The organism is Palaeococcus ferrophilus DSM 13482, assembly GCF_000966265.1.
Classification (GTDB): domain Archaea; phylum Methanobacteriota_B; class Thermococci; order Thermococcales; family Thermococcaceae; genus Palaeococcus; species Palaeococcus ferrophilus.
Genome location: NZ_LANF01000012.1, coordinates 1 through 57671, shown reverse-complemented (window position 1 = coordinate 57671; position 57671 = coordinate 1). Strand labels below are relative to the sequence as shown.

Genomic DNA, 57671 nt, shown 5'->3' with positions numbered 1-57671 from the left:
AAGAACGTCCTCGATTTAAGTTCCTTCAGCGGGATAGTGAGCTTCGAGCTGGAAAAAGGGGTAGAAGGGAGGGTAAGGATAGAGCTCCACTGAGTTTTCTTTTTTACAGTTTGAACCTACTGATAATACCCCTTAACTTCCCAACGATGTTTTTGAGTTCTTCGGCTGCTCTCTTCAGCTCCTCGATAGCTGCCGTCTGCTCCTCAACTGCCGAACTAACCTCCTCGGCCGAAGCAGTAGTTTCTTCAGCAGAGGCGGCAAGATTCTCAAGTGCTTTGAGAGCCTTATCAACCTCCTCCTGAGTCCTAATAATCTGCTCCTTCACGTGACCCAATCTGGAACCAGTCTCACTGATCAGCTCGGCAATGTTGGTAAGGTACTCCGTGGTTTCCCTGAGAGTCTCTGAGGACTCCCCAACAACACTCACCCCCCTCTGCGTGGCGCTAACAGCACCCCTAATCTCATCAGTCATCTTCCCGATGATGTCCTTAATGTTGTCCGCGGCCTTCTTACTCTCCTCAGCCAGATTCCTGATCTCCTGGGCAACGACGGCAAAACCCCTACCAGCCTCACCCGCTCTAGCAGCCTCAATAGCCGCGTTGAGAGCAAGCAGGTTCGTCTGCTCGGCAATTCCTGTAATAACGTTCGTAATCTCCTCAATACTCCTACTCATCTCATTAACCCTGCTGACGGCATGCTCAATCTCACCCATCATCTCCTGAATACTCTGAATCTGCTGTGCCGAAACCTCACCCTTCTCCCTGCCCTCTTCCGCAATGTGAACAACCTCGTTAACAGCCCCCTCAAACTCCTCCATCGCCCTAACGCTCTCCTCACTCACGTCAGCCACTAACCTAACACCCTCTGTAATCTCATTAATATTCTCCTGCTGCCTCTGAGCCTCAATACTCACCTGCTGCACAGCCTCATTCACCTGGTTGATAGCCTCAGTAACATCACTTGCAATCTGAGCAAGCACGTTTGTTCTCTTGTCCAGCTCGTTGGTTATATCCACGATCTCACCGATAATCCCCTTGAGTCTGTGGCTCGTGTCTCTCAGATCCTCCAGAACGTCCTTGAGTTCACCCTTTGCCTCGACGCTTAGACCGTTGCTCAGGTCGCCCTCAGCCAAGCGCTCAAGTTTGGTCGCTATGGTATCCAATGTCCCAACGAGATCCTTTCCTACCGCTTCGAAGGCCTTTATGAGCGCCCCAATCTCGTCCTCCTCTAGGTAATGTATCCTCTTAAGCCGTTCTCTAACCTCGCTCAACTTTCCATCTGCCAAGGCCTGCGCCACGTCGCGGAGATGTTCAAGGGGCTTTAGTGTGCTGTTCACGCTCCTGTAGGCGATCCCCATGACGACCAGGCCGAAGAGCGCGGCGAGAATCGAGCCAAGGAAAGACGTTTTTATGCCTGAATTAACTTCCGAGGTTATCTCATTGGCCACTTTTTCAGTGTTTTCTTTTAGGGATGCCTCTATAGCTTTCATCATTGGGTCAGTGAGCTCGTTTATGGGGACTGTTGCCAGAACTATCCACCCGGTAGTTTTCATCCTCTTGTAGCCCGCTATCTTGTCAATACCTTTGAAAGTGTACCTGACCCAGCCGGTATCTTTGTTCTTATCGAGCTCTCCTGCAAGGTCTGCCAGATTTGGATCGTCGTGAATGTTGAGTTTCTGGACGAGGCTCTCATCCGGATGGACGATTATCGTCCCGTCCTTGTTGGAAATCGCTATGTATCCGCTCTGGCCTATCTTTATCTGTTTGGCCTGATCTATCAGAGTGGAGACGAAAACGTCAACGCCGATGACACCAACAAACTTGCCGTTAATGTAAACAGGTTCCGAGAAAGTAACTATCCATTTACCTGTTGACGCATCCTTATAAGGCTCCGTCCACACCGGGCCGTTCTTCGAAACCGCTTCCTTGTACCAGGGCCTCACGCGCGGATCATAGCCCTCAGGAAGGGGCTCGTCTGGCCACATATACATCCCGCCGGTGGTGCTTCCGAAGTAAACATAAGCCACATTTGGGTCAAGATTCCTTACCATCTCGAAGCGCTTGAGCAGAAACGCCTTGAACTGAGGGTCGCTTTCATCGTGCCTTGAGTATACCTCCTGGACGTCCTGAACGGCCACATCCCCCATCATGCGCATTTTGTCAAAGTAGTCGTCGAAGAGCTTGGCCCCCAACTCGGCCGCACTTATGGCTATCGTCCCTGCCTCTTCAGTAACCGGCTTCTGGACGCTTTTCTCCATTTCCTTGGGCAGAACCTCTTGGAGCTGAACCTGAAGGGTTTTGTGAATGCTGTCCCTCATTCTGAGCGTTGAGTACCCAACAGTGGCGGTGCCAATGAGAAGTGTTACAATAACTGCGACTATTAGGGTAAGGATTATCTTCTTCCGAAACTGCAACGGAGTCACCTCCACTTACGGAAACTCTAAAAGTAGTTCAGGAATTCAATTGTTAAATTCTTTTTGTGTAGGAGCTTATGTATGTAATTACAATGCAAAAGAGAACGGCATATGACTAAAATAAAAGTAGAAGTAGTTAATGGTTAACGAGTACATTGTTCGAGCCCATACTTCCCACGATCAACTCCTGAACCATCAGGCTCTCTTCTGTCACTATCTCCGGCTTGAGGTCTTCAAGCCTCTTCAGGAGCTCCTCCCTGGGGAGGACTTCCTCGTCAAAGACCACGACGCCCCTCTTTGAGTAGCCGTTGAGGAATACCCTCCACACCCCTATCTCCTTCGCAATCTCGTACTGCTTTGCGCTCGTATTCTCCCAGTCAGCGCTGGTGAGTTTGAGCACGAGCTTCGTGAGCCTCTTGTCGGGCTTTACCATCCCCACCACCTCACTCAAAGTAGTTCTTTATGTCAATGTACGTCTTCTGGTATAGCTCGCTGTTCTTCATTTTCTCCACGAACTCCTTGGTTCTGATGTACTTGTCCTTCCTGTAGTCCCAGTCGGGGTGAAGGGCCTTCCACTCCTCCCAGCTGTAACTGAACTGGGCCTGCACCTTGTCCCTGTAGAGCTCGGGGATGACGTTGAAGGAGCAGAAGGGCACTATCCTTCCATCGGGCATCGCGTAGTGGATGACGCAGCGCTCCACCCTCTGGACGTCGTAGTTGTACTCGTCCTGGAAGTGCATCATACCAAGGAAGAGCGTCTTGGTGTGGAACTGGCCGAGGGCCTCGTAGTTGCCGTGCATGAAGGCGTTCTTTATGAGGTCGAGCACGTCGAAGTTCTCGGGGGCGTACTCCTCGTCGTAGAAGCTCCTGAACTTCACAAAGATTTCAGCGCCGAGTTTGAGCTTCCGAAGCTTACCGAGGCTCTTCCACTTCTCTATCTCCTCCGCCTTCTCCTCGAGGTACTCCACGAATCCCTCAACGTCGAGGAACCTTGAGATGGGTATCACCCTGTTCCCATCGAGGAAGACGTAGGTTGCCGCCCCACAGCCGAAGTGGCTCGTCATGTAGTACCTCCTTCCTGTGAAGGCCTCAAAGAAGCGCGCTATGTGGCCCGCTATGGGTATCGGATACCAGTCGTCCCTGGCAATGGCTCCGTTGGTCTGCTCCTCGATCTTCTTTATCGCCCCGGGGATGGTTATCCTGAAGCGCTGGCGCTCCTTCGTGGGAACCCTGCCCACCATCGAGAGGGGCTGGAAGTTCACTCCCCTTATGATGTCGAGGTGGTTTAGTCCAAAGTTGATTATCGCGCCAAGCTCGTGGTCGTTGACGTTCCTTATGGTGGTCGGGACGAGGACTATTCCCGGGCCGCCTGCCTTCCTCACGTTCTCAAGGATTAGCGGGACTTCCCAGTGGTTCTTCCAGTTGGTCTGGGGGGTCATTCCGTCGTAGCTCATGTAGAGGGTGTTGACTCCGGCCTCGCGGATTTTCTTCACGAGCTCGGGCTCAAAGGCAAGCTTTATTCCGTCGGTGTTGAGCTGGACGTGGTCGTATCCCTCTTCCTTCGCTATCTTGATTATCTCGATGAGGTCATCCCTGAGCGTTGGTTCCCCTCCGGTTAGCTGGACGGCGTTTGCTCCAACCGGCTGCTCCTTTTTGGCGTTGCGGAGCATCATGCGTATCTGCTCGAGGGTCGGCTCGTAAATCGGCTGGCCCTCCTTGGCATAGAAGAAGCAATACCAGCAGCTCAGGTTACACCTGTTGGTCAGAACGATGTTGAGGAGACTCGTGTGTGAGTAGTGCCTTGAACAGAGGCCACAATCCAGGGGACAGTTAACCCCGCTGTTCTCAACGTTGAAGGAGGCGAGCTTGAAGTCGTAGCTCCATTTCATGAAGCGTTTGAACATTTCAACGTCCTCGTAATACACATCGGTTATCATGCCCTCGGGGCACTTCTTGGTTATCCACACACTACCGTCCTTCTCCCACACGAGGGCTCTCACAATTCTCCTCGTCTCAGGACAGATGGAGTACGTCTTGTAGGGGAGCACCCCCTTTTGGAAGCCAAAAGGAGCAGTCTCAATGAGCTTTCTAAATTCCTCCTCATCAATCTCTGGGTGTTCAACGATTTCACGGATTTTCTTGCTCGATTCAGCGAATTCCCGTTCGCCGCTTGGAGTCTCGCCGACGATCTCGGCCATACCTCCCACCTCCATGTGAAGACTTACAAGTTCGGGTATAAAAACTTTTGCGTAAATATGCAGATTTAACTGCATAGGTATGCCCGCCATGGGCCAACTGAGTACACTCAAAAAGTGTTAAAAACACGGGGGTATCAGATGGAGTGGTGGTAGAATGCCGGCTAGAGAGATGAGGATAGAAATGTTCGTGCGCTCCCTTCTCAGGAGGGACTTCAGCAAGGCCAAGGCCCACCTCGACAAGCTGGAGAAGATGGTCGGGGAAGACGAGTGGGGAAAAGGTTACGACAGGGCCATCGAGGGGTTTCTGAGCGCCCTGAAGGACAACGAGGGGGATTCCCTGATATTCAAGCTCATAAACGAGTTCGAGAGGGAGAAGGCTTCCGAGCTAAAGGAGCACTTCGAGAGGCTGGCCTCCCAGGAGTTCAGGGACGAGTACGAGAAGGGGTACTTCACGGCGTGGGCGGAACTGCTGAAGGCCTACCTCTCCCAGCAAACCCTCCTTTCCATGAAAAAGAAATCTAGGAGCTGAGAACGTGGGAAAAGAGGAACTGATGAAGAAGCTCGAGGAAAAGGTAAGGGACTGCAGAAAGTGCCCCCTCGGCGAGCTGAGGACGAACGCCGTTCCCGGGGCGGGAAGCTACGACGCCAAAGTAATGTTCGTTGGGGAAGCACCGGGCTACTGGGAGGACCAGAAGGGACTTCCCTTCGTCGGAAGGGCCGGGAGGATTCTCGACGAGCTTTTGGAGGGCATCGATCTCAGCAGAGAGGAGGTCTACATCACCAACATCGTCAAGTGCAGGCCCCCCAACAACCGGGACCCCACGGAGGAGGAGATTAAGGTCTGCTCCCCCTACCTCGACAGGCAGATAGACATAATCAGGCCGAAGGTCATAGTGCCCCTGGGGAGGCACTCCATGGCCTACATCCTCAAGAAGTTCGGCTTTGAGGTCGAGCCCATAAGCAAGAGCCACGGGAAAACCTTCGAGGCATACACCCTCTTCGGAAAGGTCGTCATAATGCCAAGCTACCATCCCGCGGTTGCGCTCTATAGACCGGTCATGAAGGAGGAACTGAGAAAGGATTTCCAGAAGCTCAGGGGGCTCCTGTAGTTTGGATGAATCTCTTTCCATCTCTCCGAATACTTCTCGCCGTTGTATGCCCTTCATTTGGTTTTACTTCGATGTAAACTCCGTTCCGCCGGCCCTTTTATGGGAAAGGTTTTTATCGTAGTAGTGCACATTAATGAACTTGAAAGTGCCGCAAATACCATAAACGTCTACGACACGCCATTATGCCCCAGAAACACCTTCGATATGTATGGCAATCTGTCGCAATATCCTCAATAAGACCAACAAATGACAGAAATTCTCACGAAAAAGTTATAAAATCCCCTAAATAGTTGCGGCTGCGGAAATGAATGTGTACGTTAAAAACGGGGGTGGATATATGTCTGACTTTGGTGTGTTGTCCCTGTTGCCGCCGCTGGTGGCCATTATACTGGCTATCTGGACTAAGAGGGTTATACTGGCGCTGTTCGCAGGTGTCTGGATTGGTGGCGTAATGGCAGCGGGCTGGAACCCGATTTCGGGAACAACCCAGAGCCTCGAGTGGATAGTTGGCAACGCCACCGACGACTGGAACGCGAGGATACTGCTCTTCGACTTCCTCATCGGCGCTGGCGTTGGCTTAATCTACAAGTCCGGCGGAGCCATGGCCATAGGCCGGGCCCTCACAAAGCGCGTCAGGACGAGCAGGGCGGCCTCGCTAATGGGCTGGCTCCTCGGAGTTCTGGTGTTCTTCGACGACTACACCAACACCATCATCGTCGGTAACACCATGAGGCCCATAACCGACAGGACTCGCGTTTCGAGGGAGATGCTGGCTTATATAGACGACTCAACGGCAGCTCCAGTTGCGGGTCTTGCCCTCGTCTCAACCTGGATAGGTTACGAGATAGGCCTCATCGGTGACGCGTTCAAGGGTCTGAACGTTGACTACGGTGCTTACACCGCCTGGCTCTCAAGCGTCCCCTACAGGTTCTACTCGATATTCGCCATCATCCTCGTCTTCATCGTGGCCTACACCCACAGGCACTACGGCCCGATGCTCCACGCCGAGTACCGCGCAAGGACCGAAGGTAAAGTTCTCCGCGACGGTGCCAAGCCCATGATGACCACCGAGATAGACCTCGGAATGCCCAAAGAGGGCGGCAACGTTCACTTCTTCATATGGCCAATACTGGCGCTCGTCTTCGTGACCCTCTACGGGATGTGGTACACGGGAGGCGGCGGTGAGACCTACGCGACGGACGGAATCATGGGAGTTCTCTCCAACTCAGACCCGGCGACGGCCCTTCTCTGGGGTTCATTCACGATGGTTGTCCTGGCGTTTGCCCTCGTCGTTGGAACAAGGCACATGACGGTTGAGGAAGCGGAAAACGCCATCGTCCAGGGAATGAAGCAGATGATCATAGCAAACACCATCCTCGTCCTCGCGTGGAGCATCAAGAGCGCCGCCGATGCCGTCGGAACAGCACCATACGTCGTTGACCTCGCCAAGAGCGCGGGAATAACCGGTGGAATGGTGCCCCTCATAGTGTTCCTCGTCGCGATGTTCATCTCCTTCACAACGGGAACCAGCTGGGGAACCTTCTCCATCATGATGCCGATAGCCATACCCCTCGCCTACGGTGTCACCGGCAACGTTGGGCCCGAGGTCTTCGCGAGCATCGGTGCGGTCTTCGCCGGCGGTATATTCGGCGACCACTGCTCCCCGATCAGCGATACAACAATTATGAGCTCGATGTTCAGTGGTTCAGACCACATTGACCACGTCAGCACCCAGGTGCCCTACGCGTTCACCGCCTCGGCCGCGGGACTGGTGCTGTACCTCCTCTTCGCGGCAGGAATCCACAGCTGGGTGATACTCCTCCCGATAGGCCTTGTCCTCCTCGTGGGCGAGTGGTACTTCCTCAGCGAGTGGTACGGCAAGAAGTACGGCATACCGCACGGAAAGGTGCCCATCTACGTGGTTGAGGAGTGAACCTCCCCCCAATTTTTTATCTTCTTCGTTTTGAGCCTCTCTTCTGGTTCCCAAACCCTTAAAAAATTCGGGTGGTAGCACCTTCCATGCCCAGGCACTTCAAGCGTGGAGTGAAAAGGGAGCACCATTTCCTGAAGGGGCTCGAGAAGCCGCTGGAAAAGATAGCGGAAATTCCAGGCGTTAAGAAGGTTATCCCCGGGAGAATTTACGCGAGCGACTCCCGGGGCTTCGAGATAAAGGTGACGAGGGAAACGCAAACTGGACTAAAGCTGGTGGCAAAAAGCGGGGGCTCAGTTCAGGAGGTTTTTCTCGTGGTTGATAAAGATGAGAGGGAGAGGGTGCGGAGGACGATACCCCTCCTCATGGAGGAATGGAGGAAGGGTTAAATCTCCTCGATATTGGGGATCACCTCGTCGGGGGTCCCTTCCAGCACCACTCTCCCTGCAGCAATGACAACCACCCTGTCCGCGAATTCAACTAGGGGGCGCCATATGTGGGAGATTACCACCATATTGGTGCCCTTCTCCGCTAGTTCCTTCAGAATTCCGGCCACCTCCTTAATCCCCTTGAGATCGAGGTTTGCAAGGGGCTCATCGAGAAGGACGAGTTCGGGACTGCCTAGAAACGCCTGGGCCAGGCTGATCCTTTTCAGCATTCCTGCGGAGTACTCGCCTATCTTTCTATCCAGATAGCCGTTAGTGGAGAAGAGTTTTGCGGCCTCAGTAACTTCACTCTCGTCCAGTCCCTTGAATTCTGCCAGGTATTTAAGCCATTCCTCTCCGCTCCTGTGTCGGGGAAGCGCGGGAGGGTCAAAGGACACACCTATTTTCTTTCTCAGACGGGCATTGCTCCATGGGTTCTCACCCAGAACTTTGATCTCTCCCCCACTTGGCCGGTATAATCCGGCGCAGAGGTTCAGGAAGGTGCTCTTGCCGCCGCCGTTGGGGCCGAGTATCAGCGTTACCCCCTTATCGATCTCCAGGTTCACCGAGTCCAGGGCCACGAGCTTTCCGAACCGCTTTGTGAGGTTCTTCGCAGTTATCATCTTCTCCTCCCCTCCAGCAGCAGGATAACCGACAGAAGGAGGGCGCTTATCCCACCTATACCGTACCTAATGTTGAGTGTGGTCACTGAGGGGTACCTGTTGATAACCCTCACCGCCATCGTTACTGGGGTCATTGTCTGGACCGAGAAGTAGTACGGCCCTGAGTGGGCCAGCTTAACCCTGTCCCTGAAACTTCCGGTCACGTTTCTTTCAAGGATTGCCCTTCTATCCTCCGGATCGAAGACCCTGACGGTGTATTGGGTCCCCTCATCGGCGTTGGAACTTAACATGGCGATTCCGGACGATGGCACCATGATGCCCTGTCCCACAAGCACAACCTCGGAAATCGGCTGACTCAGTGCGTTCTTCTCTACGGGGAACACAAGGAGCGTCAAAATGACCATCGACAGCAGCACCGCCTTTAGAAGCCTCATGAGACATCCCTCCATTCGCTCAGTATAAGGGCCGCCCCCAGCATCACCGCTGGAAGGAGGATCCCCATATAGAAGGAGCCGTCAATGAACGCCGCTACCCTATCCGCGGGGTAAAACTGGGTTGTGTAGGCCTTGAAGAACGCGTCGTCGATCACCGCCGGTGGGAGGCTCCTCAGTTTGAGCACGAGGGGGGCGTAGAGGATGGTGATGCTTCCCAGGAGGGAGGCGAACGTATTGGGGGAGAGCATTGCCACAAGGGCCGACACCGAGACCACGTAGAGCACCATCATCGCCCAGTAGATTAGGTAACCCGCCAGGAAGCCCTCGTCGAAGAGTGTCTTCCCGATTAGGCTTGAAACGTCCCCGTGAATGTAGATGAACGCCAGGAACGCGGGAAGGAGAGAGGCGAGGAAGAGCAGCACCATGGCAGATAATGCCTTTGAGAGCACCACGGAATAGTTCCTGACCGGCAGGCTATAGACGCTTTTGGCGACTCTCGTGTCCCTGTCGTATCTCATCATCAAAGAAACCAGCAGGGCCCCGGTAAGGGCGAATATTGTGTACTCTTCGGTTCCAAGCCTCGGAAGCGTGAGGCCCAGGGTCTTGGCCGCCTCTGAAACTATAATCTCATCCGGCCCGCTTACCATGAATGTAACGTCGTTGCTGGTCAGGCCGGAAAAGAAAGTGATGCCCAGCATAACGAAACCAAACATGAAGACTATGAGGTTGTAGGGGTCCTCAAGCTCCCATTTCATCTGAGTTTTCATGGTTCTCACCCCTTTGGGCATCTTGAGCTCGACTCTTTACATCTTTTTGAGTATGAGGTAAACCACTACAATGACTGCCATTAGGGCACTTAATTTGACCCATAAGGAGCTGTTATCCTTCCTTGGCGGATGGGGGGCACTGCTGTCTGGGAGCGTTGGAAAAATCTGAGTGTTCCCGGGAACATTGTTTTGTTTGTCCTGTGTGTTCTCCTCCTGTGTGATGTCGTTCTCTCCGCTTGATGGTGGCGAGATAATGATTTCCGAATTCTCCACAGCTGGCTTTCTCTCCATGCTCACTTCGACCCTCTTGGATTCATTTGGGGCCAGGATTATATCCAGGCTCTTTGTGATGTAGCCGGCTGCCCTCACCGTGAGATTGTAGCGCCCAGGACTTATGGTGAGAGTTCCAATCTTAACTTCCTCCCCGTTCAGTAGTACTGTCGCGTTCTCCGGATGCACTGAGAGGCTGAGAGTCGCGTTGGCGGGGATGAGTTTCAGGAGGACACTGGAACCCTCCCTCAGAACTATGGACTCCCTGGCGGAGAGATTGCCCCTGGAGGCTATGACGGTGTAGTTCCCAGGCGGGAGGAAGAGGGTAGCCGGAGTGGTGGTAAAGACCCTCAGAACACCGTCCGTGACTATAACCGATGCGTTTGAGGGCTCCGACTCAATTTCAAGCGGGACAGTTTTCACTATCTTCCTCTCCACCATTAGTCCGGACTTGACCTTCTCCATGTTCACGTGGATGTGATACGTCTCGTTGGGGACAACCTTCACGACGCTCTCAACGAGATGGTGGTAGTCGGCTATCCCCACGGTGTGGGTGTCGAGCTTATGGATGACCGGAATCCGTATCGTTCCGTAGAAACCAACGGCGGTTGCGTTGTAGACGTCGTGGGGAATCGCGGGGACGTAAAAGCCCATGGGGGTGTAGAAGATGTAGCGGTTGTGGCCCCCGTTGAGGTACATCGTCAGGTTTTCCGGGGTTGAGTCTATCTCCAGCCGCGCCAACGGGACGACGTAGGTGACGTTCCTGATGCTCTCCATTCTACTGTCCCCACCGGGAAATACCTCCACGTAAAACATACAGGGGTTTCCATCGCCATCGTCTCCCATGTGCATGAAAGTTCCATTGAGGGTTATGTACACCTCTCCTTTTCCCCTTACAATGAGTCCCATGGGGTAGGGTTTTGAGATGTTGATATACCCAGAGTTGCCCCCACATTCACCGGGAAATGCGAAGGGGTCAAAGGGAGGATGCAGCTTTTCCTGGCTGTAGTTGGCGCTCTCGTTGAAGGTGGCCCTTATGGAGACTATCCCCTCGCCCGAGACGGCGTCTCCGATCGTGTCGGGATCTACGCGAACGATTGTAGAAGTTCCGGCCACCACGGAAACCTGAGCAACCACCGTGACGTTTCCGGTTATCCTGACGGTGTAGTTCCCGGGGGGAAGCGCCAGGCCCACCGGGGTGGGGTAGAAACCCATCCCCGGTATCTCAGCTATCAGTCCATCCGGCGCCTCAACGAAGAGGTAGCCCATCTCACCGTTTTCCCCGGTAGAGTAAACGGGAGGGATTAGCAGACCCGCTACCAAAACCGCCAGTAAGAGCGCGTTCCATCTCACCGCCTCCACCTCCTTTCATTCCAGACAAAGGCTATAATGAGGATGAGCAGTGCCAGGGCAAAGAAGTACTTCAGGGGAGTTGAGGGGGAGTGTTTGGTTCCGTAATCCGGGAACTTAACGTTAGTATCATAGAGGTTGAACCCCTGTCCGTACCACTCCTTGTCGTCCTTACCTTTATCAATAAGCTCGTACAGTTTCCGTGAGTTAGCTCTATCAAGGGCAATCGCTCCTATAACCCCCAAACTTGTCAGTTCTGACGTCATATCCGCAAAAATTGTTGTTATTAGAACACCAGTATCCGGTTCGTAAACCAGCTCTGTTATTATAGTATGACCCCCACCTCTCGTTAGATCGTCAATAACATACGCACCCTTGCTCTCGACAAACAAATAGGGGGGGATAAAATCCCCGTAGTGCGCGTGGAGGATTTTGCCCTCCATCCACGTGAAGGAGGCGTTCGTTATAACAATATCGTCCCCTTTGAGGTCGTATTTCTTCAGAAAAGTTGGTGTGAGAAGATAATCCCCTTTTTTCGGCGGGTCGGCGGGGTTTATGAAGAAAGTTGGGGGCCCGATTGGTGTGCCATCCTCCTCGTAATATATCATGTCGGTCAGATTTAAGCGGAGAACCTTCGAAAGAACCAGGCAGGGGAGTGTTGCCCCCGGTCTCACACTCACGTTGTTCAACTCCAGAGTAACCCTCACAAGAGCACTCTTGTTGGTAACGTTGAAAACCTCAAAACTCAAATACGAATCTCCCGTAACGAAGAGCGATATCATGCTGCGGTTGTCAATTTTGAAGAGGCTCCCATTTCCCTCATAAACATCTTTAATCTGCTCGTAAGCGCCCTTTGGAAGGAGTCTTGGCCAGATCATGAAGATGTTTACCTCGTTTTTCTCAGGATTGTCGGGCATTTTCATTGCGTATTTGATGTAGGCTCCTTCTTTGAACCAGTATGGGTGGGAGTAGGCGGGAGGTATTATTATTGGGAGCGTTATTACCGCGAGGACTATGATGGCGGTTTTTCTCATCCTCTTCTCCACCTCCAGGTGAGAATGATGGTGAGGAGCAAGCAGACGAGGGAAACCGCGAAGAAGTACTTCATTCCCGTGTTTGGAGTTGCTGTTGACGAAGTCTCCGGGAACTTAATGTTTGTGTCGTAGAGATTAAATCCCGGTTGCCACCATTCCCTGTCGGTTTTCTCCTCATCAATAAGTTTTGATAGTTTTTCGCCTGCCCGGTAATCATAGTCGCTCCCAAGCACAATACCCAATGAGAGGAGTTCAGGGGAGGCTTTGGTAAACACAGAGGTTAGCATTATCCCGGTATCAAAGTCGTAAACAGCACCAATATGGAGGCTTCCAGAGATGTATCCGTCGGGAAGTTTCCAGAAAAAGGGTGCTCTGTTGCTCTCAATATAAATGTACGGCGAAACAAAATCGCGGTAGTACGTGTGAAGCGTTTTATCCACCATCCAGGAATAAGATACGTTTTTTACCACAAGGTTTTTTGTGGATATCCCAAACTTAACCAGCGGCGAGACGTTCATCCAAAGTTCATCCCGATGGGGCGGACTTAAAGGATTCATAAAGAAGATGGGTCTTCCAAGTGCGGCTCCGTTTTCACCATAATACATCATGTCGCTCCGGTTAAGCAACAGAACCCTACTGAGCTTTAGCACGCCTATTCTGTGTCTGTTATACGCCCATGCATCGTTAAGCTCCAGCGTGATGTTAATTTTGGCAGAGTCATTCTTTATGGACACGACCCTAAACGTCAGGAACACGTGCCCTCTAACAAAAATAGACACCGGTTCATCTTCGCTGACTTCTTCAATTGCCAACACCTTCTCCCTAGCATCTGGGGGCATCAAAGGCGGATAAACCTCAAAAATATTGGTCTTCTCGTTATCCTCTCCCTGCGGTGAGAGAAGGGCATATTTAACATAAGCTCCCTCATGAAACCAATACGGGAAGGAGTTTACTAAGGGGAGGTGCCACAATGACAACAAGACTATAAAAATTAAAGCGAAGAGTTTTCGCATGGATTCCCCCCCGAATCATCTGAAATAATTTGGAATATCCGCGAGTGCAGTTCCAGTTTCTCCATTGTATCGAGTGTAGCCCACTCTGGCGTATGCGATTTTTGAAGTTATCCTAATTTGTCCGTACCAGTCCTTCATTCCCTTCGCTGTGGTTGTTCCATAAACCGTGTCGGTGAGGATTCTCTGGAATTTTCCGTCGCATACGAGCACTTGTCCGTGGATTCCGGCCCACACCCACTCGTCCTGACTCCACTCCCTTACGTCGCTGTTGTGGTCCCACGTGGTAACACAGCTTTGGGCCGAAACACTGCTTGCGGCGTTTACGAGGCCTACAAGAAGGCTTCCAACCAGGAGTACTCCGAGCATCACCCCGCGCTTCATAGTAACACCTCCGAATTTGCATTAGTAATGACGACCGAATCCTTAAAAGTTTTACTGTACGAGGAAGTTCTAATTACAGCTAATGAGTATAAACTTGTTAGTTCACAGTTACATAGTAATACAAGTTCAAGACCATATAAGAACACGGTGAGAAACAGGAAGGGGGATAGCATGATCTTTTTAGTGAACCCATTGAATTTGAGGACCGGACCTAAAGCCCTCTCTTCCAGAGCCACTCGCTTATATCCATAAGGTGCTCGATTGCCCGGTACGGCATGCTCTCGCCATGGAACGTTGGGTAAGGCTTTTAAAATCCTGTAACCACCAGACTACATGTCCTTCAGGGAGAAGTACGCGAAGCTCGCCAGATACTACGACCTCCTGGAGAGGCCGCTCGACAGGTTCTTCTGTCCGCTGAGGGAGAGGGCCATTTCCTTCGTTGAGGGGCCGAGGGTTCTTGAGGTAGGCGTTGGAGTAGGCAAGACCCTCAAATACTACCCAAGGGGCGTAGAGCTCCACGCAGTTGATGCCGTCCCTGAGGCCCTGAAGATAGCGGAGGGGAAGGCGAAGAAGCTCGGTCTAAAGGCCCACTTTCAAGTCATGGAGGCCGAGGGACTGGAGTTCCCGGATGGTTACTTCGACACCGTCGTTTCATCATTCGTCTTCTGCACCGTGCCCGAGCCGAGGAAGGCGATGGAGGAGATTAGGAGGGTTCTTAAACAGGGGGGCAGGGCGGTCTTCCTCGAGCACACGAGGAGCGATTCGAGTCTTGTGGACTGGCTCTTTCTCCGGCCCATGAAGCTCATTCTAAAGCCCCTCCTCGACGACGACCCCCTCAGGGAGACCCACAGACTGGTGAGGGAGTACTTCAATGTTGAGCACGAGGAGAGCTACTACCGCGGTGTGGTGCGGCTCATCGTGGCGCGGAAGGTCTAAGCACCCCTGCCGAGGAGGATTCCCCCCACAATCATCGTCAGCCCCAGAACGGTCGCCGGCGCTATCCTCTCGCCCACAAGCAGGGAGATAAAGAGGAGGCTCATGAAGGGCACGAGGTAAGCTATGCCCGAGGCGAAGGTCATATCGCTTTCAACTGCTTTATACCAGAGGATGAAGGTAACCCCCATCTCGAAGAGGCCGACGTAAACGGCCCCCACCAGGCCTTCAAACGGGGGAACTACAAAGCCGCCCGAGAGGAGGAGGACCATCGAGAGGTAGGCGAAGCCAAAGAGGAAGTTCCAGAACATCTTCTCAACGAGGGGCCTATCATCCCTTAGGTTCAGGAGCCAGTAGGAGGCCCATATCACCGCACTTCCAAGACCGAGGACAACGCCGAGGGGGTCGGAGAAGCCCAGCCCGGTGAGGTCTCCCTTCGTGGCCACGACTATCGCTCCAAGGAACCCTAAAAACAGGCCAAAGATAGTTTTTGGACGCGCCCTCTTCCCGAGGAGCGGGATGGAGAGGAGGACGAGCATTAGGGGCCAGGTGTAGTTTAAAGCTTGAGCCTCCTGAGCGGGCAGCCTATCGTAGGCCGAGAAGAGGACGGCGTAGTACGTTAGGGGGTTTATGAGGCCGAGGTATGCCGAGCGGAGGTTCTCCCTCCGGGGGGAGAACTCGCGGGCGTAAAGAATCCCAAAGAGGAGCAGCGAAGTCAGGGACGCGTAGAAGAGGAGCCCGAGGGGAGTGAGATACCTAAGCGAGAGCTTGAAAGCAGATGCTACCGTTGACCAGAGGGCAACGGCGAGGACGGCGTGCTTTCGGGACATGGAAAGAAGAAGGGAGGGAGGGTTTAAAATCATTCCTCCCTGAAGGCACCGTACTTCTTCGGGTCGTAGAAGGGCGGGGCAACCGTAAGGGCCTTCTTGGGCTTGCCCCTTATCTCGACCTCGATTTCGACGCCGGGAACCGCGTATTCCGGCTTGACGAAGGCTATTCCTATTCCTATGCCGAGGAGCGGTGAGCTGGTTCCGCTGGTGACCTCGCCTATAAGCTCTCCATCCTTGTAGACCCTGTAGCCCTCCCTCGGGATGCCCCTATCAACCATCTTGAAGTGCACCATCTTGCTCGGCAGTCCGCGCTCCTTCTGCTTGAGGAGGGCCTCCTTCCCTATGAACTCCTTGTCCCAGAAGAGGGCGAAGTCGAGGTTGGCCTGAAGGGGAGTAACCTCGTCGATATCGGTGCTGAGGAGCTGCTTCTCCTTGGTCTCGTTGCCGTAGAGGGTGTAGCCGGCCTCAAGCCTGAGCGTGTCCCTCGCTCCAAGTCCGGCCGGCTTTATGCCGTACTTCTCGCCGGCCTCAAGTATCTTCTCCCAGACGTAGAGGGCCTTCTCCGGCTTCCCGCGCTTGCTCTCGTCCGGGTGGTAGGGGTTCTTATCCTCGAAGTAGACCTCAAAGCCGTTCTCGCCGGTGTAGCCGCTCCTCGAGAGGAGCATCTTTATCCCGTCGAGCTCGACCCACGTGGCCTTAAACCACCAGAGGTCGTTGATGTCAATTCCAAAGAGCTCCTTCGCGAGGTCCCTCGCCTTCGGACCCTGGATTGAGAACATAACGTAGTCGTAGGTCTTGTTCTCTATCTCGAGGTCGAGCTTGCCGAACTTCTCTATTCCGCGCTTGATGGTCGTGAACCAGGCGTAGAGCTTCTCGAAGGCATCGCTGTCACATATCATCATGTACTCGTCGTCCCCCATGTTGAAGACGAGGGTTTCGTCCTTAACCGCTCCCCTCTCGTTGAGGACGAGGGTGTAGGTTCCGCTTATGGCGGGCGGCTTGCTTATGTCGTTGGTGGTGATGTACTGGAGGAACTCGAGGGCGTCTTTACCGCGGAAGAATATCTCCCCCATGTGAGATGTGTCGAAGATTCCGACGCCGTTCCTGACGGCGAGGTGCTCCTCCTTTATGCTCGAGTACCAGATGGGCATCTCCCAGCCGGCGAACTCCTCAACCTTCTTGGCGTGCTCCCTATGCCAGTCAAAAATGTGGACGCGCTTCATAGTATCACCATCATAAAATGTTTCGATGACGATATAAACCTTAGCCCACAAGCTTATTAAGTTCCCCGCCTTTAGTGAAGCCCATGAAGCTCAGGGCACTTGAGAACCCAAGCGCGGAGGAACTGGAGAGCATAATAAGCGAAGGGCTTTCGAGCGAGGCCATAATAACCATCTTCGCCCGCTGCAGAGTTTACTACGACGGCAGGGCCAAAAGCGAGCTCGGGGAGGGTGACAGGGTCATCCTCATAAAGCCCGACGGCTCTTTCCTCATCCACCAGAGGAACAAGAGGGAGCCCGTAAACTGGCAGCCACCGGGCAGTTCCGTGTTCTTTGAGAGGGAGAAACTAAGGCTCGTGAGCGTGAGGAGGAAGCCGAGGGAGACTCTCGAAGTTGAGCTACTGAAGGTTTACCTCGCCACCTACTTCCAGGCTGAGGACAGCGAGGAGCTAACCCTCATAGGCAGCGAGGCGGAGATGAGGGACTACATATTCGACCACCCCGAGGTCATAGAGGAGGGTTTCAAGCCCCTCTTCCGCGAGAAGCCGATAAAGCACGGCATAGTGGACATATTCGGCAGGGACAGGGATGGGAACATAGTCATCCTCGAGCTCAAGAGGCGGAGGGCGGATCTCCACGCGGTTAGCCAGCTCAAGCGCTACGTTGAGGACATGAGGGAGGAGTATGAGAACGTGAGGGGAATTCTGGTCGCCCCGTCGCTCACCTCGGGGGCTAAAAAGCTACTCGAGAAGGAGGGGCTGGAGTTCAGGAAGGTCAAACCCCCAAAGGGGGAGCGCAAAAAGGGGAAGCAAAAAACGCTCGATTCCTTTTAACCCATTGCCATTTCGTGGGGCAGCATCTCCCTCACGAGGGCCCTTATAACTCCATCCTTCCTCTCGAGCTCGACCACTTTTCCAAGGCCCCTCAGCCTCAGCTGAACCCTGCAGACCATGACCTCTCGCTCGTCGCTCTCCTCCCAGGGCAGCCTCTGCTCCATGCTCTCCACGTGAAGAACCTCAGCTATTATGCCCCCCGTCCCCTTAGTCACATCGTGGAAGGTGTCGTAGGTTAGAAAAACCCTGTCTCCTGTCTTAACGTGGGAGAGCGCCTCGATGTTGCGGGCGCTTCTCAACTCGAGGGTTTTCCTGGGGCTGTGGATGAGGGAGTCAAGGGCGCGCCTTGAAATCCCCACAAGAACTACCATTTCCATGCTCCCACCTCACAGGTAAACGCTCTCGTACTCCTTTTCCGTCTTCTTTCTCGCGGCCTCCATCTGGGCGTGCATTCTCCTGAGCTGCTCCTCTATCATCTCCGCCTCTCTGAGCAGGGGCTCCGTGGAGACCTCAAGCGGCGTCAGCTTTTTGAGCGCCTCTATGACGCTGGCGGCCGCCCGCGGGTCGGGCCTGTCCCCGAAGGTCTCTCCGAGGAGGACGTAGCCCTTCAAACCTGCCTTCTTTGCCTCGAGGAGGAGCTTCCCGCTTATCCCCATTATCGAGCCGTACTGGAGCACCTTGATGCCCGCGCTCTCGAGTTCGCCCTTTTCCTCTTCGCTGCTCCCAACGCCCCACACGTCCATCTGCTCCTTGAACATACCTATACCCATGCCTCCGAGGGATATTACCTTCTCCGCGTCGTGTTCCTTCAAATAAGCCACGAGCTCCCTGGCGATCTCGTTCACGAGCGTTGGTGTCACGTAAACGTCCGCCACGGCCACTATGATGTTGTCCTTCCCGTAGAAGCGCAGGGGAGGGTTGGGAGTTCCCTCGAATATCAGGGCCATGGGGGGCAGAAAGGAGCTCTCCACGTGCCCTATTACCTCCATCCCCATCTCCCTGGCGATGAAGTTGGCCGCTATGTGCCCAACGAGGCCTATTCCCGGGTAGCCCTCTATGAGAACCGGCGCCTCAACGTCGGGGAGAACCAGCTCGACCGGTTTCTCCATTTCCACCACCGCAATAATTTCACACCCGGAGCTTTTATGCTATTCGCCCTAGGTGAACTACCCCGCCCTCACGGACGGGGCTTCGTGAGGAGTTAGACCACCCCAAGGTAGCCTAACCCTCACAGGCCTGTTCACGAGGCCACTACCGGCTATCTCCCCAACGGGAGAATCGCCGGCTACCTTCCTCAAAATGTTCAAAGCACCATTCACGTCGGCGTTTATCAAAACACCAGTCGAAGACTGGAACAAGCCACGCTTCACCCTCTTTCCAAGATACTTGTCCCTCTTTTCAATCGGTTCGAGGGCGAGGGCATCAACCTTGCTCGTGTAGGCCTCATCAACCTCGATGTAGTTAATACCATACCGCCCGCACTTTGCCTTGAGCTTCCGCTTGAAGAGGCCGTATGGAACGAACTGGAAGCTCTGGTTGTTCCTCTTTCCGAGATTGGCGTTCTGCTTTATTCCCTTCAGCTCCCCGATGACGACGTTCCCAATACCGTTCTCAAGGCAGTAGTTCACGATGTAGCTTACCGCCTTGTTCATAAAATCGTTCACCACGTTCTTCCGCTTCTTGAGAAGCCACGCCATCTTTCGCCCGAACTTAATTCCCTGCCTGTCATACTGGATCTGGAGCTTCGCCTTCTCCTTGTTCCACCACCGGTTGAAGCTCTTCAACCCCCGACCTTCGATTATGAAGGCCGTCCCAGTGGTGGAAACACAGGTGGCGAAGTTGTCCAGACCCAAATCAATGGCGAGGTATTTTGAACGGTCTAAATCCCTCTCCTCAGGCTGGACTTCATAGACGTATTCGACCTCGAACCAGAGAGCGTTGTATCTCGGAAGAATGCGAATTTCCTTAATCCTGTGGCCTTTAACGTTCTTTGGAAGCGGGATTTCAAGGTGTTTAACGCCATACTTCTCGGCGAAGTTCTTTCCGAGGGTGAGGATAATCCTGTCTTCTTTTACCCTGAAGGACTGGTATGGGAAGATTAGGACGAAGTGGCCGTTTTTCGGAAGGTATTTCGGTGGTCTCACGGGTCTGTTGTAGTTTCCCTTCTTTCTCTCGTTGAGCACGTGGAAGAATGAGCGGAAGTTCCTTTCCACGATTTTCATCGTTTGCTGTGCGACTTGGCTCGGTAAGAGCTTGTAAGGTTCACTGTTCTTAACTATGTGGTATGCTTTTGTGTAGGGTAGAAAAGTCCCGTTCAGCTCGTAGTGTTGTCTAACCGTGTAGAGGGTGATGTTGTAGAGGTCTTTGGATAGGTGTGTTAGCGTCCTGAGGAGTTTGTAGGTTTTCTTGTCCGCTCGAAGGTGGTTCTTTTGGGTGAGATACGTGGGCGACCACCTATTATTTTTTAATAGGTGGAGTTTTTAATGGTTGCTGGCTTTCATCCCTCCCTTTCAGAAGGGGTCTTCCCGCCCAAATAGATAAAGCATTTAAGGAATAAACGCAACTCACTTACGGTGATACACGTGAAGCTGAAGGAGCCTATTATAGCGATAAACTTCAAGACCTACATAGAGGCCACCGGCGATGGGGCCCTTAGGATAGCCAAAGCTGCCGAGAAGGTGTGGAAGGAGACGGGAATAACGCTCGTGGTAGCCCCCCAGCCCGCCGACCTCTACCGCATAGCCAGCGAGGTCGAGATACCCGTCTTTGCGCAGCACATAGACCCCGTGAAGCCGGGAAGCCACACGGGGCACATACTCCCGGAGAGCGTGAAGGAGGCCGGGGCCGTTGGAACGCTCCTCAACCACTCCGAGAGGAGGATGATTCTGGCGGACCTCGAGGCATCCATAGCAAGGGCGGAGGAGCTTGGACTAATGACGATGGTTTGCACAAACAACCCTGCCGTTTCAGCGGCGGCGGCCGCCCTCGGACCTGATTACGTGGCGGTTGAGCCTCCGGAACTCATAGGCACTGGAATCCCCGTGAGCAAGGCCCAGCCCGAGGTCGTCACCAACACGGTCGAGCTCGTGAAGAAGGTCAACCCCGAGGTTGGAGTTCTCACGGGCGCGGGAATAAGCACCGGCGAGGACGTCAAGAAGGCCCTCGAACTTGGAAGCGTCGGTGTACTCCTCGCGAGCGGCGTTACGAAGGCTAAGGACCCGGAGAAGGCTATATGGGACCTTGTCTCCCTGATAATTTAAAAAAGATCAGCCGAGCAGGAACTCGGCCAGGTAGCTGAGGTAGTCCGAGTCAATGGCGTTCTCGTACCTCTCCACTTTTTGTCCCGTTTCCGTTCTCCCCTGACCCGCGAGCACTATCACGATCTGCTTCTTGCCCCAGACGTCGCGCTTAACGAAGATGCCCCTCTCGCCCTTTATTATGGCCTCCTGCTCCTCGGGGGTCAGGGCCTCCTTCACGTAGTCTCCAACGCCGTCGTAGGCCTTGGGTCCTCCGAGGATTACTATTATCCTCGAATCCTTGGCACCATCGAACTGATCAGGGGTCACCCTGTTCACCATGACGCCCATCTCACCTAGCCTGCTGGCGAACTCCTCCCCCCTAACGGCCCAGTCAATATCATTGGAGAGTATCGTGACCTGTATCCCAGGGGCGAAGGTTCTAACGGGTTCGAACTTGGAGGCCCAGTCCACGAGGCTGCTTAGAATTGTGAACTCGTCCTCACCGCCGTTCTCTATTGAGAAGGAAATGTAGGCGCTCCTTATGCCGTCCCCCCTGCTCCTCTCGTCCTTCGTGATGACGGAGAGCAGGTAGTCGTTGGAGAGGGCTTTTATCTCGACGAGGTCTCCGTTGATGGCGCTTAAAAGCCTGAGCTTTTCGAGGGTGGAGGGGTCGGGGCTGACGGTTACGGTATCTGTTCCCACCGTTAGGGAGACGCTGTCATCGGCGAACTCAGCGTTCCTTACCGCGTCAACGAGCGGGAAGTCGAGGGCGTAGAGGGCCTTGTCGTAGGCGGCCTTTCCAAACTTGGCCGCCTCAACGTTCATGAGCTTCTCCAGCACGGGTTTGAAGTCCTTCTTCTTGGCCCTTATCTTTTCCTTCGCGAAGCCTATGCTGCTCTCAGGGAGGAGGTACTGCCAGCCGAACTCGCCGTAGGTGCCGTTGGCGAACTCAACCGGCCCGGAGATGAGGCTCAAATCCTTGGAGATGAGCTTGCCTGTGGAGGGTATGAAGGGCTGCACTGCAGGTATCTCCGCTATAGCTGCCTTTCCAGCCTTTAAGGACTCGTCCTTGGTGCTCTCAACCAGCGGGAGCATGTAGAGACCGAGGGCCGTTGCAAGACTCTTCTTGAAGTTTTTGAGGGTGCCAATGTTCCTGGTACCCAGCATCTCCACCGTGCCATCCGCGTAGACGGTTCCATCGTAGAGTGTGCCGTGGGTTACTATTAAACCACCGTTGACGCTCCTGAGGTAGTCCACGAGCTCCGCCACCTCTCCCTCCGAGAGAGACCACTCGTTCCGCCAGAGGTTTGACAGTATGACAACCTTCGGGTTGAAGTCCTCAAGGGCGCCCTCGAGCTCATCGGGGGATATTATGCCTATTCTGTACCTCTCACCGAGGAGCTCCCAGTGGTGCTCTGGAAGGAAGTCTATGTAACCCCTCAACGGCGCCAGCTCCGAGAGTCTGGACTCGTAATCGCTCAGATTGTAGGGGTAGCCCTTCTTGGTACCGTTCACCATGGCCTCTATGTTCTCCCAGTTCTGGATAAAGAGCCTCGCCTCTATCGTGGGGTCAACTATGAGTACGCGCGTCCCCTCCGGGTTGGAGACTATGTAAAAGCCCCTCTCGCTTTCGACCACGTGCCCCTCTTTGTCCTTGACCACCACCTTGAACTCCACCCTGGAGCCGGCCGGCTGGGGCGGTATCTCCGCCTTCCTGTATTCGGTTCTTAGCGTGAAGTTCGTCGTTGTGAACCTGCTGAAGAAGTAGTCGTACATAGCTGGATTCTCGTTTATCGGAACCCTATCGGAGTAGCGCTTTATCCATTCGCCCTCGTTGACGCGGTAGTAGAAGTTTATCTCCTCAACGTCTATATCCTCAACGATGTAGAAGTAGGCATCGAAGGTCTCGTTGGGGAGCACCGAGAGGTATTGGGGATACGGGGTCCCGAGGAGAACTATCGGTGGCTTGGGGTTGCTTATTAGCACGGCCCCATGTACGTTTCCCAGCCCCGAGAGCAGGGCGAGGAGCATTAATACCGTTACCACCCTTTTCATGCAATCACCTGTCCTAGATTAAGCCCTCAGTTTATATAACGCTTCCTCTATCGGCTCCGAATGGTTGTTGTCATTTTGACAATTTTACAGCCACAAAGTTTAAATGATTTTCAAGCTTGGCCCTTTTGTACTTTCGAAGAGGTGCGCAAAATGGACGTAGTTTGGACAACACTCCTGGTTTACATGGGAGCGATGCTAGGGATATCAGCGTACGCAAGGAAGTACATTAAGACCTCGGCCGATTTTCTCGTGGCCGGGAGGAGACTTGGACTGGCACTGACCACAGCGACTCTTGCAGCCACTCACTATGGTGGTGGCTTTCATCCTCGGCGGAGCTAGCTGGGGAGCCACCTACGGGTTAGGTGGAATATGGTACGGTTTTGCCTGCGGGCTGGGGCTTTTGCTCCTTGGTGTAACCCTCGCGAAGCCCATGCGTGCCCTGGCTCTGTACACCGTCCCCGACGTTCTGGAGATGAGGTACAAGAGCAAGACGATAAGGCTTCTTGCGGCGACACTATCGCTCCTGGCCCTCGTTGGGATACTTGGAGCGCAGGTATGGGCAGCTTCGGCCGTCTTCGAGGCAATAGGGCTTCCGGGAACCGCGGGAGCGGTCTTTGCCACGCTGATATTCATCGCCTACACCGCCTTTTCGGGGCTGTGGGCCGTGGCGCTAACGGACTTCATCCAGGTGATACTCGGGAGCGTTGGGGTGCTCATCGCGGTTATCCTCGGACTGAACAAGGTGGGGGGCTTCGGAGGGCTCAGGGCAAGCCTGGCAAACGTTCCAAACCTGCCCCAGGCGACGGGCGAGTACTTTAACTTCACCTCACTGGGATTCTCTCTCCTCGCCCTCACCCTAGCTGCCACGGTGATGTACACACTCATAGGGCAGGACTTCTACCAGAGGCTCTTCGCCTCTAAGGACGAAGGAACCGCCAGGAAGGGGGCCATATACAGCGGCCTGCTCCTCATGGCGCTCTCGATACTGCCTGCACTCGCGGGGATGCTCGCACTCGCACTCTCGAACGACCCCCAGGCAATAATAGACTCACCAAAGACCGCCGTTCCCAAGCTCGTCATCACTGTCTTCGGAAGCGGTGTGGGGGCCATATTCGTGGCGGCAATCCTCGCGGCGGTTATGAGCACGGCGGACTCACTGCTCTCTGCTGCAACATCGCACGTGGTAAAGGACTTCTACCAGAGCTTCGCAAAGGAGGCCGACGACAGGAAGCTGCTGAGGCTCTCCATAGTGACAACCGTGGTGATAGGGCTCCTCTCCCTCGTGGCGGCGCTGACTATACAGGGCATAGTCGAGCTCCTCATATACTCCTACGACATCTACACTTCGGGCGTCTTCGTGCCCCTCATACTCGGAATCTACTGGAAGCGGGCGACGAAGGAGGGGGCACTGCTCGGCATGCTCGCCGGTTCCCTAACGGCGATTGTGGGAATAGCGGGACTCGTGAGCTTCAGCTACTGGGAGTACATATACGTCAGCGGCGCCCTAGTTTCGGCGGTCGTTATGATAGTGGCCAGCCTCCTGACCGCGCCGAAGGCCATTGAGAGGGAATTCGAGGAAGCATTTGAGCCCGGTTGAGAGCCCTTTACCTTTTTCTTCCGAAGGCCTCGCCCTTCAGGGGGAGGTCAGTTTTCATTTTGACATTTCCCTTTTGACAAGCCGGCTTTCCGTGCCACGGTCGCGCGAAAACTTTTTAAAGCAGTGGCTCCTTATGGGGTTCGGTGGTGCCTATCGTCCATCGAAAACCATGGATGTGCATATGACCCAGGCCAGAGAACCAAGCGTTTTGGGTTAGTCGAGGCGCCACCGGGAAATGTTTTAAACCCCTCTTCTGAGTTTGAGCCATCCAAAAAAGGGACTAAAGGTGATGCCCATGCTTCCTAAAAACTACGAACCCGAGAAGATTGAGCCCAAGTGGCAGAAGTTCTGGCTCGATGAGAAGATATACAAGTACGAGCTCGACGAAAAGAGGCCGAGCTACGCGATTGATACGCCCCCTCCGTTCACGAGCGGAACGCTCCACCTCGGCCACGTTCTCAGCCACACGTGGATTGACATAATCGCGCGCTACAAGAGGATGACCGGCTACAACGTGCTCTTCCCGCAGGGCTTCGACAACCACGGCCTCCCGACCGAGCTCAAGGTCGAGAAGGAGTTCGGAATAAGCAAGGACCAGCCCGAGCTCTTCCTCAAAAAGTGTATAGAGTGGACCTGGCAGGCCATAGAAGCGATGAGAAACCAGTTCATAAGGATAGGCTACTCAGCCGATTGGGATTTGGAATACCACACGATGGACGACTGGTACAAGGCAGCCGTTCAAAAATCGCTCCTCGAGTTCTACAGGAAGGGAATGCTCTACCGCTCGGAGCACCCGGTTTACTGGTGCCCCAGGTGCAGGACGAGTTTGGCGAAGGCAGAGGTTGGCTACGTTGAGGAGGACGGCTTCCTCTATTACATCAAGCTCCCGCTGGCGGATGGTTCTGGTTATGTCCCAATAGCCACCACGAGGCCCGAGCTCATGCCGGCCTGTGTGGCAGTTTTCGTCCACCCCAAGGACGAGCGCTACAAGGACGTAGTTGGAAAGAAGGTGAGGCTCCCGATATTCGAGCGCGAGGTTCCTGTTATAGCGGATGAGGACGTTGACCCCGAGTTCGGAACTGGAGCGGTCTACAACTGTACCTACGGTGACGAGCAGGACGTAGTCTGGCAGAAGCGCTACAACCTGCCCGTTATCATAGCCATCAACGAGGACGGAACCATGAACGAGAACGCCGGGCCCTACGAGGGGCTCAAGGCCGAGGAGGCCAAGGAGAAGATCGCCGAAGACCTCGAGAAGATGGGCCTCCTCTACGACAAGAAGAAGGTGCACCACAGGGTTCTGAGACACACGGAGAGGAGCTCATGTATGGCGCCCATCGAGCTCCTTCCAAAGAAGCAGTGGTTCATCAAGGTGAAGGACTTCACCGAGGAGATAGTCAAGGTGGCCGAGAAGATAAACTGGTATCCGAGCGACATGTTCCTAAGGTTGAAGGACTGGGCCGAGAGCATGGACTGGGACTGGGTCATAAGCAGGCAGCGCGTTTTCGGAACGCCTATCCCGTTCTGGGTGTGCAAGAACAGCGAGATAATCCTCCCGGACGAGGAGGACCTTCCGGTAGACCCGCGCTTTGACAAGCCGCCGAGGAAGTGCTCCGACGGAAGCGACCCGGAGCCGGTCACGGACGTGCTCGACTGCTGGGTTGATTCGAGCCTCACCGCCCTCATAATAAGCAAATGGCACGATGCACTCAAGGGCGATGAGAATGCCAAGCGCTGGTTCAAGCACAACTTCCCCACCGCCCTCAGGCCGCAGGGAACGGACATCATAAGGACGTGGGCCTTCTACACGATATTCAGGACGTGGGTACTCACCGGGGAGAAGCCCTGGGAGGACATCCTCATCAACGGTATGGTCGCCGGCCCGGACGGAAGGAAGATGAGCAAGAGCTACGGCAACGTCGTCGCTCCCGACGAGGTCATCCCGAAGTACGGTGCCGATGCCCTAAGGCTCTGGACCGCTCTGGCACCTCCGGGAGAGGATCACCCGTTCAAGTGGGAGACCGTTGACTACAACTACCGCTTCCTCCAGAAGGTCTGGAACATCTACCGCTTTGCCGAGCGCCATCTGGAAGGCTTCGACCCGGCGGGGGCTCCGGAGGAGCTCGAACCCCTCGACCGCTGGATACTCAGCAGGCTCCACCGCGTTATAAAGTTCTCCACGGAGGAGATGGAGAGGTACCGCTTCAACCTGCTCACGAGGGAGCTCATGACCTTCATCTGGCACGAGGTGGCGGATGACTACATCGAGATGGTCAAATACAGGCTCTACGGCGACGACGAGGAGAGCAAGCTCAAGGCAAAGGCTGCCCTCTACGAGCTGCTCTACAACGTGATGCTCCTCCTTGCTCCGCTCGCTCCCCACATCACCGAGGAGCTCTACCAGGAGATGTTCAAGGGGCACGTCGGTGCCAGGAGCGTCCACCTCCTCGAATGGCCGAAGTACAACGAGGGCAAGATTGACGGGGAGGCCGAGAGGCTCGGCGAGCTCGCCCGCGAAATAGTCGGTGCCATGAGGCGCTACAAGAACGGCCACGGCCTCTCGCTCAACGCCAAGCTCAAGCACGTGGCAATCTACGCGACCGACTCCTACGAGGCTCTCAAGGCCATCGAGAAAGACATCGCGGGAACCATGAACATCGAGAAGCTTGAGATAATCAGGGGCGAGCCCGAGCTTGAGGAGAGGATCATCGAGATAAAGCCGAACTTCAGGACGGTGGGACCGCGCTACGGAAAGCTCGTGCCGAAGATAACCGCTTACCTCAAGGAGAACGCGGAAGAGGTTGCAAAGGCGCTCAAGGAGAGCGGAAAGGTCGAGTTCGAGGTAGAGGGCCAGAGGGTCGAGCTGGCCAAGGAGGACATCGTGCTCAGGAAGGCGGTCTTCAGCGAGGGAGAAGAGGTCGAGACGGCGGTGATAGGAGACGCCGTCGTTTTGTTCTTCTAATTCCTTTACATATTTCATAATTTATACATAACCCTTGAGATACTACCCAAAAGAAACTTTAAAATATTGCTTTATGATATTCCTTAAAGGGGGTGAGGCCATGAGCAAAGCACTTGAAATATTCATGGAGAAAGCCAGTATCTCAGAAAGTGTAAGACAATCGCTGGAAGAGCTAAGAGGTAGACCCCTAAAAGATATTCTGTCCTATGCCCTCCTTGGAGAGATAGATTCCTCCGACATGTACCAATTTCTTTATACTCATCTCCCAGAGGGTTATCCAAAGGAGACATTCAAAAAGTTTTTAGATATTGAGATTATGCACGATAGAAAGCTTCGAAAACTGTTTAAAAGCCTGTTTCCAAACGATACCCCCCATAATCCTGAAATCAAGAGCTGGGTCCAGACGTTTGTAGAAAAGGATTACCGCCTGAAGACTGTACAGGACTATTTGGATGTATTGAAGATAGCAATGGAAGCCGAACAGCTTGCAGAGAGGATTTATCTAATGATCATGGACCTATTACAAGAGCCAGAGCATAAGAAAATCATGTATGAACTAGCAAAGGACGAAAGGGATCACTATCAATTCATAAAAAGGGAATACGAGTTCTATTCAAGGATTCAGGCCAATAAGGCATTAGAGGAACTCATAAGAGATCTGAAAGCCAAGGAGTGACGAACAGACCGTTGATACTGTGAGGGTAACTGACCACCAGCCTTCTGGGACCCTTCTGTACGATTCCGAGGATTCTGGCGACTTGTCTGTAACTTAAACCCTGTGAGTACAGGCTTATCGCCTGAATTTTCTCCTCCACTGGGATTCTATTCCTGCGAGAAGGGTTTAAGGCTGAGACCAGCCAGTAAATAATGGTTTCAGCCTTCATATTTCTCCACCACTTTTTCTGAGGTGACACAACTAGATTTAAACATAACCCCTCAGCTTATCCTGACAGTATCCTCGACAAAAACAAAAGATTTTTAAAGGCTCCCTCACCCCTAATATCGAGCCCCGGTGGTGTAGCCCGGTCAATCATGCGGGACTCTCGATCCCGCGACCCGGGTTCAAATCCCGGCCGGGGCACCATAAGTCTAACAAACTTCGCCTGCGCGAAGTTTGATCAAGGTTCGTGGTTCTTCTTAAAAGATACCAAAATAACAAGTGGATTTCCTCCACTATGCTGTGTTCGGGAGTGAATTTCCTTTATTAGCCGCGCGGAAAGAGTTCCTTCCCCTGACGCCCTTCGGGCGTCGATTAAAAAGCGAACTCAGTTAAAAACAAGCTTGGATGGAAGTTAATTCGCTCCTCTCGCGAATTTTAGGAGGAATCCCTGCAACGACTGGCGAACTCCAAAAGAACCACAAACCTTTGAATGCCACGTTTTATACCTGTTAGGAATTTCTAATCACAGAATCAGCCACACAACCGTCTGGGAAACAATTCAAAAAACAGCAGAAGCAGTTTACCAACCAAAACTCTTAGCACTCAAAAAACAGCGGAATTTCATTGCAGTTGATGAGACTGTGGTGAAGATCAACGGGAGGAAGTGGTACTTCTGGGCGGCTATTGATGTTGAGAGCCGGGAAGTATTAGCCGTCCGGATTACCTAATCTTCCGGGCAATATTACCGAATGGTTTCAGGAGGTGATGCCCCAGTTATCCTGACAGTATCGAAATCTTCGAAGAAATCTTTATATATCCCTTATACTTCACAGTATAATGGGAAGTATACGAGAATTGTATACTTGGCCCTTTGAGTGGTGGCCCTGGCAGACCCTCATGAAGCCAGGGATGCACCGTGAGAAGGGCTTCACAGTATTCCCCTTTTCCGCAGTTCTTTTTTGAGTGCGTTCGGATTACGGTTCTTCTCGTAAATCTCGCGGGAAATGTATGCTAGATTGTCAGTAAGCAAAACAATGTGATGGAATTCCCGCCTGTTTTTGGCAACACTCTCTTTGAAGATGTTTTTCCGGCTTTTATACTCTTCGAGCTTTTTAAGAACGGTGTCATCCACTATGAGGACTCTAATCTCTTTATCCATGTTTATTATTTCATCCTTGATCTCTTTGAAGGAAGGGGTTATAATAACTCTCTTGAGAAGGGGTTTAATGTCCGCAAATCTTTTTGGAAATTTCGCAACGTAATTTCTTTTTTCCTGTTTTCTAAGTTCTGCAATGTGCTTAAGCCAGCCCCCACGTTTTCGGAGTTCACTTAGATTATTATAATCTATCTCTACGAGGGCGTAGATAGTTCTTTTCTGTCTGCTCCTATCCACGGAAATCACGAGAGTCTTCATTCCACCACCAGCCAACTTGGTCTCTTCTCTGCCGGAATCAGCTCGGCCAGCTCCTGAACTTCCTCTGGTGTGAGGAGGTAAACCTTCTCCGGAAGCTCGACTTTTGAAGGGATGTAAATAAGCCTCTGCTCGACGTTATAGGCTTTACCCCTCTTCTTTTGCCTCTTGATGTGCTTCCTGACTTGGACTTTGAGCACTTTCACCACCATTATGCAGTAGAAGGTCATCATTATAAAGTTTTCTACCGTAGAAAAAGAAAGACAAGATGTTGGTCTTTCTTTTCCACTTCTATCCCTCTTACTTTCATCATTCTCTTTATGCCCCTCCAGAGAGCTTAGAGAAGAATGACGTCGGTTTCAGTGGCCGGGTTCTCATAGAGCATCTCCATGTAAAGTGTATTGATTGAGCATTCATAGATTCCACCGCATTATCCCAAAACCCTCAACCACCATCCCCACGAACCAGGTAGATGGGTTCATAGGGGGAGCATCCCCTGGAGAACCCTTCTTTCCAAGGTAAAATGCCAGGCGGGGGTGGAATGGGATAAGAAAGGCCCACATAACCCCAACATCCAGCCGTTACTGGGAAACCTGACCGTTCTGGATTCTCCCGAAGAATGCAACGGTTCAACCCATCCCGGCAAACCTTTATAAAATGTCCATCTTAATGGAGAGCAGGGAGAGGAAGGTGTGAGCCATGGATGAGAGAGAGGTTGAAAGGGAGCTCACAGCGGGGGAGCCCCTTGAGCTCGGGGTGGAGTTTGAAACCACCGAGGAGGTTAAAATTCCCGAAAAGCTCATAGACCAGGTTATTGGTCAGGATCACGCCGTGGAGGTTATAAAAACCGCCGCCAAGCAGAAGAGGCACGTCCTCCTCATAGGCGAGCCCGGAACCGGCAAGTCAATGCTCGGTCAGGCCATGGCCGAACTCCTCCCCACGGAGGAGCTGGAGGACGTTCTGGTCTTTCCGAATCCCGAAGACGAGAACATGCCGAGGATCAAGACCGTTCCGGCCTGCCAGGGGAAGAAAATAGTCGAGCGCTACCGCCAGAAGGCCAAGGAGCAGGAAAACATAAAGTCCTACCTCCTGCTTGCGGTGCTCTTCGTCGTGGTGCTGGCCCTCATAATGAGTCCGAGCGCCGAAACGCTCCTCTTCGGAATGTTCGTCTTCATAGTGTCCCTCATGGCCATATCAAACCTCCGCCTGAAGAGCCAGGCCATGGTGCCAAAACTCCTCATTGACAACTGCGGAAGGAACAAGGCGCCCTTCGTTGACGCCACGGGTGCACACGCTGGCGCTTTACTCGGCGATGTGAGGCACGACCCGTTCCAGAGCGGCGGACTTGGGACGCCGGCCCACGAGCGCGTTGAGCCCGGAATGATACACAGGGCCAACAAGGGCGTCCTCTTCATAGACGAGATAGCGACCCTCAGCATAAAGATGCAGCAGAGCCTCCTTACCGCGATGCAGGAGAAGAGACACGCCATAACGGGCCAAAGCGAGCTCTCAAGCGGTGCGATGGTGAGAACGGAGCCTGTACCGTGCGACTTCATTTTGGTGGCCGCCGGAAACCTCGACACCATAGAGAAGATGCATCCCGCGTTGCGCTCCCGTATAAGGGGGTACGGTTACGAGGTCTACATGAGAACCACCATGCCGGACACCCTCGAGAACAGGAAGAAGCTCGTCCAGTTCGTGGCACAAGAGGTTAAGCGTGATGGGAAGATACCCCACTTCACGAAGGAGGCCGTTGAGGAGATAGTGAGGGAGGCCCAGAAGAGAGCCGGAAGAAAGGGACACCTAACGCTCCGCCTCCGCGACCTCGGCGGTGTCGTGAGGGCTGCTGGAGACATGGCGATACGCGAGGGCTACAACTACGTGACGAGGGAGCACGTGCTTAAGGCCCTAAGGATGGCCAAGCCCCTCGAGAAGCAGCTCGCGGACTGGTACATAGAGAACAAGAAGGAGTACCAGGTCATAAAGAGCGAGGGCGGCGAGGTAGGAAGGGTGAACGGTTTGGCGGTCATAGGCGAGCAGAGTGGTATTGTTTTGCCAATAGAGGCCGTCGTCGCACCCGCCGCCAGCAAAGAGGAGGGCAAAATAATAGTCACCGGAAAGCTCGGGGAGATAGCAAAAGAAGCAGTTCAGAACGTCTCGGCGATAATCAAGCGCTACAAGGGTGAGGACATAAGCAGGTACGACATCCACGTCCAGTTCCTCCAGACCTACGAGGGCGTTGAAGGAGATTCAGCCAGCATAAGCGTCGCAACCGCCGTCATCTCGGCCCTTGAAGAGATACCGATAAGGCAGGATGTGGCCATGACCGGTTCCTTAAGCGTCCGCGGCGAGGTGCTTCCAATAGGAGGGGCGACACCAAAGATAGAGGCTGCCATCGAGGCGGGCATAAAGACGGTAATAATCCCCAAGGCGAACGAGAAGGACGTCTTCCTCAGCAAGGACAAGGCCGAGAAGATAGAGATATTCCCCGTTGAGACCATAGACCAGGTGCTCGAGATAGCCCTCCAGGATTCGGAAAAGAAGGAGGAACTCATAGAGCGCATAAGGCGGGCCCTCCCCCTCAGGGAGGCGTGACTCTTTTATAAATTTCAACGTCCGCAATTTTCAATATTTCCAATGAAAATTGTTTGAATGGAAAAGTCCTTATAGTATAAATTCAAATATTCTCTGATTAACTTTGGGAGGTTGTTTTGCCATGGAGGAAATTGACGAAACCGGAGGGGTTAAGAAAACCTCCCTCGGTCTTGAGGAGAATATCGAGGGGGCACTGGCGTATCTCTTGGGCCCAGTGACGGGGATTGCATTGCTCTTGCTCGAGAAGGAGAGCAAATTCGTGCGCTTCCACGCCATGCAGTCCACCATAATATTCCTCGGAATCATAGTGCTTCAGATAATCCTCGGTATAATCCCCTTTTTGGGGTGGCTGCTGGCGGTGCTCCTCAACCTGCTTGGGCTGGTGGTCTGGATAGTTGGAATGCTCAAGGCCTACCAAGGGGAGCTTTACAAGTTCCCAATCGTTGGGGACATTGCGGAGGGCCAGCTCGAGAAGCTCTGACTTTTCTATTTTCTTATCATTAAGGGATAAGTTTATATCCTATGGCACACAGTGGTACATAGGTGATTCCATGAGAAAATTGTACGGCCTCGTGATCCTGCTGATAGTGCTCTCAACGCTCTCCCACGCGCTGGCACAGGGAGAGATAGACCCCAAGAAGGTGCACTTCTACATGTACGGAGCCGCCACGTGCCCCCACTGTAAAAAGATGAAGGAAGAGATACCCAAGGCCTTCGGGGCGGACAGCCTGACCTACTACGAGCTCGTCAACAACGACGAGAACTCAGCCCTGTTCGGGGAGATATACCGGCTTACGGGGATAAGTGGCGTCCCGGCAATAGGCATAGCCTACGACGGAAAGCTCTACGCTATCATAGAAGGGGAGTTCAATGTGTCGGCAACGCCCGAGATAATAAAAGAGGCGCAGGAGAGGAACGGCATGTTTCTCGTGACGGGGGGAAAGGTTTACCTCATACCCCGCAACGAGACGGAAGGTGCCCAGACCATAGCGAAGCTCGAAACGCTGTTCATAGAGCACAGGAGTGCCACGGGAACGACAGGCACTTCCCCGACAACGACATCCAACACAGAAACGACGGAAACAACGAGTACAGCACTTCCCACAACAACGGGAACAAATGAAAACAAAACCTGCGGGCCGGCCTTCATAGGCCTCCTCGCGCTGCTTCCGCTCCTCATGAGGAGGGCCAACCATTAGTTGTCCACTTCCGGTTTTAGAAAGCCCTAAAACTTCCATTTCCAATTTTCCGTGGTGGGTGGAATGAGGAGGGATGCGTGGGCACTGCTGGCCATAGTTTCACTTTCCTTCATCATAAGCATAACCGCCCTGACGCTCCTCGGACTGAAGGAATGGATAATGCCTTTTCTGGGCCTATCGCTCTCCGATTCAATAAACCCCTGCACCTTCGTGATATACTCCATGCTCCTCATAGCCCTGTCCGTGAAGGAGGTTTCCAAGACGGAAATCTACAGGGTCGGGCTGGCCTTCGTGGTGGCGATATACCTCTCCTACTACTCCCTTGGGGTGGGGCTTGTCGTCTTCTCGAAGTCCATACCCGCATGGGTGGCCGGCGCCCTTGCGATAGCCTTCGGAGCCTACACCATGGTTACGGGCTACCTTGAGCGCTCAAGGATAGCAGGGAAGGGCAGTGTGAGGCGCAAAATATTCAGCAAGGACGCCACCGTCCTCGGGGCATTCACCCTCGGCGTTATAGTGTCCTTCACACTCTTACCCTGCTCGGCAGGGAGTTACCTTATCTACGCCATACTCATATCCAAGGTCGGCTCCCTGACGTACCTTCTCCTGGCCCTGTACAACCTGATATTCGTCCTCCCCCTAATCGTCATCCTCTTCGTGATGGGGGGTATAAGCGAGAGCAAGAGCGTTTCACAGAGGCTCGTTCAGAGGAGCAGGGAACTCTCAATGCTCGCGGGAGCCGCGCTGATCGGTGTGGGCCTCTGGGTTCTCTACGCTTATTGACGTTCTTTGGCTGAAAAGAGGCATTTAAGGACTTTAAATTCTGGCATCTCATGCCATATTTTTTTGATGAACATAAAGATTCATGAATGCCATTTAAAGCTCAAAAAACGTTAAATATTCAATTTTTCAACCCCCTCCAGGTGATGGCATGTCGGATGTGGAGAGGGCCCTCCAGACGTTTCATTCGGTAAAAGTCGGCAGCATAATGCCACCGATTTCGGGTATGCCCGTGGTCAGTGCCGATTCATCCATCGTGGACGTTCTCAAGCTCCTCAGAACGAGACATCACGTGTGGGTTGTCGAGGACAGAAAGAGCATGAGGCTCCTCGGGGTAATAAGGTACCTCGACGTTATGAACATCCTCTTACCGCCTGAGGACACCAAGGCGAGGTTCGGGAACATAAGCACTCTCTTCAAGTCCATACTCAGCGGGGCGGAGACGGCGAGCGACGTTATGGAGCGGAACGTCATGACGATAGACGAGGATGCCACCGTGCTGGAGGCCCTCAAGAGGATGAAGAACTACAAGAGCCAGATACTTGCGGTCGTTGACGACGAGGGGAGGCTCGTGGGGGAGGTCAGCCTCAGACTTCTGATAGACGAGTTCATTAGACTCATGAGACTGGGGGGAGTGCAATGGACGCAACATGGCTCCTCTTCACACTCGGAGTAGCGCTCATCGCGGGAAAGCTCGGAGACCACCTGATGGAGCGCTTTGAGCTCCCCGGTGTGCTCGGCGAGATACTCATGGGAATGCTCCTCGGGAACATAGTGTACTTCGGCATCGTCAGCCCCGAGCACCTGACCCTCCACTCCAACGAGACCTTCGAGTTTTTGGCGAAAATGGGCATAATCTTTCTCCTGTTCCTCGGGGGACTCGACACGGAGGTTGAGATGCTCAAGAGGACCGGGGCCGTGGCGACCGTTTCCACGGTCATGGGCGTTTTCGTTCCGTTGATCCTCGGCTGGTTCGGGCTCCGCCTCATGGGGTACCCCAACAGGGAGGCTTTCGCGGGTGGAATCCTTCTCACGGCAACGAGCATTGGAATAACCGTCCGCGTGATGATGGACCTCGGCGTTCTAAGGAGCGACGTTGGGGCCGCCTCTCTCAGCGCGAGCGTTATGGACGATTTCCTTGGGATAGCCCTCGTGATATTCGCCGTGGGCAGTGGGAGCGTTCTGGGTCTCGTGAGCAAGATGGCGGTCTTCTTCGTGATAACGGGAATCGTGGCGTGGTACAGCATAGACAGGTACGTCCGCTTTGCCGAATGGCTCCACGTCGAGAAAGGGGTCCTCGGGATGGTGCTGGCCCTGATGTTCCTCTTCTCCGCCCTCGCCCAGCACTGGTTCGACGCGGCCATTGAGGGAGCGTTCATGGCCGGCCTCGTCCTCTCAAAGCTCCCGGAGGGGAAAAAGTTAATTGACGACGTTAAGGCCATAGCCTACGGCCTGGTGGTTCCGGTTTTCTTCGTCTACACGGGTGCCATGCTCGACCTAAGGGTTTTCGGGAGCGTTGATGCCCTGGCCCTCGCGGCCGTCCTCACGGTGGTGGCAGTTGTTGGGAAGGTCGTTGGAAGGGGGTTCGGGGCAGTCATAATGGGATGGAGCATGAAGAAAGCGCTCCAGATGGGAATAGGTTCGATACCTAGGACCGAGGTGGCCCTCGTTGACCTCATGGTGGCTATACACGGAGGGGCAATCCCCCAGAGCGACGCCCAGAAGTTCATAGCGGCAACCCTCATCTTCATAACGGTCTCCGTCCTCATAACGCCGCCGCTCCTCAAGTGGGCATTCAGGGAGGACGTGGAGGCCATGAAGCGCGGAAAGGTCGAAGAGAGGAAGGAGGGAATCTCGAAGACCAAGAAGCGCATAATCAACATAAAGAAGCCCGGAAAGAGGAGGGAATGATTTATTTTTTAACACTTTTTTGCCAATGGACTGACATTACGACGGACGGATCATCAAAAATTTTATAAAGGTGCACCGTCACAGCCTGAGCGGGCTTTAATGGGAAACGGAATGAAAGTTGGAATTGACGATAAGATTGAACCCAAGAAGGCCATCGCCTTTGGCCTCCAGCACGTTCTAGCAATGTTTGGAGCGACGGTCACCGTTCCCCTCGTTGTGGGAAGCGCGGTAGGGCTTTCAAGAAGCGAAATCGCGGCCCTTATACAGGCCGTTCTGCTCGCCATGGGTATCGCCACACTCCTCCAGACGACTGTGGGCTCGCGATACCCAATCGTGCAGGGTTCGAGCTTTGCCTTCATACCGGGCCTCATAAGCATAGGCTCCTCCGTGGGCATGGCGGCGGCGGAGGGGGCCCTCATAGTGGGGGGACTGGTGGAGGCGTTCACCGGGGCCTTCGGTATCATCGGAAAGGTGAGAAAACTGTTTTCGCCCCTGGTAACGGGAGTGACGATAACCTTAATCGGCTTCAGCCTCGCCGATGTTGCTGTCAAGTACTTCTTCAACTTCTACGCCGACCCGGGCGGAGCCAGCATACCCAAGGCGACGGTAGTGGCGCTCATAACCTTCGCCACGACGGTTTACACGGCCCTCCACGGAAGAGGAGCCCTCAAAGCAATGCCCGTCATAATAGGAGCCACAGTAGGCTACATAAGTGCCCTCGCCATGGGGATGGTTGACCTGTCCCTACTGGAACAGCTCCCCGTTTTGAGCGTCCCGAAGCCGCTCCCGTGGGGGAAGCCGCTCTTCGACGTGGGGGCCATAGTGACTCTCTTATTTGCCTTCATGGTGAGCATAATCGAGAGCGTTGGGGATTACCACGCGATATCGGCCATCGCGGAGGCCCCAATAACGGGGAAGAACATAAACCGGGGAATAATGAGCGAGGGAGTGGCGTGCTCCATAGCGGGCTTCCTCGGGGCGTGCGGAACGACGAGCTACTCGGAGAACATAGGGCTCGTGGCCCTCACAAAAGTGGCGAGCAGGCGCGCGGTACAGGCTGGGGGGCTTATACTCGTGGCCCTCTCCATCGTTCCCAAGTTCTCCGGGTTACTTGCATCCATTCCAGCGCCCGTCCTTGGAGGGTTAACGGTGGCGCTCTACGGAATGATAAGCGTGACGGGCCTAAGGCTAATAAAGGAGAGGGTGGAACTCAACGACAGGAACACCCTGATACTGGCCACGGCACTCATAGCGGGCCTCGGTGCTCCCCAGCTGCCGGCGGAGTTCCTCGCGCACTTTCCGCGGGTCGTGGCGAGCGTTCTTGAATCGGGAATGGCCGTTGGGGCCCTCACGGCCATAATACTTGAGGGACTGCTGAGGTGAGGAAGATGATTGAGGACAAAAGGTGGAAGGACGTTTATTCATTTGAGGACTCCCCGTTTATCATGGAGATACTCACGGAGCTCAGGGACAAGGAAACGGACAGCATAGCCTTCAGGAAGGGGCTCGTGAAGCTCGGGAGGTACATGGGCTACGAGCTCACGAAGCTCATGGACGTGGAGAGGATCAAGGTCGAGACCCCCCTCGAAACGACGGAGGGCATCGTCGTGAAGGACAGGAGGAACGTTGTCATAATCACCGTCCTTCGCGCGGCGATTCCGCTCATGGAGGGGTTAATAAAGGTCTTCGAGCACGCGAGGGTTGGTATAGTCTCGGCCTCCCGCGGAAAGGCCCCCAAGTTCGAGATAGAGATGAACTACATAAAGATACCCCAGATAAAACCGGAGGATACCGTGATAGTGGCCGACCCCATGATAGCCACGGGTTCAACCCTCGTAAAGGTTCTCAGGGAGGTCTCGAAGTACGGAAAGCCAAAGAGGCTTATCGTCCTCGGCGTTTTAGCTGCCCCCGAGGGGATAGAGCGCCTTAAGGGGGAGTTCCCGGAGCTGAACGTTATAGTAACCAAGATAGACAGGCAGCTCAACGACCACGGCTACATCCTACCCGGCCTCGGGGATGCCGGCGACAGGGCGTTTGGAGCGCCGATAAAGATTCCGACCCTTCCCCAGATGCACGAGATCGAGTGACTTTTCTTTTTCACCCTCACCCTTTAGCTTGACGGGAGAAGAGTATTTTGATTAGCCCCCTGGAGAATTCGTCCATAATGCTCATCCCTCCAAGGCCGTCCCGGTTGGGCAATTCTTGGAACCCTCGCAGTTCACGACAAGGGAAGGTTGGAAATTTATGAGATTTGTTTCAATTTTTTCTTTACCCAATGAAATGTAAGTGGGGGTATTTACCTTTTCATTCTCGGTAACGTATTTTATTTTCGCCAAATTTTATAGGGATAAATGTCCAACACATTGAACGGCGATGCCCATGTATGGCAACTGGGGAAAGTTTCTACGCGTAAACCTCTCCACGGGAGAGGTGAAGGTTGAAGAGTACGATGAGGAGCTGGCCAAGAAGTGGCTCGGAAGCAGGGGGCTGGCGATATACTTCCTCCTCAAGGAGATGGACCCGAAGGTGGACCCCCTGGGCCCGGAGAACAAGTTGATCATTACCCCGGGCCCACTCAGCGGAACGAGCGCGCCAACCGGCGGTAGGTACAACGTCGTGACCAAGAGCCCCGCCACGGGCTTCATAACCATGGCAAACTCGGGCGGCTACTTTGGAGCAGAGCTCAAGTTCGCGGGCTGGGACGGCATAATCGTGGAAGGAAAGGCCGAAAAGCCCGTCTACATCTACATAAAGGACGAGCACGTCGAGATCAGGGATGCCTCCCACCTCTGGGGCAAGATCGTTAGCGAGACCGAGGAAGCGCTGAGGAAGGAAATAGGGAGCAAGAAGCTCAGGATCGCCCTAATCGGTCCAGCGGGTGAGAACCTCGTTAAGTTTGCGGCCGTTATGAACGACGGCCACCGCGCGGCCGGAAGGGCTGGAGTCGGTGCCGTCATGGGGAGCAAGAACCTCAAGGCCATAGCGGTTGAGGGAAGCAAGAGCGTTCCCATAGCGGACAAGCAGAAGTTCATGCTCACGGTTAGGGAGAAGATAAACAAGCTCAAGAACGACCCCGTTGCTGGAGGCGGCCTTCCCAAGTACGGTACCGCCGTCCTCGTCAACATCATCAACGAGAACGGCCTCTATCCTACGAGGAACTTCCAGACGGGAGTTTTCGAGCACGCCTACGAGCAGAGCGGCGAGGCGATGGCGGCGAAGTACCTCATAAGGAACCAGCCGTGCTACGCGTGCCCGATAGGCTGTGGTAGGGTCAACAAGCTCCCGACCGTTGGAGTGACGGAGGGGCCCGAATATGAAAGCACGTGGGCCCTTGGAGCGAACCTCGGCATAAACGACCTCGCGAGCATAATAGAGGCCAACCACCAGTGCGACGAGTTTGGTCTCGATACCATCTCAACGGGTGGAACGCTCGCCACAGCTATGGAGCTCTACGAGAAGGGCCACCTCACCGATGAGGAGCTCGGAGACGCTCCGCCCTTCAGGTGGGGCAACACGGAGGTTCTCCACTACTACATCGAGAAGATAGCCTACAGGAAGGACTTTGGTGACAAGCTGGCCGAGGGAGGGTACCGTCTTGCGGAGAGCTACGGCCACCCGGAGTACTCCATGAGCGTCAAGAAGCTTGAACTCCCGGCCTACGACCCGAGAGGAGCTGAAGGACACGGTTTAGGATATGCCACCAACAACCGCGGTGGATGCCACATCAAGAACTACATGATAAGCCCCGAGATTCTAGGTTATCCCTACAAGATGGACCCGCACGACATAAGCGACGAGAAGGTGAAGATGCTCATAGTCTTCCAGGACCTGAGTGCGGTAATTGACGCCGCTGGACTATGCCTCTTCACGACCTTCGGCCTTGGAGCGGACGACTACCGCGACATGCTCAACGCGGCCCTAGGCTGGGACTTTTCAACCGAGGACTACCTCAAGATCGGCGAGAGGATATGGAACGCGGAGAGGATATTCAACCTCAAAGCCGGCCTCGTTCCGGAGAGGGACGACAACCTGCCCAAGCGCTTCCTTGAGGAGCCGATGCCAGAGGGACCGAACAAGGGACACGTTGTAAGGCTCAAGGAGATGCTGCCGCGCTACTACTCCCTCCGCGGCTGGACGGAGGACGGAAAGGTTCCAAAGGAGAAGGCAGAAGAGCTCGGCATAGCAGAGCTCATGTGAGCTTTCCTTTTTCTTTTGGCTTCACATTTTAGACAGACGTATACTCCCCACTTTTGTCCAGCAACATTTTTTAGTTCCTTTGAACAAAATCAATGAACTGGAAGGTGGTTTAATGACAACCGTAAAGCTGTTCGCGACGCTGATAGAGCTCACGGGCAGGAGGAGGCTCGAAGTGGAGGGCATCGAAACCGTGGGTGAGCTGCTGGACGAGCTCGAAAGGATGTTCCCTGGCTTCAAGAGGGAGCTTGAGAAGGGATTCATGATACTCGTCAACGGAAAGAACATAGAACACCTCAACGGCCTCGATACACCCTTGAAGGAAGACGATACCGTTAGCATCTTCCCGCCGGCTGGGGGCGGTTGAAGTGGAAAAGGAGTACACTTTCTCCCTGTGGGATGGGAAGGTCATAGTTAGGCCGAAGCTCGACATGAAGTACCTCTACATCGAGACCACCAGCCGCTGCAACCTCAAGTGCGAGATGTGCTTCAAGCAGTACTGGGAAGATGAAGAGGGCGACATGGACTGGGAACTCTTCCTCAAAATACTCGACGATGCCGAGGAGTTCCCGGAGCTCAAGATGGTCTACTTCGGCGGCATTGGGGAACCAACCGTTCACCCGCGCTTCATGGACATGGTGAGAGAAGTCAAGAGGCGCGGCTTCGCCCTCGGCATGAGCAGCAACGGAACCCTGATGACGGATGAGATGCTGCGGGAGTTCGCGAGACTCGGCGTTGAGCTTATCTACTTCTCCATGGACACGGTTCCAACCGCTCAAAACGCCATAACCCTCGGCCATCTGGCCGCTGCAGCCACGGCCGACAGGATAAAGAGGCTCGTGAGGTATCGCGAGGAGTACGGAACGCACAGGCCCAGTATAGGGGTTGAGGTCGTTGTTACGAAAGAGAACTACCGCCAGCTCCCCGACATGGCGAGGTTTCTCCTCGACCTCGGCGTTGACTCCATGCTCGTCTCGAACCTCCTTCCGCTCACACCGGAACAGACCGATGACATAATCTACGATGGGAACGTTGACATGGTCCCACTCCTCGACGAGCTCTACAAGGTTGCCCACAACGGGCTCTACATAAAGCTCCCCTACTTCGAGCTGAAGACGGAGCGTTCCTGCGACTTCGACGAGAACAATGTTGCCGTTGTGCGCTGGGACGGGGAGGTTGCCCCATGTTACCGCTTCCTCCACACCTACAAGGAGTACATCTTCGGCAGGGAGAAGAGGGTCAACGCCTACTCCTTCGGCAACGTGAGGGAGAAGAGTTTAGCCGAGATATGGACGAGCGAGAAGTACACGTGGTTCCGCTTCACCATGAAGAACTACATGTACCCGTCATGTACCGACTGTCCGCTGGTTGATGCATGCGACTTCGTCAAGACGAGCGACATAGACTGCTGGGGCAACGAGCCGAGCTGCGCCGACTGCCTGTGGGCGAGAAAGATAGTCCAGTGCCCCATTCCCCAGCACAACTTTGGGAAGTTCTATTAAAAAGGGAACGTCAGAGGAGGGTCTTCTTCAGCCCTCTGGCGTTCAACTCTTCGTCCACAACGCCCCTGACGGCGTCCTCGATGTAGCCCTGAACGAGCTTCTCCACGCTCGCCTTTATGGCGTCAATGTCGTGCCTGAGGCCCTCGAGGAGCCTTATGTACTCGCGGGCCATCTCAAGCTGGCCCTCCTGCTTTATCAGCTGCTCCTTGAGGTGCTCGAAGTCCTCCTTGAGAACCTGGTAGCGCCTCAGCTCGCGGTTGAGCTCGTCCAGCTGCTTCGAGAGGGAAACGTTCTCCTCCCTGAGCTTTCTAATCTCAGCATCCCTCTCCTCGAGCTCCTTTATGAGGGACGAGTACTCTCCAGCCACCTGGACGAGGCGCTCTATTTCCTTGAGGGGCGGCACCTTTCCGTCGCCGACGATTATGGCGTCCTTGCCGACGCTCACTATGTCGCTCGGGGCGATTTTAACCTTCTTCTCCGTGGAGAACATGCCCGGGTGGAACTCCCCGGTCTTGCCTATGTTTTCGAGGGCCTTGACCTTCAGGATGAAGAAGAACTGGTCCCCCTGAACTTCCACGGTTATTCCCGTGACGTACCCGAGTATCGAACCCTCCACGAGGGAGATGAGAAACTTATTGACGAGCAGGTTTTCCTGTGAAGCCTCAACCATTACCCCCACCACCAGATTTAGCCTTAATAACTACAGGGATTCATGGGTAAAAAACCTTTCGACGCCCAAGGATTATAAACCGAGCTGGGGAGTTTGATAAGGGTGAGAGAATGATAATATTCGCGGGACGTTCCAACGTTGGTAAGAGCACTCTCATATTCCGCCTCACGGGAAAAGACGTCAAGAGGGGGAAGAGGCCCGGTGTGACTAGGAAGCCCGTGGAGATAAACTGGCGCGGGAGAAAGGTGGTGGACCTGCCGGGCTTCGGCTTCATGAGCGGGGTTCCAAAGGCGAAGCAGGAGCGCATAAAGACGGAGATAGTGCGCTTCATAGAGGAGAACGCTAAGGACATAGAGCTGGCCGTCCTCGTGGTGGATGGGAAAAGCGCCATCGAGATAATAGAGCGCTGGGAAAAGAGGGGGGAGATTCCGATAGACGTTGAGTTCTTCCAGTTCCTCAGGGAGCTCGGGATTCCCACTATAGTGGCCGTCAACAAGCTCGACAAGGTGAGGAACGTTGGAGCCACGATAAACCGCCTGATCGAGAAGTTCGGGCTTAGCGGCACGTGGGAAGATTACCGGGATACATTCATCCCCGTCTCGGCAAAATTCGGAACCAACTTCGAGGAGCTCAGAAGGAGAATAATAGAGAGCACGGAGGGGCCCTAATCCTCTATGCCCTTCTCCGTTATCCTGAAGGCAGCCTCGCCCTCCGGAAGGTGGGGAGCGTCTATCATCCTCGCTATCCTCTTCCCCGCCTTGCCCTTTCTCAGGTAAACCCTCACGGTGGAGCTGTGGGCAAGGATGTGACCTCCTATCGGCTTGGTCGGGTCGCCGAAGAAGGCATCGGGCTTTGACTGCACCTGGTTGGTAACGAAGACCGCTATATCGTAGAGGTTTGCAAGGCGGTGAAGGTCCGAGAGGTGCTTTCCAAGCTTCTGCTGCCTCTCCGCGAGGCTTCCCCTTCCTATGTACTCCGCCCTGAAGTGGGCCATGAGGGAATCAACCACAAGGAGGCCGATCTTGTTCTCCTTTATGAGCTCCTCCGCCTTCTGGACGAGGAGCATTTGATGATTGGAGTTGAAGGCCCTGGAGACGTAGATGTTCCTTAGTATCTCCTTGGCGTCGAGCCCCCTCGCTTCGGCTATCTGCTCTATCCTCTCGGGCCTGAAGGTGTTCTCGGTGTCTATGTAGATGGCCCCCCTTCCAAGGCCGCCCTCCTCCGGCGGGAGCTGGACGTTGACGCAGAGCTGGTGAGCGAGCTGGGTCTTACCGCTTCCGAACTGGCCGAAGACCTCGGTTATTGCCTGCGTCTCAATGCCCCCACCGAGGAGTTTATCGAGGGACTTGCTGCCCGTGGTTATCCTCCCTATGGTGAGCCTCTTCTCAAGGTACTCGTCCGCCCTCACGAAGGTGCCTATGTTAGCGGCCTCTCTCGCGGCCTGGATGATCTTCAGGGCGGCGCCCTCGCTTATTCCGGCCACCTCCTTGAGTTCCAGTGGGGAAGCAACGGCTATGGCCTCTATGGTGTCGTAACCGGCCTCCCTGAGCTTTTCGGCTGTGGCCGGTCCCACCCCCGGAAGATCCTCGAGGGTCTCAACCGTTTTCTCCTTCTTTTTCTTCGTGGATTTCACCACTTCCTCGACTATAAGCTCCTCGAGGTTCTCCTCTTCCTCGACGGGAACCTCCTCAAACTCCCGGAGCTCCTCAACTTCCTCAACCTTCTTCTTTCTCGCCATCATCTATCACCCATAAGAGTAAGCTGGAGAGTTATTGAGCCGGAAGGTGATATATACTTTTCCCTCCGCGATGTTGAGAAAGCTCACGTAGGTACGTCTTGGGATTTCAGATTTTTCTCCCCACGCGCTTTATCACCACCAGTTTAGAGCCCTGCGGGATTGTATCATCCATTGGAGGCATCAGAACGATTTTCTCGCCGACGTAACCGAGGGGGTAGAGCCCCTTGGAGTAGAGCACCTCGAAGGCCTTCCCAAAGCTCTCCCCCTCGAACTCGCCCGCGGGAATCAGCGCGACGTCGTAGTTTCCAAAGGATGTGGTGATGTCCTCTATGATGTCCACCACCTCTGGCTCGAAGACGGAGCTGGCAAGGAGCCTGCCCGCTATGGCGCGGCCCAGAATCACCCTGTCAGCTCCAGCCTGCCTGAGGAGCTCGGCGTTCTCCGGGAGCATAACTTCCACGAAGACCTTCGCCCGCGAGAGGGACTTGATGAGGAGTGTGGTGAACACTGCCTTCGAATCGTTGTCGAGGGCAACCACCGCGTAACGGGCCCTATCCACCTTCGCCCGCTTCAACGTCTCCTTCACGCCGGGATCCCCAACGAGAACCTCCACGTCCACGCCATCGAGGCGCCTTTTCTCCTCATCGGTGGGAACCACGACAACGATCGGCCTCTCCTCTGCCTCACCCTTCTCCATGGCGGACTTAAGTTCCTCAAGGCAGGTGATCACGCTGTTGCCCCTCCCGATAATAACGTAGTGGTCCTCGTACTTAACACCGTGCATTCCCATCATCCTCCTCAAAGATGCCGATATGAAGTGCTCCGCGATTAGAGAAACGAGGGCGGTGAATGCCGAGATGCCCACCACCGCGGAGAACATGGCAACCGCCCTCCCCATTGGCGTCGCAGGAGTGATGTCACCGTACCCGATGGTGGACATCGTAATAACTGCCCAGTAAATCGCGGTGTAGAAGTCCACGCCCTCAAAGTGGGAGAAGAGGGCGGCCACCACGAGGGCCAGAAAGACAACGGCGACACCAATGAGCACTAACCTGCTCCTACGAAAAATGCGACGGGCACTCACGATGCGTTTTATCAGGGTGAGGGGCGGTATCACAAGTGGGTGTTGCACACCGGAGGCTTAAAGCGTTGCGGTTCCACATGAAACTTTAGGGAACAAAAATGTGTAGTATATTTTCCCATGGAAATATTGTTGAATTATCTCCAGATACTGCATTACATTAAGCAACCCCAGGGAGTTTCATTTCCACTGGAACGGCTGGAGAAGGGTCCGAGGATCTATCAACATTTATGAATACCAATGCGGATTTATAAGGAACTTTCTATTATTCAATATGTTTTTGTTCAGCTTTACTTTTAATGTATTTGGACATTGCCATTAAAAACTGGAAGCATTACGCTTAATTTTCGTTATTCTCTGAACATTATTCATAGAAACATATAAATACTAGAAAGAGAAAAGAAAATGGGAGTGTTTACACCAAAACATGGAGTGTGTTCAGGTGTTGCGCCGTTCTCCACTGGAAATGAAACTCTGGGGGGGTATGTGCTTGTTTAACTTTTCATAAAAGTTAATTAAATCAGTTTAACTTGATGAACACTTATGCCCACAAATGCTCTCTTTTTGCTGGACATTTATGTGTATTAAACTTCCAGAGGAAGGGGCCTCGGGTTGCTCTTGTATCATTTCATGTGTAAACCCCCAATGAACACCAATGTTCACGCCAGGGCTGGGTTTCGAGTGGAACCGCGGGCGAAAGGGCCTTAAGGTCTGGGGAGTATATCGTTTGGTGGTTCGAGTGGAAGACGTTCTCGAGTGGCTTAGGGCCGGGCGGGACGATGCCGAGGATATCGTGGACCTGCCATGGACGATAAAGCAAGTTAACGAGGGGCACTACGTGGCCGAGCACCCGAAAATGCCCGTTATCCTAAACGTCCTCCTGTCCGGGGACTTCGTGCGCCTTGTTGTCTCCACGGGAATTGAGACGGCGACGCTCCCCCTTGAGGAGCGCCTCAAGATATACCGCATTCTGCTCCTTCTCAACGAGCGCGTGAACCTCATGAAGTTCTCGCTGAGCGGCATGAACGAGGAGGTAACCCTGCGCGTTGACCTCGACCTGAAAAGTCTTGGAAAGGGGGAGTTTAACGACGCCTTGACGGCCCTCCTTGTGGGTCTAAACGAGATGGTGGATGCCCTGGGCATAGCGGAGGAGTTCCAGGAGGCCGTCTTTGAGAGGATAGCGGCAATGATCTTAGAGAGGCTCTCCAAGGGGGCGACCCACGACGAGATTATCAGCTTCCTCGTGATGAAGGTGGGCCTCTCAGAGGAAGACGCAGAAGCGCTCCTATCGGAAATAGAGCGCTCCTTGAAGGGTTCGCAGGACGAGAACAGGGGTTACTTTTGATTCACCTTTGGGGCTATTCTCCCCCTTTCATCTGGGGCTTTTTACAAATTTGTGATGACAAAGGCTATAAACACTTTTCACAACCATTACTATTGCTTCCACTGTTTCCTGTGTTTCGGGTGGAAGCTCCGCGATGTGTGATATGTACACGTCTGTAATATATCGAGATGTAAAATGCTAACTAACATAGTCGCTAGCTAGTTACAAATCTTGCGCGATAAAATGCCCGCCGGTGAAATTTGGGGCAATGTTTCCTGTGGAGGTGTGATGATGGTTACGGAACAGCGTTATCTTGATTCGCTATTTGAGCGGTATCTTAATGCACGGCGTATTTTCAGAAATAAGGAGGTTTTAAGGCATAGTTATACTCCAAAGGAGCTACCTCACAGGCTGGAGCAGATTGAAACCCTCGCCCACATTCTCGTCCCCGTTCTCAAGGGAGAAACCCCTTCCAACATATTCGTCTACGGGAAAACGGGAACGGGTAAAACAGTCACCATAAAATTCGTCACGGATGAGCTCAAGCGCGTCTCCGAGAAGTACAACGTCCCTGTGGAGGTCATATACCTCAACTGCGAGGTGGTTGATACTCAGTACCGCGTGCTGGCCAACATAGTGAACCATTTCCGCTACGAGAGTGGCTTCGAGGTTCCCCTTGTGGGATGGCCCACTGACGAGGTGTACTCCAAACTCAAGGAGGTTTTGGACGCCAAGGAGCGCTTCATAATCATCGTTCTGGACGAGATTGACAAGCTCGTCAAGAAGAACGGCGACGACATACTCTACAACCTCACGAGGATAAACACGGAGCTCCACAGGGCAAGGGTGAGTATAATAGGAATATCCAACGACCTCCGCTTCAAGGAGTTCCTGGATGCCAGGGTCCTGTCGAGTTTGAGCGAGGAGGAGGTTGTTTTCCCGCCCTACGATGCCTCCCAGCTGAGGGATATTCTCGAGCAGAGGGCGAGCGAGGCCTTCAACGAGGGAGTGCTTGATCCGGCGGTGATTCCACTCTGTGCAGCCCTTGCCGCCAAGGAGCACGGAGACGCTAGAAAGGCCCTCGACCTCCTCAGGGTGAGCGGTGAGATAGCGGAGCGCGAGGGGAGTGAGAAGGTCCTTGAGCGGCACGTCAGGAAGGCCCAGGAGAAGATAGAGCAGGACACCATGGAGGAGGTCATAAAGACCCTCCCCCTCCATTCAAAGCTCGTCCTCTACGCGGTGGTTGTCCTCGAGGAGGACAACGCCCTCCCGGTTCACACCGGTGAGGTTTACGTGGTTTACAGGGAGCTCTGCGATGCCCTCGACGTCGAGCCCCTCACCCAGAGGCGCGTGAGCGACCTCATAAACGAGCTCGACATGCTCGGAGTGATAAACGCCAAGGTTGTGAGCAAGGGCCGCTACGGCAGGACAAAAGAGATAAGGCTCAACATACCCCCCTTCAAGGTCAAGAACATGTTCCGGAAGGATTACCACCTCCAGGCGCTCCTCGCGATGGACTTCCACAGGCAGAGGAGGCTGTTCTGATGAAGCTCGTTGAAGATTTAATAAAGAACAACTACCTGATAACGCCCCCCGCGTACTACACGCTGGCCCACCACTACGAGAACGGCTCCTTCACCCTCGCCGAGCTCGTGAAGTTCGCCAAGTCCAGGGGAACGTTCGTCATTGATGAGGGGACCGCGGAGGAGTTCATCAAATGGAAGGGCTTGATTTCCAGTGGAGCTAATGGAGAGCATGAATCTGTCGAAGAGCCTTCCGTGGAGGGGATGGAATCCGGCACGGAGGGGGCGGTTCCACAGGAAAAAGAACTCCTAATGGGGGAATCTGCAGGGGTCGAGAACTCTTCTATTGAGGTCACGGCTGTTGAGGAATCCCCGGCGGTGGAAAGCGCCCCCGAAAGTCCTGAATTTTCCAATGAGGACGTTCAAATGGAAGAACCATTAACCAACGGGGATGAAACCTTGGTTTCCAATGGAACATGGGCTGGGTCCAACGGGGACTACAACGGGGATGAGGGTGCGGTCAAGGCGGTTTACTCCGACTACGGTGTTCTCGTCCCCCTCGAGGAGGAGCCCCCTGAAGAGATCGGGGCCAAGAGTTATTCCGTCTACGCCGACTTCAAGGTGACTCCCAGGGAGGGCTTCAGGCCCAGGGCCGCGGAGATGCCCTCCGAGGCGAGGGTTGAGTTCGACGTAAGGAACGTGAAGCTCACACCACCGAAGGTCAAGAACGCCGCCTCAAAGGAGGGGGAGATAATAATCCGCTCCTACGAGCTCCACTTCAGGAGCAGACTCAGGAAGCTGCGCCGGATTCTCCGCGACACAAACGAGCTCACGGGCGTTGTGGACATAGGGAGGCTCAGCTACACCGCGGGCTACGAGGACCCGGTCACGATAATAGGCCTCGTGAACTCCAAGAGGGAAACCAGGAAGGGTTTCATGTTCGAGCTGGAAGACGCCACCGGAACCGTGAAGGTGTTCATCAAGCGCGACAACCCCGACTACTCCAAGGTGTGGGAGGTTCTCCTAGACAGTGTGGTGGCCTTCTCGGGCTACTACTCCAAGAGGGGCCTCTTCTTCGCGGAGCACATCTACCTCCCCGACGTTCCGCTCTACCGCAGGGAGAAGCCGCCCCTCGAGGAGCCCGTCTATGCAGCGCTGATAAGCGACATCCACGTTGGGTCCGACACCTTCTGCGAGAAGGCCTTCATGAAGTTCATGAAGTGGCTCAACGGCTACACCGCGAGCAGAGAGGAGGAAGAAATCCTGGACAGGCTCAAATACCTCATAATAGCGGGCGACGTGGTTGATGGCGTTGGCATCTACCCGGGCCAGTACAACGAGCTCCTCATACCGGATATATTCGACCAGTACGAGGCCCTAGCCAACCTCCTCTCCAACGTCCCTGAGCACATCCAGGTGTTCATAGGGCCTGGAAACCACGACGCGGCCAGAACCGCCCTACCCCAGCCCGGCTTCTACGAGGAGTACGCCTATCCCCTCTTAAAGCTCAAGAACACTACGATAATAAGCAACCCCGCCGTCCTCGACCTCCATGGAAGGAAGTTCCTAATAGCGCACGGGAGGGGCATAGAGGACATTGTCGGAAACGTGCCCAACACCAGCCACCACGAGCCTGCGAGGCCCATGGTGGAACTCCTGAAGCTGCGCCATCTCGCCCCCACCTTCGGAGGAAAGGTGCCCGTTGCACCCGACCCCGAGGACTTGCTCGTTATAGAGGAGGTTCCGGACTTCGTGCAGATGGGGCACGTCCACGTTCTCGATTACCAGGTCTACAGAGGGGTGTTCCTCCTCAACAGCGCCACGTGGCAGGCCCAGACGGAGTTCCAGAAGATGGTGAACATAGTGCCCACCCCCGCGAAGGTTCCGATAGTTGACGTGGGCACCGCCAGGTTGAAGACGGTTGTTGATTTCAGCAAGTGGTGCGAGGGGATGTGAGCATGGGTTTGATCATTGGCTCCGATGAGGGAGATATCAAATTCGCTGGACAGCATGGGACTTTTATTGCACGGATAGGGGTTGCAGTCAGTGTCAGGGATTCAGATTTTAGTGAATACCTTCAGTCATACAGAGAATTTTTTGAGCAGTTTAAAGATAGTATGGGAATACAAACGCCTAGATGGGTGTTTTCATCTTCAGACTTGAGAGGCTATCTTATCAGGGGGGACGGAGATCCTACTGAATATCTGCTTTTCATGAAGGAATTTGTTGACGACGTTGTTATTCCCAATGATGTTATTATAAACTTTGTTTTTGCCTCCTTTGGCGTTAAGCAAATTTATATGCCAAATGGTCACCATAAGGGCGTTATGACCTTCCTGAAAAATGTTTTGAAGTCTTACTTTGCGTACGTTCCTGCGTGGGTGGTTGTATCCAGGCTCAATCACACAATGCCTAAGGTTCATATTGACAACTTTAATTCTTCCCCTCAAACGGTGGCATGGGATGAACTTTCAAAACGAGCCAGTGAACTTAGAGTAATCCCCAACGGGGACAAAGTTGATCCTCTAGTCTCCACTGCTGATCTCATTCTCAGGTACATCAAGGAGAGCATTTTACTCTCAAAATGGAGGCTTGACGTACGGTTTCTTCTCAGGAATTTACCCTCTTTGGGGTTTCATCCTGACCTGTTGAAGGTGTACCATGTTGGGAGTAGGAGTCTGTCCAAAATAGTGCCTCTCTCGGCTGAAAATCGTGTTCTTCCACAATACTGGTATTCGCGCCCCATACTTTACATTATTAAGGAAGGATTGCTCCGAAAGGATGAGGAACAACGTTTGATTGAAAAATCTCCTGCATTCGAGTACGTCTTAAGACATGCCTCTGAAGTCGGCGGGTCTATCAAGTTCCTCTCACTTCAGAAGGGGACAGGTGGGGACATCGATGACCTCCGCAGAAATGGTGGTATTGTAGTCTCTGTGGGGCCGTATGGACATGGAATCGGAGAATATCTCACGTCTTTGGGCTTCCCGATAACTCATGTGAAAATATCAGAGCTTATTTCCAAATATGGAGGTTGAGTTGAGATGATGCGAAATCTTTATATAGCAGTATTGCCAGTATGTAAATGGGGATACCGCCAGACTAGGCGGTATCCTTTAATATCGACCTATAAATGGACTTCAATTCTAAATTTTTACCTTTTGTTACTTGATTTTACTCGATATACTTTCGCTTCTCTTCTTGGAACAGGGGTGGTTGTCCATGACTGAACTCTATTCCGATGAAATGAAGGCCTACTTCGAGTCACTCCAGCGCGAGATTGACAGGGCCTACGAAATAGCGGAAAAGGCGAGGGCCCAGGGTAAGGACCCGGTTCCCGAGATAGAGGTTCCTCAGGCAACGGACATGGCCGGCCGTGTCGAGAGCCTCGTCGGGCCCAAGGGGGTGGCCGAGAGGATAAGGGCCCTCGTCAAGGAGCACGGTAAGGAGCTGGCCGCCCTCAAGATAGTGGACGAAATCATAGAGGGGCGCTTCGGGGAGCTGGGTGACGAGGAGACGCTGGCGGAGCAGGCCGTTAGAACCTCGCTTGCCGTCCTCACGGAGGGAATCGTTTCGGCCCCCCTCGAGGGAATAGCCTTCGTCAAGGTGCGCCAGAACTTCGATGGGAGCAGGTACCTGGCGCTCTACTACGCGGGCCCAATAAGGAGTTCTGGAGGAACCGCCCAGGCCCTCAGCGTTCTCGTTGGTGACTACGTGAGGAAGAAGCTTGGCCTCGACAGGTACAAACCCACACCCGAGGAGATAGAGCGCTACGTTGAGGAGGTTGACCTCTACCACAGGGCCGTCTCGCGCCTCCAGTATCATCCGAGCGCCGACGAGGTTAGGCTCGCCATAAAGAGCATACCCGTCGAGATAACGGGTGAGGCAACGGACCAGGTCGAGGTGAGCGGTTACAGGAACCTCCCTAGGGTTGAGACGAACCAGCTCCGCGGTGGGGCCATACTCGTTCTGGCGGAGGGTGTCCTCCAGAAGGCCAAGAAGCTTCTCAAGTACATAGACAAGCTCGAGGTTGAGGGCTGGGAGTGGCTGAGGGAGTTCGTGGAGAGCAAGGAGAGCGGCAAGGGCAAGGAGAAGCAGGAGGTCGTGGAAGAGTCCGCGGAGGAGGAAACCACCGCAGAGGTGGAGATGGGCTTCTACTACCGCCTCTACGAGGAGTTCAGGAAGAAGATAGCCCCCAACAAGAAGTACACGAAGGAGATCATAGGGGGAAGGCCCCTCTTCGCCGAGCCCTCCACCAACGGCGGCTTCAGGCTGCGCTACGGTCGCTCGAGGACGAGCGGCTTCGCCACGTGGAGCGTCCATCCGGCAACGATGCTCCTCCTCGACGAGTTCATAGCCGTTGGGACGCAGATGAAGACGGAGAGACCGGGTAAAGGGTGCATAACCACTCCCGCCACGACGATAGAGGGGCCAATAGTGAAGCTCAGGGACGGCTCCGTGGTCCGCGTTGAGGACTATGAAACCGCGCTGAGGGTCAGGGATAGCATAGAGGAGATACTCTACGTTGGAGATGCGCTCGTAAACTTCGGCGACTTCGTGGAGAACAACCAGACGCTCCTGCCTGCCAACTACGCCGAAGAGTGGTGGATTCAGGAGTTCGTTAAGGCCGTGAAGGACGTTTACGAGGTCGAGCTTAAGCCGTTCGAGGAGAACGATGGTGAGGATGTGGAGGAGGCGGCCGAGTACCTTGACGTTGAGCCCGACTTCCTCGGGAGGCTCCTCTACGACCCGCTGCGCGTGAGGCCGAGGGTGGAGGAGGCCATACACTTCTCCCGCGTGCTTAGAATCCCGCTCCATCCATACTACACGCTCTACTGGAACACCCTGGGCGTTGAGGAGCTTTTGGCACTCCAGGAGGGCCTGGTGGATGCTTCGATAGAGTGGGACTCCTTCAGGGGGGTGAAGTTCGCGAAGAGGCTCACCACCAGGAACTTCTCCATAAAACGCTCCCTCGAGCTCCTCGGTCTTCCACACAGGGTTGAGAACGGGGAGATAGTGGTGGAGTACCCCTGGAGCGCCGCCCTGCTCACCCCCCTCCTCAACCTCGAGAGGAGGCTTGAGCCAAAGCCCTTCCACACGCCCATCGACATCATAAACGCCGTGAGCGACGTAAAGCTCCGCGACAGGGGGATGAGCTGGATTGGGGCGAGGATGGGAAGGCCTGAGAAGGCCAAGGAGAGGAAGATGAAGCCCCCGGTTCACGTGCTTTTCCCGATAGGGCTCGCTGGAGGAAGCTCCCGCGACATCTACAAGGCCTTCCAGGAGGGGAAGAGCACCACCGTGGAGATAGCGCGCTTCAAGTGCCCCAGCTGCGGCCACGTTGACATCTTCCCCAGGTGCCCGAAGTGCGGCTCAAGGACGGAGCACCTCTACACCTGCCCCTCCTGCGGTCACACCTCGACGGAGGAGAGGGTCTGTCCCAAGTGCAAGGTCGAGATGAAGCCCTACGCAAAGACCACGTTCAAAATAGGCGATTACCTCAGGCCTGCTATGGACAACGTGAAGGTTTACACGCTCGACAGGCTCAAGGGCGTCCTGGGTATGAGCTCCGCCTTCAAGCTTGCAGAACCGCTTGAGAAGGGCCTCCTTAGGGCCAAAAACGACGTCTACGTCTTCAAAGACGGAACCATCCGTTTCGACGCAACCGACGCTCCGGTGACGCACTTCAGACCTAGGGAGATCGGGACGAGCGTGGAGAAGCTCCGCGAGCTCGGCTACACCCACGACTTCGAGGGGAAGCCCCTCGAGAGCGAGGACCAGATACTCGAGCTCAAGGTGCAGGACGTTATCCTCCCCAAAACCGCCGGTGAGTACCTCCTCAAGGTGGCCAACTTCATAGACGACCTCCTCGAGAGGTTCTACGGTCTGCCAAGGTTCTACAACGCCGAGAAGATGGAGGACCTTGTGGGTCACCTCGTGATAGGTCTGGCCCCCCACACCTCTGCGGGTATAATGGGTAGAATCATAGGCTTCGTGGACGCTCTGGTGGGCTACGCGCACCCCTACTATCATGCAGCCAAGAGGAGGAACTGCTTCCCCGGCGACACGAGGATACTTGTGCAGATAGACGGTATGCCGAGGAGGATAACCCTCAGGGAACTCTACGACCTCTTTGAAGAAGAGCAGTATGAAAACATGGTCTACGTGAGGAAGAAGCCGAAGGTGGACGTTAAGGTCTATTCATTTGACCCTGAGAGTGGAAAGGTCGTCCTTACTGACATAGAGGATGTCATAAAGGCACCATCAACGGATCATTTGATAAGGTTCGAGCTCGAGCTCGGCAGGGGCTTTGAAACGACGGTTGACCACCCGGTGCTCGTCTATGAGGACGGCGAGTTCGTTGAGAAGAGGGCCTTTGAGGTCAGGGAAGGGGAACAAATGGCAGTCGTCGAGGGTGACACTGTAGTAACTTCTCCTGTAAAGCGCGTTAAATACATCGCTTCAAAGGATGACTTTGTGTTCTCATTAAATGCCAAAAATTATCATAATGTGATTATTAACGAGAATATTGTAACACACCAATGCGACGGCGACGAGGATGCAGTAATGCTCCTCCTAGATGCCCTCCTCAACTTCAGCAAGTACTACCTGCCAGAAAAGCGTGGCGGAAAGATGGACGCTCCGCTTGTCGTCACCACGAGGCTCGATCCTAGGGAGGTGGACAGCGAGGTCCACAACATGGACGTGGTGAGGTACTATCCCCTCGAGTTCTACAGGGCCACCTACGAGCTCAAATCCCCGAAGGAAGTGAAGGTCATCGAGCGCGTCGAGGACCGCTTAGGAAAACCCGAGATGTACGAGGGCATAAAGTTCACCCACGACAGCGACGACATAGCCCTGGGCCCCAAGATGAGCCTCTACAAGCAGTTAGGCGACATGGAGGACAAGGTTAGGAGACAGCTCGACCTCGCGAAGCGCATAAGGGCCGTTGACGAGCACCACGTGGCCGAGACCATCATAAACTCCCACCTCATCCCCGACCTCAGGGGCAACCTGAGGAGCTTCACGAGGCAGGAGTTCCGCTGTGTCAAGTGCAACACCAAATACAGAAGGCCGCCGATGAGCGGGAAGTGCCCGAAGTGCGGGGGGAAGATAGTTCTAACCGTCAGCAAGGGGGCCATAGAAAAGTACCTGTCCACAGCCAAAATGCTCGTTACGGAGTTTGACGTCCTAGACTACACGCGCCAGAGGATATGCATAACGGAGAAGGACATAGACACTCTCTTCACCAACGTCTTCCCCAGGGTTCAGACGACCCTCATGGTGGCCACCCCAAAGGACGTGTGCTCGACCATGATAGCGAGGAGGAGGGGCACGCTGAAGGAAAAGCCGAAGAAGAGCAACGGGAAGTCGTGGGACCCATCGAAAGATTTCAAGAAGCCAAACGGGGAAGCGCCGAAGAACGGCGAATCCAAGCCCGCCAAGGCGCCCAAAAAGAAGAAGGTCATCGGGCTGGACGAGTTCTTCGGGAAGAAGTCATAGCGCCTCCCTCCTGAGGAGGCCGAGCTCCTCCCCATCCTCCCTTACCCTTATCCTCCCAAAGCGTACTTCCACGACATCGTCCAGGCTTTTCAGGGGCGTTAGAACCTCCATCCACCGCTCTTTGAAGTTCACGAGCTTCAGAATCCCCACCGCCCTGCAGAAGCCCTCCCCGTCAATGAGGCCCACCAGAAGGTTGCTCAGGTTCTCCACGTCTATCGCCTTCACTCCCTCCGGCGCCCTTCCCGGCCCCGCCTTCACAATCGTGTAGCCGTCCCCCTTCTCCCCATGGAAAACGAGCCAGCCAAAGAGCGTTTTGAAGACTTCCCTCTCCTCCTCGGAGAGCTCCCTCCCGTGGAAGAGGGCCGTCCCGGAGACTACGAAGTCGTCAACGCTGAGGCGGTGAATCGTTCCCTCCATGAAGTACGCCACCCATTTCTCGGCCCTTATGCGCCTCCTCTCCTCCCGCGTGTGCTCCCTCGCGTTCTCACTCACGCTGAGCCTCACCACGGTGCTCCTTCCCTCAAAGGGCCTTACTATGGGTTCGAGCTCGCTCCCCCTCTGGAGGGCCACTATGACGTCCGGTTCAATGGCCTCGAGCTTGAGGCGCTTGAGCTCCCTCCCCGGGCCCCTGATGTAGCCCGTGGTGTCAACTATCGCCGTTAGCCCCATGCGCCTCGCCTCGTCAACCAGCCGCCTTACACCCACGATGGTCTCCGCGAAGAACTCACGGGGTGTGATGCTCCCGACGAAGTAGCTCTTCAGCGGCTTGAGCTCCGAGAGGGACTCGAAGGGGCCCTCGGGCACGGCGAGGCTCACCGTTGCGGGGGGGAGTACGCCCTTCTGTCCGATATCGCTGTCAACCACCGCGACGCCGTTGACCTGATTGGCCATGAGCGTCACGAGGGTGCTCTTTCCTGTGTCAACATCCCCGAGAACCGCAACTACTTCCGGCCTCTCCTCCTCCAAAAGCCTCAAAAGCTCCCTCCTGTCGGAGGTTACGTCAGGGGGATACTTTGCTTTGTTCATGTTGAAAACTCGAAACGAAAGACATATAAAGGTAACCCATCAACAACCGATGCCCCACGGGCCTTGTCATTTGTTTGCAAATTAATTCGTTTACGTATTCCAAAAACTTTATTAATTGAGTCTCCCAATAATCCCCGGAGGTGTTGATAATGCCAAAGGTTGAGCAGGCCCTAACTTCAAGACAGATAGAGCTCCTGAAGAAGCTCTACCGCGATGGGAAGACCATAGAGGTCCATACCGTTGAGAAGACCCAGGACGAGCTCGCCGGCGAGCTTAAAATAACCCGCCAGGCCCTTAGCAATCACCTGAAGGTGCTCAAGGAGCTGGGTTACATAAGGACCGGCAGGGGTTTTATAGACCTCACGGACAAGGCCCTGGAGCTCCTAGGTGAGAAGAAGGGTGACGTCTTCATATTCGTTAGAATTGAGCCCACCAAGAGGAAGAACGTTTACGATGCCATAAAGAAGCTCAAGCTCAAGCGCATCTACCGTGTCACGGGCGACATAGACCTCATAGTGGAGGCCGACAAGACAAAGCTCGACGAGATACTCGAGGAGATAGCGTCCCTCGACGGTGTCAAGGAGACCATAACCCACGTCGTTCTCGAGAGCCTCTGAGGCTCTCACTACTTTCCCCCATGGTCATTAAAACGTGCAACTCCAAAAGAGAAGAAAAAGGGTTCAAAGCTCCCCGTTCTCCTTCAGCCACTCGCCGTAGC

The 57671-nt window shown here is 54.2% G+C and carries 50 protein-coding genes, 1 tRNA gene and 4 pseudogenes (1 of these 55 running past the window's edge); 32 read left to right on the top strand and 23 right to left on the bottom strand.

What is annotated here, in order from left to right; all coding sequences use genetic code 11:
* Window positions 1-93 (top strand): annotated as a pseudogene (locus PFER_RS07160) (DUF2139 domain-containing protein) (it extends 1363 nt beyond the left edge of the window).
* Window positions 94-103: 10 nt separating this feature from the next.
* Here the strand turns inward: PFER_RS07160 and PFER_RS07155 are convergent.
* From PFER_RS07155 to tes, 3 genes are all read right to left on the bottom strand, one after another.
* Window positions 104-2413 carry a methyl-accepting chemotaxis protein gene (locus tag PFER_RS07155; RefSeq protein ID WP_048150451.1) on the bottom strand — a complete coding sequence of 770 codons (2310 nt, stop codon included), beginning with the start codon at window positions 2411-2413 and terminating at the stop codon, window positions 104-106.
* A 136-nt stretch (window positions 2414-2549) separates the two neighbouring features.
* Window positions 2550-2846 (bottom strand): DUF3213 domain-containing protein, encoded by a 297-nt coding sequence (locus PFER_RS07150; RefSeq protein ID WP_048150449.1) that lies wholly within the window; start codon window positions 2844-2846, stop codon window positions 2550-2552.
* A gap of 10 nt (window positions 2847-2856) precedes the next feature.
* Window positions 2857-4611: a tetraether lipid synthase Tes gene (gene tes / locus PFER_RS07145; RefSeq protein ID WP_048150447.1), complete on the bottom strand. Its 1755-nt coding sequence runs from the start codon at window positions 4609-4611 to the stop codon at window positions 2857-2859.
* A 154-nt stretch (window positions 4612-4765) separates the two neighbouring features.
* Here tes and PFER_RS07140 point away from each other — a divergent pair, with 154 nt between their 5' ends.
* The 4 genes from PFER_RS07140 to PFER_RS07125 all read left to right on the top strand — a co-directional run bounded on the left by PFER_RS07140 (window position 4766) and on the right by PFER_RS07125 (window position 8039).
* Window positions 4766-5140: a hypothetical protein gene (locus PFER_RS07140; protein ID WP_048150445.1), complete on the top strand. Its 375-nt coding sequence runs from the start codon at window positions 4766-4768 to the stop codon at window positions 5138-5140.
* Window positions 5141-5144: 4 nt separating this feature from the next.
* On the top strand, window positions 5145-5720 hold the full coding sequence (udg, locus tag PFER_RS07135; RefSeq protein WP_048150443.1) for a type-4 uracil-DNA glycosylase: 576 nt from the start codon (window positions 5145-5147) through the stop codon (window positions 5718-5720).
* Window positions 5721-6057: 337 nt separating this feature from the next.
* A complete protein-coding gene (locus PFER_RS07130; protein ID WP_048150441.1) occupies window positions 6058-7653 on the top strand; it encodes a Na+/H+ antiporter NhaC family protein in 1596 nt (531 codons plus the stop codon).
* A gap of 86 nt (window positions 7654-7739) precedes the next feature.
* Window positions 7740-8039 (top strand): DUF2103 domain-containing protein, encoded by a 300-nt coding sequence (locus PFER_RS07125; RefSeq protein ID WP_048150439.1) that lies wholly within the window; start codon window positions 7740-7742, stop codon window positions 8037-8039.
* On the opposite strand, the gene PFER_RS07120 is transcribed toward PFER_RS07125, so the two are convergent.
* The 7 genes from PFER_RS07120 to PFER_RS07090 are packed head-to-tail and all read right to left on the bottom strand — an operon-like array spanning window position 8036 to window position 13947.
* A complete protein-coding gene (locus tag PFER_RS07120) occupies window positions 8036-8698 on the bottom strand; it encodes an ABC transporter ATP-binding protein (RefSeq protein WP_048150437.1) in 663 nt (220 codons plus the stop codon). The genes PFER_RS07125 and PFER_RS07120 overlap by 4 nt on opposite strands.
* Window positions 8695-9102 carry a hypothetical protein gene (locus PFER_RS07115; RefSeq protein ID WP_245612489.1) on the bottom strand — a complete coding sequence of 136 codons (408 nt, stop codon included), beginning with the start codon at window positions 9100-9102 and terminating at the stop codon, window positions 8695-8697. Before PFER_RS07115 ends, PFER_RS07120 begins: the two co-directional genes overlap by 4 nt.
* A 26-nt stretch (window positions 9103-9128) precedes the next feature.
* The gene (locus PFER_RS07110; RefSeq protein ID WP_048150431.1) at window positions 9129-9899 is read right to left on the bottom strand and encodes an ABC transporter permease; all 771 of its coding nucleotides are present in this window, start codon (window positions 9897-9899) and stop codon (window positions 9129-9131) included.
* A gap of 36 nt (window positions 9900-9935) precedes the next feature.
* Window positions 9936-11522 (bottom strand): S-layer protein, encoded by a 1587-nt coding sequence (locus tag PFER_RS07105; protein WP_048150430.1) that lies wholly within the window; start codon window positions 11520-11522, stop codon window positions 9936-9938.
* Complete coding sequence (locus PFER_RS07100; protein WP_245612488.1) at window positions 11519-12565, bottom strand: hypothetical protein; 1047 nt, start codon at window positions 12563-12565, stop codon at window positions 11519-11521. Before PFER_RS07100 ends, PFER_RS07105 begins: the two co-directional genes overlap by 4 nt.
* Window positions 12550-13566, bottom strand: a complete 1017-nt coding sequence (locus PFER_RS07095) for a hypothetical protein (RefSeq protein WP_048150425.1) — start codon at window positions 13564-13566, stop codon at window positions 12550-12552. Before PFER_RS07095 ends, PFER_RS07100 begins: the two co-directional genes overlap by 16 nt.
* A gap of 15 nt (window positions 13567-13581) precedes the next feature.
* Complete coding sequence (locus tag PFER_RS07090) at window positions 13582-13947, bottom strand: hypothetical protein (RefSeq protein WP_048150422.1); 366 nt, start codon at window positions 13945-13947, stop codon at window positions 13582-13584.
* A gap of 333 nt (window positions 13948-14280) precedes the next feature.
* Between PFER_RS07090 and PFER_RS07085 the strand changes: the two genes are divergently transcribed.
* On the top strand, window positions 14281-14883 hold the full coding sequence (locus PFER_RS07085; protein WP_048150419.1) for a class I SAM-dependent methyltransferase: 603 nt from the start codon (window positions 14281-14283) through the stop codon (window positions 14881-14883).
* Here the strand turns inward: PFER_RS07085 and PFER_RS07080 are convergent.
* Window positions 14880-15710, bottom strand: coding sequence for a DMT family transporter (locus PFER_RS07080; RefSeq protein ID WP_048150416.1), 831 nt, complete (start codon window positions 15708-15710; stop codon window positions 14880-14882). The genes PFER_RS07085 and PFER_RS07080 overlap by 4 nt on opposite strands.
* A 29-nt stretch (window positions 15711-15739) precedes the next feature.
* On the bottom strand, window positions 15740-16933 hold the full coding sequence (gcvT, locus tag PFER_RS07075) for a glycine cleavage system aminomethyltransferase GcvT (RefSeq protein WP_048150414.1): 1194 nt from the start codon (window positions 16931-16933) through the stop codon (window positions 15740-15742).
* Between the two features lie 83 nt (window positions 16934-17016).
* On the opposite strand from gcvT, the gene nucS reads away from it, so the two are divergent.
* The gene (gene nucS, locus PFER_RS07070; protein ID WP_048150411.1) at window positions 17017-17763 is read left to right on the top strand and encodes an endonuclease NucS; all 747 of its coding nucleotides are present in this window, start codon (window positions 17017-17019) and stop codon (window positions 17761-17763) included.
* On the opposite strand, the gene PFER_RS07065 is transcribed toward nucS, so the two are convergent.
* The 3 genes and pseudogenes from PFER_RS07065 to PFER_RS07055 form a co-directional block, all read right to left on the bottom strand.
* Window positions 17760-18140, bottom strand: a complete 381-nt coding sequence (locus PFER_RS07065) for a DUF473 domain-containing protein (protein WP_048150409.1) — start codon at window positions 18138-18140, stop codon at window positions 17760-17762. The genes nucS and PFER_RS07065 overlap by 4 nt on opposite strands.
* Before the next feature lie 9 nt (window positions 18141-18149).
* Window positions 18150-18872 (bottom strand): proteasome assembly chaperone family protein, encoded by a 723-nt coding sequence (locus tag PFER_RS07060; protein ID WP_211255079.1) that lies wholly within the window; start codon window positions 18870-18872, stop codon window positions 18150-18152.
* 57 nt (window positions 18873-18929) lie between these two features.
* Window positions 18930-20180, bottom strand: a pseudogene (locus PFER_RS07055) (RNA-guided endonuclease InsQ/TnpB family protein); the annotation flags it as partial.
* 165 nt (window positions 20181-20345) lie between these two features.
* Here PFER_RS07055 and tpiA point away from each other — a divergent pair.
* Window positions 20346-21023 carry a triose-phosphate isomerase gene (tpiA, locus tag PFER_RS07050; RefSeq protein ID WP_048150407.1) on the top strand — a complete coding sequence of 226 codons (678 nt, stop codon included), beginning with the start codon at window positions 20346-20348 and terminating at the stop codon, window positions 21021-21023.
* Window positions 21024-21029: 6 nt separating this feature from the next.
* Here the strand turns inward: tpiA and PFER_RS07045 are convergent, their stop codons facing one another.
* Window positions 21030-23057: a hypothetical protein gene (locus PFER_RS07045; protein ID WP_048150405.1), complete on the bottom strand. Its 2028-nt coding sequence runs from the start codon at window positions 23055-23057 to the stop codon at window positions 21030-21032.
* 150 nt (window positions 23058-23207) lie between these two features.
* Here PFER_RS07045 and PFER_RS07040 point away from each other — a divergent pair, with 150 nt between their 5' ends.
* The 4 genes from PFER_RS07040 to PFER_RS07025 all read left to right on the top strand — a co-directional run bounded on the left by PFER_RS07040 (window position 23208) and on the right by PFER_RS07025 (window position 28292).
* A complete protein-coding gene (locus PFER_RS07040; protein ID WP_048150402.1) occupies window positions 23208-23396 on the top strand; it encodes a hypothetical protein in 189 nt (62 codons plus the stop codon).
* On the top strand, window positions 23365-24654 hold the full coding sequence (locus PFER_RS07035) for a sodium:solute symporter family protein (RefSeq protein ID WP_084593932.1): 1290 nt from the start codon (window positions 23365-23367) through the stop codon (window positions 24652-24654). The genes PFER_RS07040 and PFER_RS07035 overlap by 32 nt, the downstream gene beginning before the upstream one ends.
* 295 nt (window positions 24655-24949) lie before the next feature.
* Window positions 24950-27616: a valine--tRNA ligase gene (locus PFER_RS07030; protein ID WP_048150398.1), complete on the top strand. Its 2667-nt coding sequence runs from the start codon at window positions 24950-24952 to the stop codon at window positions 27614-27616.
* A 100-nt stretch (window positions 27617-27716) separates the two neighbouring features.
* The gene (locus PFER_RS07025) at window positions 27717-28292 is read left to right on the top strand and encodes a ferritin-like domain-containing protein (protein WP_048150396.1); all 576 of its coding nucleotides are present in this window, start codon (window positions 27717-27719) and stop codon (window positions 28290-28292) included.
* A gap of 61 nt (window positions 28293-28353) precedes the next feature.
* Here the strand turns inward: PFER_RS07025 and PFER_RS12020 are convergent.
* Window positions 28354-28500, bottom strand: a pseudogene (locus PFER_RS12020) (IS6 family transposase); the annotation flags it as partial.
* Between the two features lie 122 nt (window positions 28501-28622).
* On the opposite strand from PFER_RS12020, the gene PFER_RS07015 reads away from it, so the two are divergent.
* Window positions 28623-28700: transfer RNA gene (locus tag PFER_RS07015), tRNA-Glu, on the top strand.
* Window positions 28701-28921: 221 nt separating this feature from the next.
* A pseudogene (locus PFER_RS12015) lies at window positions 28922-29221 on the top strand (IS6 family transposase); the annotation flags it as partial.
* Window positions 29222-29424: 203 nt separating this feature from the next.
* Here the strand turns inward: PFER_RS12015 and PFER_RS07010 are convergent.
* Together PFER_RS07010 and PFER_RS07005 are read right to left on the bottom strand one after the other, a co-directional pair.
* Window positions 29425-29910: a hypothetical protein gene (locus PFER_RS07010; RefSeq protein ID WP_048150391.1), complete on the bottom strand. Its 486-nt coding sequence runs from the start codon at window positions 29908-29910 to the stop codon at window positions 29425-29427.
* A complete protein-coding gene (locus PFER_RS07005; protein WP_245612487.1) occupies window positions 29907-30116 on the bottom strand; it encodes a t26-17p in 210 nt (69 codons plus the stop codon). Before PFER_RS07005 ends, PFER_RS07010 begins: the two co-directional genes overlap by 4 nt.
* 490 nt (window positions 30117-30606) lie before the next feature.
* On the opposite strand from PFER_RS07005, the gene lonB reads away from it, so the two are divergent.
* From lonB to PFER_RS06950, 11 genes are all read left to right on the top strand, one after another.
* A complete protein-coding gene (gene lonB, locus PFER_RS07000) occupies window positions 30607-32502 on the top strand; it encodes an ATP-dependent protease LonB (protein WP_048150386.1) in 1896 nt (631 codons plus the stop codon).
* A 121-nt stretch (window positions 32503-32623) separates the two neighbouring features.
* Window positions 32624-32983, top strand: coding sequence for a DUF4870 domain-containing protein (locus PFER_RS06995; protein WP_048150382.1), 360 nt, complete (start codon window positions 32624-32626; stop codon window positions 32981-32983).
* A gap of 70 nt (window positions 32984-33053) precedes the next feature.
* Window positions 33054-33701 (top strand): glutaredoxin domain-containing protein, encoded by a 648-nt coding sequence (locus tag PFER_RS06990; RefSeq protein WP_048150379.1) that lies wholly within the window; start codon window positions 33054-33056, stop codon window positions 33699-33701.
* Window positions 33702-33764: 63 nt separating this feature from the next.
* On the top strand, window positions 33765-34484 hold the full coding sequence (locus PFER_RS06985; protein WP_048150377.1) for an electron transporter: 720 nt from the start codon (window positions 33765-33767) through the stop codon (window positions 34482-34484).
* A gap of 148 nt (window positions 34485-34632) precedes the next feature.
* Window positions 34633-35157 carry a CBS domain-containing protein gene (locus PFER_RS06980; RefSeq protein ID WP_048150376.1) on the top strand — a complete coding sequence of 175 codons (525 nt, stop codon included), beginning with the start codon at window positions 34633-34635 and terminating at the stop codon, window positions 35155-35157.
* Window positions 35121-36392 (top strand): cation:proton antiporter, encoded by a 1272-nt coding sequence (locus PFER_RS06975; protein ID WP_048150373.1) that lies wholly within the window; start codon window positions 35121-35123, stop codon window positions 36390-36392. Before PFER_RS06980 ends, PFER_RS06975 begins: the two co-directional genes overlap by 37 nt.
* A gap of 99 nt (window positions 36393-36491) precedes the next feature.
* The gene (locus PFER_RS06970) at window positions 36492-37775 is read left to right on the top strand and encodes a uracil-xanthine permease family protein (RefSeq protein ID WP_048150371.1); all 1284 of its coding nucleotides are present in this window, start codon (window positions 36492-36494) and stop codon (window positions 37773-37775) included.
* Window positions 37776-37780: 5 nt separating this feature from the next.
* Window positions 37781-38479 (top strand): uracil phosphoribosyltransferase, encoded by a 699-nt coding sequence (gene upp / locus PFER_RS06965; protein WP_048150368.1) that lies wholly within the window; start codon window positions 37781-37783, stop codon window positions 38477-38479.
* 292 nt (window positions 38480-38771) lie between these two features.
* Window positions 38772-40589, top strand: coding sequence for an aldehyde ferredoxin oxidoreductase (gene aor / locus PFER_RS06960; protein ID WP_048150365.1), 1818 nt, complete (start codon window positions 38772-38774; stop codon window positions 40587-40589).
* A 112-nt stretch (window positions 40590-40701) separates the two neighbouring features.
* Window positions 40702-40953, top strand: coding sequence for a ubiquitin-like small modifier protein 1 (locus tag PFER_RS06955; protein ID WP_048150362.1), 252 nt, complete (start codon window positions 40702-40704; stop codon window positions 40951-40953).
* A gap of 1 nt (window position 40954) precedes the next feature.
* The gene (locus PFER_RS06950) at window positions 40955-42088 is read left to right on the top strand and encodes a tungsten cofactor oxidoreductase radical SAM maturase (RefSeq protein ID WP_048150358.1); all 1134 of its coding nucleotides are present in this window, start codon (window positions 40955-40957) and stop codon (window positions 42086-42088) included.
* Window positions 42089-42098: 10 nt separating this feature from the next.
* Here the strand turns inward: PFER_RS06950 and PFER_RS06945 are convergent, their stop codons facing one another.
* A complete protein-coding gene (locus tag PFER_RS06945) occupies window positions 42099-42758 on the bottom strand; it encodes a hypothetical protein (protein WP_048150355.1) in 660 nt (219 codons plus the stop codon).
* A 110-nt stretch (window positions 42759-42868) separates the two neighbouring features.
* Here PFER_RS06945 and engB point away from each other — a divergent pair, with 110 nt between their 5' ends.
* Entirely contained in the window at window positions 42869-43426 is a 558-nt protein-coding gene (gene engB / locus PFER_RS06940) for a GTP-binding protein EngB (RefSeq protein WP_048150352.1), read from the top strand.
* On the opposite strand, the gene radA is transcribed toward engB, so the two are convergent.
* Together radA and PFER_RS06930 are read right to left on the bottom strand one after the other, a co-directional pair.
* Window positions 43423-44496 carry a DNA repair and recombination protein RadA gene (radA, locus tag PFER_RS06935; protein WP_048150349.1) on the bottom strand — a complete coding sequence of 358 codons (1074 nt, stop codon included), beginning with the start codon at window positions 44494-44496 and terminating at the stop codon, window positions 43423-43425. The genes engB and radA overlap by 4 nt on opposite strands.
* 106 nt (window positions 44497-44602) lie before the next feature.
* Complete coding sequence (locus PFER_RS06930; protein ID WP_342666385.1) at window positions 44603-45544, bottom strand: potassium channel family protein; 942 nt, start codon at window positions 45542-45544, stop codon at window positions 44603-44605.
* 772 nt (window positions 45545-46316) lie between these two features.
* Here PFER_RS06930 and PFER_RS06925 point away from each other — a divergent pair.
* The 5 genes from PFER_RS06925 (at window position 46317) to PFER_RS06905 (ending at window position 55927) form a co-directional block, all read left to right on the top strand.
* The gene (locus PFER_RS06925) at window positions 46317-46922 is read left to right on the top strand and encodes a hypothetical protein (RefSeq protein WP_048150346.1); all 606 of its coding nucleotides are present in this window, start codon (window positions 46317-46319) and stop codon (window positions 46920-46922) included.
* 267 nt (window positions 46923-47189) lie between these two features.
* Window positions 47190-48446: an ORC1-type DNA replication protein gene (locus PFER_RS06920; RefSeq protein WP_048150342.1), complete on the top strand. Its 1257-nt coding sequence runs from the start codon at window positions 47190-47192 to the stop codon at window positions 48444-48446.
* Window positions 48446-50380, top strand: coding sequence for a DNA-directed DNA polymerase II small subunit (locus PFER_RS06915; RefSeq protein WP_048150339.1), 1935 nt, complete (start codon window positions 48446-48448; stop codon window positions 50378-50380). The genes PFER_RS06920 and PFER_RS06915 overlap by 1 nt, the downstream gene beginning before the upstream one ends.
* Window positions 50381-50382: 2 nt before the next feature.
* Window positions 50383-51462 carry a hypothetical protein gene (locus tag PFER_RS06910; protein WP_048150337.1) on the top strand — a complete coding sequence of 360 codons (1080 nt, stop codon included), beginning with the start codon at window positions 50383-50385 and terminating at the stop codon, window positions 51460-51462.
* Window positions 51463-51646: 184 nt separating this feature from the next.
* Window positions 51647-55927, top strand: a complete 4281-nt coding sequence (locus PFER_RS06905) for a DNA-directed DNA polymerase II large subunit (protein ID WP_048150334.1) — start codon at window positions 51647-51649, stop codon at window positions 55925-55927.
* Here PFER_RS06905 and PFER_RS06900 read toward each other — a convergent pair.
* Window positions 55922-56953: a Clp1/GlmU family protein gene (locus PFER_RS06900; protein WP_048150332.1), complete on the bottom strand. Its 1032-nt coding sequence runs from the start codon at window positions 56951-56953 to the stop codon at window positions 55922-55924. The two genes, PFER_RS06905 and PFER_RS06900, sit on opposite strands and share 6 nt — an antisense overlap.
* Window positions 56954-57102: 149 nt before the next feature.
* Here PFER_RS06900 and PFER_RS06895 point away from each other — a divergent pair, with 149 nt between their 5' ends.
* Window positions 57103-57570 (top strand): Lrp/AsnC family transcriptional regulator, encoded by a 468-nt coding sequence (locus PFER_RS06895; protein ID WP_048150330.1) that lies wholly within the window; start codon window positions 57103-57105, stop codon window positions 57568-57570.
* Window positions 57571-57671: the final 101 nt, after the last annotated feature.

Excerpts from the sequence above, each read along its gene's own strand:
- PFER_RS07150 (WP_048150449.1), bottom strand. The coding sequence starts at position 2,846 with ATGGTAAAGCCCGACAAGAGGCTCACGAAGCTCGTGCTCAAACTCACC.
- tes (WP_048150447.1), bottom strand. The coding sequence starts at position 4,611 with ATGGCCGAGATCGTCGGCGAGACTCCAAGCGGCGAACGGGAATTCGCT.
- PFER_RS07140 (WP_048150445.1), top strand. The coding sequence starts at position 4,766 with ATGCCGGCTAGAGAGATGAGGATAGAAATGTTCGTGCGCTCCCTTCTC.
- PFER_RS07130 (WP_048150441.1), top strand. The coding sequence starts at position 6,058 with ATGTCTGACTTTGGTGTGTTGTCCCTGTTGCCGCCGCTGGTGGCCATT.
- PFER_RS07125 (WP_048150439.1), top strand. The coding sequence starts at position 7,740 with ATGCCCAGGCACTTCAAGCGTGGAGTGAAAAGGGAGCACCATTTCCTG.
- PFER_RS07120 (WP_048150437.1), bottom strand. The coding sequence starts at position 8,698 with ATGATAACTGCGAAGAACCTCACAAAGCGGTTCGGAAAGCTCGTGGCC.
- PFER_RS07115 (WP_245612489.1), bottom strand. The coding sequence starts at position 9,102 with ATGGTCATTTTGACGCTCCTTGTGTTCCCCGTAGAGAAGAACGCACTG.
- PFER_RS07110 (WP_048150431.1), bottom strand. The coding sequence starts at position 9,899 with ATGAAAACTCAGATGAAATGGGAGCTTGAGGACCCCTACAACCTCATA.
- PFER_RS07095 (WP_048150425.1), bottom strand. The coding sequence starts at position 13,566 with ATGCGAAAACTCTTCGCTTTAATTTTTATAGTCTTGTTGTCATTGTGG.
- PFER_RS07090 (WP_048150422.1), bottom strand. The coding sequence starts at position 13,947 with ATGAAGCGCGGGGTGATGCTCGGAGTACTCCTGGTTGGAAGCCTTCTT.
- PFER_RS07085 (WP_048150419.1), top strand. The coding sequence starts at position 14,281 with ATGTCCTTCAGGGAGAAGTACGCGAAGCTCGCCAGATACTACGACCTC.
- PFER_RS07080 (WP_048150416.1), bottom strand. The coding sequence starts at position 15,710 with ATGTCCCGAAAGCACGCCGTCCTCGCCGTTGCCCTCTGGTCAACGGTA.
- gcvT (WP_048150414.1), bottom strand. The coding sequence starts at position 16,933 with ATGAAGCGCGTCCACATTTTTGACTGGCATAGGGAGCACGCCAAGAAG.
- nucS (WP_048150411.1), top strand. The coding sequence starts at position 17,017 with ATGAAGCTCAGGGCACTTGAGAACCCAAGCGCGGAGGAACTGGAGAGC.
- PFER_RS07065 (WP_048150409.1), bottom strand. The coding sequence starts at position 18,140 with ATGGAAATGGTAGTTCTTGTGGGGATTTCAAGGCGCGCCCTTGACTCC.
- PFER_RS07060 (WP_211255079.1), bottom strand. The coding sequence starts at position 18,872 with ATGGAGAAACCGGTCGAGCTGGTTCTCCCCGACGTTGAGGCGCCGGTT.
- PFER_RS07045 (WP_048150405.1), bottom strand. The coding sequence starts at position 23,057 with ATGAAAAGGGTGGTAACGGTATTAATGCTCCTCGCCCTGCTCTCGGGG.
- PFER_RS07040 (WP_048150402.1), top strand. The coding sequence starts at position 23,208 with ATGGACGTAGTTTGGACAACACTCCTGGTTTACATGGGAGCGATGCTA.
- PFER_RS07035 (WP_084593932.1), top strand. The coding sequence starts at position 23,365 with ATGGTGGTGGCTTTCATCCTCGGCGGAGCTAGCTGGGGAGCCACCTAC.
- PFER_RS07030 (WP_048150398.1), top strand. The coding sequence starts at position 24,950 with ATGCTTCCTAAAAACTACGAACCCGAGAAGATTGAGCCCAAGTGGCAG.
- PFER_RS07025 (WP_048150396.1), top strand. The coding sequence starts at position 27,717 with ATGAGCAAAGCACTTGAAATATTCATGGAGAAAGCCAGTATCTCAGAA.
- PFER_RS07010 (WP_048150391.1), bottom strand. The coding sequence starts at position 29,910 with ATGAAGACTCTCGTGATTTCCGTGGATAGGAGCAGACAGAAAAGAACT.
- lonB (WP_048150386.1), top strand. The coding sequence starts at position 30,607 with ATGGATGAGAGAGAGGTTGAAAGGGAGCTCACAGCGGGGGAGCCCCTT.
- PFER_RS06995 (WP_048150382.1), top strand. The coding sequence starts at position 32,624 with ATGGAGGAAATTGACGAAACCGGAGGGGTTAAGAAAACCTCCCTCGGT.
- PFER_RS06990 (WP_048150379.1), top strand. The coding sequence starts at position 33,054 with ATGAGAAAATTGTACGGCCTCGTGATCCTGCTGATAGTGCTCTCAACG.
- PFER_RS06985 (WP_048150377.1), top strand. The coding sequence starts at position 33,765 with ATGAGGAGGGATGCGTGGGCACTGCTGGCCATAGTTTCACTTTCCTTC.
- PFER_RS06980 (WP_048150376.1), top strand. The coding sequence starts at position 34,633 with ATGTCGGATGTGGAGAGGGCCCTCCAGACGTTTCATTCGGTAAAAGTC.
- PFER_RS06975 (WP_048150373.1), top strand. The coding sequence starts at position 35,121 with ATGGACGCAACATGGCTCCTCTTCACACTCGGAGTAGCGCTCATCGCG.
- PFER_RS06970 (WP_048150371.1), top strand. The coding sequence starts at position 36,492 with ATGGGAAACGGAATGAAAGTTGGAATTGACGATAAGATTGAACCCAAG.
- upp (WP_048150368.1), top strand. The coding sequence starts at position 37,781 with ATGATTGAGGACAAAAGGTGGAAGGACGTTTATTCATTTGAGGACTCC.
- aor (WP_048150365.1), top strand. The coding sequence starts at position 38,772 with ATGTATGGCAACTGGGGAAAGTTTCTACGCGTAAACCTCTCCACGGGA.
- PFER_RS06955 (WP_048150362.1), top strand. The coding sequence starts at position 40,702 with ATGACAACCGTAAAGCTGTTCGCGACGCTGATAGAGCTCACGGGCAGG.
- PFER_RS06945 (WP_048150355.1), bottom strand. The coding sequence starts at position 42,758 with ATGGTTGAGGCTTCACAGGAAAACCTGCTCGTCAATAAGTTTCTCATC.
- engB (WP_048150352.1), top strand. The coding sequence starts at position 42,869 with ATGATAATATTCGCGGGACGTTCCAACGTTGGTAAGAGCACTCTCATA.
- radA (WP_048150349.1), bottom strand. The coding sequence starts at position 44,496 with ATGGCGAGAAAGAAGAAGGTTGAGGAAGTTGAGGAGCTCCGGGAGTTT.
- PFER_RS06920 (WP_048150342.1), top strand. The coding sequence starts at position 47,190 with ATGATGGTTACGGAACAGCGTTATCTTGATTCGCTATTTGAGCGGTAT.
- PFER_RS06915 (WP_048150339.1), top strand. The coding sequence starts at position 48,446 with ATGAAGCTCGTTGAAGATTTAATAAAGAACAACTACCTGATAACGCCC.
- PFER_RS06910 (WP_048150337.1), top strand. The coding sequence starts at position 50,383 with ATGGGTTTGATCATTGGCTCCGATGAGGGAGATATCAAATTCGCTGGA.
- PFER_RS06905 (WP_048150334.1), top strand. The coding sequence starts at position 51,647 with ATGACTGAACTCTATTCCGATGAAATGAAGGCCTACTTCGAGTCACTC.
- PFER_RS06900 (WP_048150332.1), bottom strand. The coding sequence starts at position 56,953 with ATGAACAAAGCAAAGTATCCCCCTGACGTAACCTCCGACAGGAGGGAG.
- PFER_RS06895 (WP_048150330.1), top strand. The coding sequence starts at position 57,103 with ATGCCAAAGGTTGAGCAGGCCCTAACTTCAAGACAGATAGAGCTCCTG.